A 46,598-nucleotide genomic window follows, 5' to 3' on the forward strand; every position below is an offset into this window, starting at 1 on the left:
CGCCCGCTCGACCTGGGAACGCTGCTGCCGGCGGCCGGATGCTCACCGGGTTGAAGGCGATCTTCCGCAGCTCCGCGTGACTGCCCGAGTCCTTGCGCCACAGCCCGCTGACGATGTCCACCGCCTCCGTGGGCGTCGAGGCGAACTCCAGGCCCGCGTAGACGGGGGCGCACGCGTCCAGGCCCAGGTCCTGCGCGGTCAGCCGCCTGCCGAGGCGGCGCGTGAAGACCTCCGCGATCAGTGCGGGTGTGGTGCCGCGTGGCTGCTGACCGCGCAGCCAGCGGGTCACCGAGGTCTTGTCGTAGCGCAGGTCGAGGCCGTGCTCCAGGCCCAACTGGTCGACGCGCCGGGCGAGTCCGGCGTTGGAGAAGCCTGCCTCGGCGATCAGCGCGGCGAGTTGGCGGTTGGGGATGCGCTGCGGGGAGGACTGGGCAGAGGGTTCCCCAGTTCGTTCCATCGTCATCAGCTTTACGGTCTCCTGCCCTACGGCTTGCGGCCCACGCCGGGCGCCCTGCGGAACGGCGCGAATGTAGCGGCCTCAGATGTGTGGCTCGCCCGGTTTGCCGCGCTTTCATCCGTACGTGTGAGAAGGTGACCGGCTGCCGGGGCCCGGCCCCGCAGCCGTACAGTTGCTCAGAGGTGCGGTGGCGGCGCAGTGCCGGAGCGCGCCTGACAGCGTTCGGCAGAGGGCCGGTACGACGTCGGACCGGTACGACTTTGGAGGAGCCGTGAGCGACCTGCGCTTTGTCCACCTGGGGTTCGGCGCCGACGCTGTCGACTACGAAGAGGCGTGGCAGGAGCAGCGCCGGGTGCACGCGGCCCGGTTCGACGACGAGATCCCCGACACCTGCCTGCTGCTGGAGCACACGCCGGTCTTCACCGCCGGCCGTCGCACCGAGCCTGCCGAGCGCCCCATCGACGGCACCCCCGTGATCGACGTCGACCGTGGCGGGAAGATCACCTGGCACGGTCCGGGCCAGCTCGTCGGCTATCCCATCCTGAAGCTGCCCCGCCCGGTGGATGTGATCGAGCACGTGCGGCGCCTGGAAGAGGCCATGATCCGTGCCTGCGCCGACTTCGGCCTGGAGACGACGAGGATCGAGGGCCGCAGCGGCGCGTGGGTGCTGGGCGACCCCGTGGAGCAGCGCGCGGCGCTGGGCGGTCTCTCCCTCGACTTCGATCCCCGGCTCCACGACGAGGAGTTCGACCCGCGGCTCAACGGTCCCGAGTACGCCCCGTCCAACGCCGGCCAGCGCAGGGAGGACCGCAAGATCGGCGCGATCGGTGTGCGGGTCGCCAAGGGCGTCACCATGCACGGCTTCGCGCTGAACTGCGATCCCGACAACACCTGGTTCGACCGGATCGTGCCCTGCGGGATCCGCGACGCGGGTGTGACCTCGCTCTCGAACGAACTGGGCCGCGCGGTGCCGGTCCTGGACGTACTGCCCGTCATGGAGAAGCGACTTCGCGAGGTGCTGGAGTCGGCAGAGCCGCTGCCCCGCGCGGTCTGACCAGCGCACGCCCCCCGGCCTGTCACTGCGAGGCCACCGGCGGTGGAAAACAGGGGGAGGGGTGGGCGTACCCTGATATTCGCCGAGGAATCGAAAGTACGTAGGGAGCCGGACGTGTCCGCTGTCGCACCCGACGGTCGCAAAATGCTCCGCCTTGAAGTCCGCAACAGCCAGACGCCCATCGAGCGCAAGCCGGAGTGGATCAAGACCCGGGCGAAGATGGGCCCCGAGTACAACGCGCTGCAGGACCTGGTCAAGCGCGAGGGGCTGCACACGGTCTGCCAGGAGGCGGGCTGTCCCAACATCTTCGAATGCTGGGAGGACCGCGAGGCCACCTTCCTCATCGGCGGTGAACAGTGCACCCGTCGCTGCGACTTCTGCCAGATCGACACCGGCAAGCCCGAAGAGCTCGACCGTGACGAACCGCGCCGTGTGGCCGATTCGGTCCAGCAGATGCAGCTGCGGTACGCGACGATCACCGGCGTCGCCCGCGACGACCTCGACGACGGCGGCGCCTGGCTCTACGCCGAGACCGTCCGCCAGATCCACGCGGCGATGCCCGACACCGGCGTCGAACTGCTCATCCCCGACTTCAACGCCGTCCCGGAGCAGCTCGCCGAGGTCTTCTCCTCCCGCCCCGAAGTCCTGGCGCACAACGTCGAGACGGTGCCGCGCATCTTCAAGCGCATCCGCCCCGGCTTCCGTTACGACCGTTCGCTCGAGGTGATCACCCGCGCCCGCGAGGACGGCCTGGTCACCAAGTCCAACCTCATCCTCGGAATGGGCGAGACGCGCGAGGAGGTCAGCGAGGCCCTGCGCGACCTGCACGAGGCCGGGTGCGAACTGATCACGATCACCCAGTACTTGCGCCCCTCCGCTCGGCACCACCCCGTGGAGCGGTGGGTGAAGCCGCAGGAGTTCGTCGAGCTCCAGGAGGAGGCCGAAGAGATCGGCTTCGCCGGAGTCATGTCCGGGCCACTGGTCCGCTCCTCCTACCGTGCGGGCCGTCTCTACAAGCAGGCGATCGAAGCGCGCGACGCCCGCGCTGCGTGAGCCGGGCGGGCAGCGCACGGACGTATCGGGCCGGGGCCGGAACGGTCCCGGCCCGCGTCTGTCATGTGAGCCACCGCACTCCGCCGGGCCGTCACGACGTGACGTTGGCCGCACTCGCTTCCGCAGGCTTTGACCTGCTGGTCATCCGCTGGTAACACCTAACGGTGACGATGGCTGCACACACCGTTCATGCAGTCACGCGAGATGACGGAGGGGACCGCCTTGCAGACCACGCTGCGCGCGCTGGAGAGCTTCGAGAGCCTGCTGCTCGGCAGGGGCCAGCAGACAGCCCGCCGTAATGCCTGGACAGCAGTGCTGGAGGACCGCGCCCGCGCGGTCGCCCGTACCGAGACCCAGCGGGTACTGGAGGCCGCGGCCACTCGCAGGCAGGCCGCCACGTAAACTTCCCCGCATGGCGAGGAAGGAAGACTCCGAGAACCCAGGGCGGCTCAAGCAGATCGCCCTGACGTACAAGATGACCCGGCGTGCCGACCGGAAGATCGGCTGGATCCTGGCCGGCGTGGGGCTTGTCACCTTCGGTGTACTCCTCGCCGTCGGCTTCGCGATCGGGCACCCCGTCTACGCAGGCATTCTGGGCGCGGTCCTGGGTCTGCTGGCGATGGCGATCGTCTTCGGACGCCGGGCAGAGCGGGCGGCCTTCGGGCAGATGGAGGGCCAGCCGGGCGCCGCAGCGGCCGTGCTGGAGAACATCGGCCGCGGCTGGACCGTCACGCCGGCCGTGGCGATGAACCGCAGCCAGGACGTCGTGCACCGGGCGGTCGGCAGGGCGGGCATCGTGCTCGTGGGCGAGGGCAACCCCAACAGGCTGCGCTCGCTGCTCGCCTCCGAGAAGAAGCGCATGGCACGCGTCGTCTCCGACGTCCCCGTGCACGACTTCATCGTGGGCGACGACGACGGACAGGTCCCGTTGAAGAAGCTGCGCACCAAGCTGCTGAAGCTGCCGAGGGTGCTGGCGGGCGGGCAGGTCACGCAGGTCAACGACAGGCTGCGCGCCATGGGCGACCTGATGAGCAACATGCCGATCCCGAAGGGCCCGATGCCCAAGGGCATGCGGATGCCGCGAGGGCAGAGCGGCCGCTGAGCCTTCGGGCACCGTGCGGACGTGGGATCGGTGAACGCGTAGGAACGCGGACGGCCCGGAAGCAGCGCTTCGAGCGATGCCTCCGGGCCGCTGGCTTGTCGTCCGCCCCGCGTGCGCGCCCGCGTTCCCTATAGCCGTGGTGGTACGTCGGCTACGTCGGCTACTCGTCTACGTCCGTACCTGCACTGCGCCCGAGAGCCTGTCGTGCAGTCCGCGGCCGTCACGGTCCCAGACGAGCGCCGGAACGGCCGCGCCGAGCAGCACCGTGCGGATGGCCACGCGCCACAGGACCAGCCTGCCGAGGCCCTCGACGGCCACCACGCGAAGCCCCAGCAGCCTCTTGCCGGGGGTGCTGCCGACTGTGCCGACGGTCAGCAGGCTCATCACGACGAAGACGGCCAGCGCCCAGTTGCCGGTGGCCTGGGGCTCACCGTTCGCGAGCAGTCCGTACGCGATCAGCATGGCGACGGCCCAGTCGATGAAGAGGGCGCCCACGCGCCTCCCGACTGACGCGACGGAACCCGGGCCGTCCTGCGGAAGTCCCAGCCGCTCGCCGCGGTGGCCGAACTCCGCGCCCATGTCCTCAGCCGCGGCACGAGGACCCGAGAGCCACGAGCCGATTGCATCCCTGTTGTTCACGCGACAACGGTAGCGCGCGGCATAAATGACCTTGTCCGCAGGTCACGAGGGTCCGGGTGTTCACTGGTTAACATCGGTGAAACAGTCGGGTCACGCTTGAGAAATCGCCCCTGTTTATCGTCGCCGACAGCGTGCGCCACCGCACTGGCCTGCGTCCCGAGCAAATCCCGTCCCCCTGCGGCGGGACTAGGAGGAGTTGGATGTTCCAGAACGCCGCTGAGGCCAAGAAATACATCGCGGACAACGATGTGAAGTTCATCGACGTCCGCTTCTGTGATCTGCCTGGCATCATGCAGCACTTCACGGTTCCGGCCGAGTCCTTCGACCCGGACGAGAACCTGATGTTCGACGGTTCGTCGATCCGCGGTTTCCAGGCCATTCACGAGTCGGACATGGCGCTCGTAGCCGACCTGAGCACGGCCCGTGTGGACGCGTTCCGCGCCGAGAAGCACCTCAACATCAACTTCTTCATCCACGACCCGATCACCGGTGAGCAGTACAGCCGTGACCCGCGGAACGTGGCGAAGAAGGCCGAGGCCTACCTCGCCTCCTCCGGCATCGCCGACACCGCCTTCTTCGGTCCGGAGGCGGAGTTCTACGTCTTCGACGACGTCCGCTTCGAGACCAAGGCCAACGCCGGTTACTACCACATCGACTCCGAGGCCGGCGCCTGGAACACGGGCACCATCGAGGACGGCGGAAACCGCGGCTACAAGGTCCGCTACAAGGGCGGCTACTTCCCGGCCCCGCCGGTCGACCACTTCGCCGACCTGCGCGCCGAGATCAGCCTGGAGTTGGGCAAGGCCGGCCTCCAGGTCGAGCGCCAGCACCACGAGGTGGGCACCGCCGGACAGGCCGAGATCAACTACAAGTTCAACACGCTGCTCGCGGCCGCCGACGACCTGATGCTCTTCAAGTACATCGTGAAGAACACCGCCTGGCGCAACGGCAAGACCGCGACGTTCATGCCCAAGCCGATCTTCGGTGACAACGGCTCCGGCATGCACGTCCACCAGTCCCTGTGGAACGACGGTTCCCCGCTCTTCTACGACGAGCAGGGTTACGCGGGCCTCTCGGACACCGCCCGCTACTACATCGGCGGCATCCTCAAGCACGCCCCGTCGCTGCTGGCCTTCACCAACCCGACGGTGAACTCCTACCACCGCCTGGTCCCCGGCTTCGAGGCGCCGGTCAACCTGGTCTACTCCCAGCGGAACCGTTCCGCCGCGATGCGCATCCCGATCACGGGCTCCAACCCGAAGGCGAAGCGCGTGGAGTTCCGCGCCCCGGACCCGTCCTCCAACCCGTACCTGGCCTTCTCCGCGCTGCTGATGGCGGGCCTCGACGGCGTCAAGAACAAGATCGAGCCGGCCGAGCCGATCGACAAGGACCTCTACGAGCTCGCGCCCGAGGAGCACGCGGGCGTGCCGCAGGTCCCCACCTCGCTCCCGGCGGTCCTCGAAGCCCTCGAGGCGGACAACGAGTACCTCCAGGCGGGCGGCGTCTTCACGGCCGACCTGATCGACACCTGGATCGAGTACAAGCGCGAGAACGAGATCGCCCCGATGCAACTGCGGCCGCACCCGCACGAGTTCGAGCTGTACTTCGACATCTAAACCGCGGGCCGGTCACCTGGCCTTCGACGGTGCATGACATCGGTGACCTGCGGAAACGCCTTCCGGCGTCTTCCGCAGGTCACCGTCTGTTTCCACCCTCATGTGCACCGGAGGTGCACCGGGCGCCGGATAGCTGCTGTTGATCGCAGCGAGCCTTGAGCCGGTCGGCCGTTCCCCAGGCTCGAAGCGAAGTCGAGCGTGACCGGAGGCCTCGACTGGTTACGGGCTCACTGTGTGGGTGTCGGTGCCCGTGGAGGGGGCGAATTGAGCATTTCCGTTGTAGGTGGCGCTGATGGCATGCGTACCGACGGACATTCCCTGGTTCGTGACCACGGCCACTCCGTTCACCAGTGGCGCGGTGAAGGTGCCTCCGCCGCTGCCTCCGATGACGAACGTGACCGTCCCGGCAGGCGTCCCTGGCGCGGGAGGCGTCGCCGCCACAGTCGCCGTGAAGGTGACGACCCTGCCCGGCCGTGAGGGATCGGGCGACGAGACGACCGTCGTGGTGGTCGCCCCCGAGGCGACCGTGTGGGCGTCGGCTCCGTTCGATGTGGCGAACTCCGGACTTCCGCCGTAGTTCGCGCTGACCGTGTGCGTACCGGGCGTCAGGTTGCTGCGGGTGACAGTGGCCACGCCGCCGACCAGGGGTGCGGTGACGGGGGTGGTGCCGTCGAAGAGGAATGTGACCGTGCCTGCCGGGGTGCCGGCCGCGGGCAGGTTCGAAGTGACGGTGGCGGTGAACGTGACCGCCTGGCCGAAGGCGGAGGGGTCGGGGACACCGGAGACCGTGGTGGTGGTCGCGACGCGGTTCACGGTCTGGGTGTCGGTGCCGGTGGACGGGTTGAAGTCGGCGTCGCCGCTGTAGGTCGCGGTGACGTTGTGGACGCCCACCGGGAGGGTTCCGGTGGTGACCGAGGTTGTTCCGGAGCCGTCGAGGGTTCCCGTCAGTGCGGGGCCGCCGCCGATGGTGAAGGTGACGGTTCCGGACGGCGTGCCCGCGCCCGGTGCCGTGGCGGTCACCTGGGCTGTGAGGGTGACGGGTTCCCCGAAGGATGAAGGGTCGGGTGTGCTGAGAACGGTCGTGGTCGTGGTCGCCTTGATGGCGGTGTGGGTGTCGGTGCCGGTCGAGGGCCCGTAGTCGGTGTCGCCGTTGTAGGTCGCAGTCACCGAAAGGCTGCCGGAGGGCAGGGAGTTGAAGGTGACCTGTGCGGTGCCGTCCAAGGCCACCGGCACGGTGGAGGTACCTCCACCGCTCACGGCGAAAGTGACCGTCCCCGTGGGAACTCCGGTCGCGGGAGACACCGGAGAGACCAGCGCTGTGAACGCGACCGGCTGCCCGAACACGCTTGGGTCGGGGCTTGAGATGACAGTGGTGCTCGTGTCGGCCGGATCGACGGTGTGCGTGTCGGTGCCGGTGGAAGTGGTGAAGCTGAGATCGCCGGTCGCGTTGTAGGTGGCTTCGACGGTGTGGCTTCCCGCAGCGAGTGTGTTGGTGCTGACGGTTGCCGTGCCGGAACTGTTCAGCGCCCCGGTGAGAGTGGTGCCGTCGATGGTGAAGGTGACGGTGCCGGACGGCGTCCCCGCGCCCGGCGCCACCGGTGCGACCGTGGCGGTGAAGGTCGCCGACTGCCCGAAGACGGTCGGGTCAGGCGTGGAGTTGACGACGGTGGTCGTGGCCGCCGGGTTGACCGTGTGGTTGTCCGAGCCCGACGAGGGGTCGTAGTCGGCGTCGCCGCTGTAGGTCCCGGTGATGGAATGAGAACCCGACGCCAAGGCAGCGATGACCAGTTGAGCGGTTCCGCCGGCGTCCAGGTTCTCGGTGAACGTGCCGCCTCCCGACCCGGAGATCACGAATGTCACGGTGCCGGTTGGTGTGGGCCCGGGGCTTCCAGGCGTGACGGTGGCGGTGACTGTGACGGGCTCGCCGAAGACCGACGGATCCGGAGACGAGGTGACGGTGGTGGAGTTGGACGGCTCCACCTCCACGGTGTGGGTGTGTGAGCCGGTCGACGGACCGAAGTCGGCGTCACCGCTGTAGGTCCCGGTCACGGAATGAGCACCCAACCCGAGCGCACTGGTGACCAGTTGAGCAGTCCCGTTGGCGTCCAGGTTCTCGGTGAACGTGCCACCTCCCGACCCGGAGATCACGAACGTCACCGTGCCCGAAGGCGTTCCCGCACCCGGAGCGAGCGCGAAGACGGTGGCGCTGATGGTCACCGACTGTCCTACGGCGGACGGATTCGGCGTTCCGGAGACCACAGTCGTCGTCGATGCCCGATTGACGGTGTGGGTGTCGGTCCCGGAGGAACCCACGAATTCCCCGTCGCCGCTGTACGTCGCTGTGAGCGAATAGCTGTCTGCAGGAAGGGAATCGAGGATCAGCCGGGCAGTGCCGTCCTGGGACACCGGCACACTCGTGGTCCCTCCGCCACCGCTGAGAACGAACGTGACCGTACCGGTCGGCGTCCCGGCACCCGGCGCGACGGGCGCCACATGAGCCGTGAACGTGACCGGCTGTCCGAAGACTGTCGGGTCGGGGCTCGAGATGACAGTGGTGGTCGTCCCGGCCGGATTGACGGTGTGCGTGTCTCCACCCGTCGATGAGCTGAAGTTCGGATCTCCGGCGGCGTCGTAGCTGGCTTCGACGGTGTGACTTCCGGCGGTGAGTGTGTTGGTGCTGACCGTGGCGGTGCCGGAGCTGTCGAGCGTCCCGGTGAGGGTGGTGGTGCCGTCGACGGTGAAGGTCACGCTGCCGGACGGCGTACCGGCTCCAGGAGCGACGGAAGAGACCACGGCGAGGAAGGTGACGGTTTGGCCCACGACGGTGGGTTCAGGGGAGGAGTTGACTGTGATGGTCGTGGCCGCCGGGTCGACGGTATGAGAGTCCGCGCCCGACGACGCAGCGAAGTCCGCATCCCCGCTGTAGGTCGCGACCACGCTGTACGTCCCCGCACTCAACCCGGCAGAGACGAAACTCGCCTCACCACTCACGTCAAGGGGAACAGTGACCACACCACCCGCACTGTCAGCGAACGTCACACTCCCCGAAGGCACACCCGCACCCGGCGCCACAGCCCCCACCGAAGCAGTGAAAACAACCTCCTGCCCGAACACCGACGGATCCGGCGCCGACACCAACGACGTCGATGTCCCAGCCCGATTGACCGTGTGGGTGTCGATACCCGTGGAGGCGAGGAAGTTGGGGTCGCCGCTGTAGGCGGCGGTGAGGGCATAAGCTCCGGCCGGGAACGCCGGGAGGATGCCGGTGGCGACACCACCTGCGTCCAACGCCACGGTGACACTCTCACCGGTACCGCCACTCACGGTCACGGTTCCGCTCGGCGTCCCCGCACCTGGCGCCACCGCCGCGACCGTGACCGTGAACGTCGCCTCCTGCCCGAACGCCGACGGATCCGGCGCCGACACCAACGACGTCGATGTCCCAGCCCGGTCAACCGTGTGCGTATCCGACCCCGACGACGAAGCGAAGTCCGCATCCCCGCCATACGTACCGATCACCGTATACACACCGGCCGGAAGCGAACTGACGTCAACCACGGCGATACCCGAAGCATCCAGAGTCGCCGTCAACGTCGGACCACCATCGAACGCGAAAGTGACTGTGCCCGTCGGCGAACCCGCACCGGGTGCCACCGCAGAACTCACCGCAGCGAACACCACCGACTGCCCGAACACCGACGGATCCGGACTCGAAACCACAGTCGTCGACGTAGCCGCCATATCCACCGTCTGAGAATCACCACCACTCGACGAACCGAAATTCGCATCCCCGCCATAAGCCGCAGTCACCGACAGGCTGCCGGCGGGCAGGGAGTTGAAGGTGACCTGTGCTGTCCCGTCCGGAGCCACCGGCACGGTGGAGGTGTCTCCGCTGCTGACGGTGAAGGTGATCGTCCCTGTGGGAACTCCGGCCGCGGGTGACACCGGAGAGACCAGTGCCGTGAAGGTGACCGGCTGCCCGAACACGCTCGGGTCGGGCGACGAGGTGACCGAAGTCGTCGTGAGCGCCGGCTCCACCGTGTGGGTGTCGGTGCCGGTCGAAGCGGTGAAGTTCGGGTCGCCGGCGGCCTCGTAGCTGGCGGTGACCGTATGTGAGCCAGATTCCAGGGAGGCGGTGCTGACCGCGGCCACGCCATCGGCGAGGGTTCCCGTGAGAGTGATGGTGCCGTCGACGGTGAAGGTGACGGTGCCGGACGGCGTCCCTGCGCCCGGCGCCACCGGCGCGACCGTAGCCGTGAAGGTCGCCGACTGCCCGAAGACGGTCGGGTCAGGTGTGGAGTTGACGACGGTGGTCGTGGCCGCCGCGTTGACGCTGTGGGTGTCAGAACCCGACGAAGAGTCGTAGTCGGCATCACCGCTGTAGGTCGCGGTGACCGAATGGGTGGCGACGCCCAGGCTGTCGAGCATGAGGGTGGCGGTTCCAGCACTGTCGAGGCCTTGGGTGAACGTGCCGCCGCCCGACCCGGAGATCACGAATGTCACCGTGCCCGTCGGTACAGGCCCGGGCTGACTCGGCGTGACGGTGGCGGTGATGGTGACGGGCTGGCCGAAGACCGACGGATCCGGAGACGAGGTGACGGTGGTGGTGTTGGACGGCTCGACCTCCACGGTGTGGGTGTCGGTCGCCGAGGACGCGACGAAATTCCCGTCACCGTTGTAGGTCGCGGTGATGGAATGAGATCCCAACCCGAGCGCATTGGTGACCAGTTGGGCGGTCCCGTTGACGTCCAGGTTCTCGGTGAAGGTCCCTCCTCCGGTGCCGGAGATCACGAACGTCACCGTGCCCGAAGGCGTTCCCGCACCCGGGGTGACCGCGAAGACCGTCGCACTGACGGTTACCGACTGCCCGACCGCTGAGGGATCCGGCGAGGACGTCACCGTCGTCGCCGTCGCAGCCCGATCCACCGTGTGGCTGTCAGTGCCCGACGACCCCACGAAGACCCCGTCACCGCTGTAGGTCGCGGTGACCGAATAGCTGCCCGCAGGAAGGGAATCGAGGATCAGTTGGGCCGTGCCGTCCTGCGACACCGGCACACTCGTGGTCCCTCCTCCACCGCTGAGAGCGAACGTGACGGTCCCCGTCGGCGCCCCCGCACCCGGCGCCACCGGCGCGACCGTAGCCGTGAACGTCACCGGCCGTCCGAACACGCTCGGATCGGGCGACGAAGTGACCGAAGTCGTCGTGAGGGCCTGCTCAACCGTGTGCGTGTCACTGCCCGTCGACGAGGTGAAGTTCGGATCGCCGGCGTATACGGCCTCGACGGTGTGGCTGCCCACGGGGAGTGCGTTCGTGCTGACGGTCGCGGTGCCGGAGCTGTCGAGCGTTCCGGTGAGGGTGGTGGTGCCGTCGACGGTGAAGGTCACGCTGCCGGACGGCGCCCCCGCGCCCGGCGCCACCGGCGCCACCGTAGCCGTGAAAACGGCGGGCTCTCCGAACACGGTCGGATCAGGGGACGAGTTGACGGTCGTGGTCGTGTCGGCCGGGTTGATGACGTGGGTGTCCGAACCCGAAGACGGCACGAAGTTCGTGTCCCCGTTGTAGGACGCGGTGAGCGAGTAGGTACCGGGAGGCGCAGCGGGGACGACATAGGTCGCGGTTCCCTCGGAGTCCAGCAGGAGGACGACCGATCCGCCGCCGCTCTCCGACACGGACACGCTTCCGGTGGGGATTCCTGCTCCCGGCGCCACCGGGGCGACTGTGACGGTGAGCGTGATTTCTTCGCCGTATACGGACGGGTCGGGTGAGGATGTCAGCGTGGTCGAGGTGGCGGCGCGATTGACCGTGTGGGTGTCGATGCCCGTGGAGGCGAGGAAGTTGGGGTCGCCGCTGTAGGCGGCGGTGAGGGCGTAGGACCCGGCCGGGAACGCCGGGAGGACGCCGGTGGCGACACCACCTGCGTCCAACGCCACGGTGACACTCTCACCGGTACCGCCGCTGACGGTCACGGTTCCGCTCGGCGTCCCCGCACCTGGCGCCACCGCCGTCACTGTGACTGTGAAGGTCGCCTCCTGCCCGAACACTGACGGGTCCGGTGCGGACGTCAAGGACGTCGAGGTCCCAGCCCGGTCAACCGTGTGCGTGTCCGCGCCCGACGACGCAGCGAAGTTCGCATCTCCGCTGTAGGTACCGATCACCGTGTGCTGACCGGCCGGAAGCGAACCGATGTCAACCACGGCAATGCCTGAGGCATCCAGTGTCGCCGTCAACGTCGGGCCACCGTCGAAGGTGAAAGTGACTGTGCCCGTCGGCGTACCCGCACCGGGTGCCACCGCGGAAGTCACCGCAGCGAATACCACGGACTGACCGAACACCGACGGATCCGGACTCGAGAACACCGTTGTCGACGTAGCCGCCTGATTGACCGTCTGAGTATCACCACCACTCGACGAACCGAAATTCGCATCCCCGCCATACGCGGCAGTCACCGAATACGACCCGGCAGCAAGCGAGTTGAGGGTCAATACCGCTACCCCGTCGCTGTCGGCCGGAACGGTGACGACGCCCCCTCCGTCGATCACGAAGGTGACCGCGCCGGTGGGCGTGGCCGGGCCTGGGGTGTCGGACGCCACCGTCGCGGTGAATGTCACCGCCTGTCCGTAGACCGATGGGTCAGGAGCGGAGCTGAGGCTCGTGGTCGTCCCCGCGGGGAGCACCGTGTGGGTGTCGGTGCCGGTGGAAGTGGTGAAGTTCGGGTCGCCGGTCGCGTTGTAGGTGGCTTCGACGGTGTGGCTTCCCGCAGCGAGTGTGTTGGTGCTGACGGTTGCCGTGCCGGAACTGTTCAGCGCCCCGGTGAGAGTGGTGGTGCCGTCGATGGTGAAGGTGACGGTGCCGGATGGCGTCCCTGCGCCCGGTGCCACTGGTGCGACCGTGGCGGTGAAGCTTGCCGACTGCCCGAAGACGGTCGGGTCAGGTGTGGAGTTGACGACGGTGGTCGTGGCCGCCGAGTTCACGCTGTGAGTGTCAGAACCCGACGAGGGGTCGTAGTCGGCGTCACCGCCGTAGGTCGCGGTGATGGAATGAGATCCCAACCCGAGCGCATTGGTGACCAGTTGGGCGGTCCCGTTGGCGTCCAGGTTCTCGGTGAAGGTGCCTCCCCCGGTACCGGAGATCACGAATGTCACGGTGCCCGTCGGTACAGGCCCGGGCTGACTCGGCGTGACGGTGGCGGTGATGGTGACGGGCTGGCCGAAGACCGAGGGATCCGGAGACGAGGTGACGGTGGTGGTGTTGGACGGCTCGACCTCCACGGTGTGGGTGTCGGTCGCCGAGGACGCGACGAAATTCCCGTCACCGTTGTACGTCGCGGTGATGGAATGAGACCCCAGCCCCAGAACGCTCGTCACCAGACGAGCGGTCCCGTTCACATCCAGACTCTCGGTGAAGGTCCCTCCTCCGGCGCCGGAGATCACGAACGTCACCGTGCCCGATGGGGTCCCTGCACCCGGAGCGAGCGCGAAGACGGTGGCGCTGATGGTCACCGACTGTCCTACGGCGGACGGATCCGGCGTTCCGGAGACCACAGTCGCCGTCGCAGCCCGATCCACCGTGTGGCTGTCAGTGCCCGACGACCCCACGAAGACCCCGTCACCGCTGTAGGTCGCGGTGACCGAATAGCTGCCCGCAGGAAGGGAGTCGAAGGTGGCCTGCGCCGTGCCGTCCTGGGCCACCGGCACGCTCCTGGTCCCTCCTCCACCGCTGAGAGCGAACGTGACCGTCCCGGTCGGCGTCCCGGCACCCGGCGCGACGGGCGCCACATGAGCCGTGAAGGTGACCGGCTGTCCGAAGACTGTCGGGTCGGGGTTAGAGATGACTGTGGTGGTCGTCCCGGCTGGATTGACGGTGTGCGTGTCTCCACCCGTCGATGAGGTGAAGTTCGGGTCCCCGGCGGCGCTGTAGGAGGCGGTGACCGTATGCAGGCCCGGCGTCAGGGAGGCGGTGCTGACGGTTGCCGTGCCGGAACTGTTCAGCGCTCCGGTGAGAGTGGTGGTGCCGTCGATGGTGAAGGTGACGGTGCCGGACGGCGTCCCCGCACCCGGCGCCACCGGCGCCACAGTAGCCGTGAAAACGGCGGGCTCTCCGAACACGGTCGGTTCAGGGGACGAGTTGACTGTGATGGTCGTGGCCGCCGGGTCGACGGTATGAGGGTCCGCGCCCGACGACGCAGCGAAGTCCGCATCCCCGCTGTAGGTCGCGACGACGCTGTATGTCCCCGCATTCAGCCCTGCGGAGACGAAATTCGCCACACCGCTCCCGTCAAGGGGAACAGTGACCACACCACCCGCAGTGTCAGCGAACGTCACACTCCCCGAAGGCACACCCGCACCTGGCGCCACAGCCCCCACCGAAGCAGTGAAAACAACCTCCTGCCCGAACACCGACGGGTCGGGTGAGGATGTCAGCGTGGTCGAGGTGGCGGCGCGATTGACCGTGTGGGTGTCGATGCCCGTGGAGGAGAGGAAGTTGGCGTCGCCGCTGTAGGCGGCGGTGATCGAGAGGCTCCCCGTCGGCAGCGCGCTGTCGGTAACGGTGGCGACGCCACTCGAGTCGAGTGCCGCAGTGAAGGTCTCGCCTCCGAGATCGAATGTCACCGTGCCCGTGGGAACTCCCGTTGCAGGAGCCACCGGAGAGACCACCGCGGTGACGGTGACCGACTGCCCGAAGGCGGAGGGGTCGGGCGCGGAGTTGACGGTCGTGGTCGTCGAGGCACCGGTGACGGTGTGGGTGTCCGTTCCGCTGGAGGGCGCGAAGCCCGCATCCCCCTGATAGGCGGCAGTGACCGTGTGCGATCCGGCGGCGAGTGCGCTGGTGATGACGGTGGCCTGCCCGCCCACGAGTGCGCCGGTGAGCGTCGGGCCGCCGTCGACGGTGAAGACGACGTTGCCGGTGGGGATGCCGGCTCCCGGTGGTACGGCGGTGACGGTGGCGATGAAGGCGACCCCCTGACCCGGCACCGAGGGGTCGGGGGAGGAGGTGACCGTCGTGTCGGTCTCGGACCGGTTGACGGTGTGGGTGTCGGTGCCGTCGGAGGGGGCGTATTCGGCGTCGCCCTGATAGGCGCCGGTGACGGTGAGGCCTCCGGCAGGGAGCGTGTCGAGAGTGAGCGCGGCAGTGCCGTCGCCCGCCAACTGCACGGTGAAGGTTCCTGTGCCCTCGACCGTGAACACGACGTCTCCTGTCGGAATTCCCGCTCCCGGCGGTACGGCCACGACGGTTGCGGTGAACGTGACGTCCTGGCCGAAGACCGAGGGGTCCGGGGAACTGACGACGGAGGTACTTGTGGCCGCCCGGTCGACGGTGTGCGCGTCGCTGCCGGTGGAGCCCGCGAAGCCGGCGTCCCCGCCGTACGACGCGGTGACGTTGTGGGTGCCGGGGCCGAGCGCGCCGATGGTGACGCCCGCGATGCCGGACGCGTTGAGCGGCGCGGTGTATGTGCCGCCGCCCGAGCCGGAGACGGTGAAGGTGACCGTGCCGGTAGGAGTGCCCGTACCAGGCGGGACCGGCGCCACAGTGGCGCTCAGCGTGACCGGCTGACCGAACACGGACGGGTCGGGCGAAGAGGTGACGGTGGTGGTCGTCGGCTTCCGGACCGGCGTCACGTTCTGGGTGCCGTTGCCGGTGGAAGGCAGGAAACTGGTGCTGCCGGTGTAGATCGCGATCACCGGCTGCGGTCCGGTCGGGAGAGCCGGCACGGTGACAGTGGCGACTCCGTTCGCGTCGAGCTGCGCGAATTGGGCCGGAAGCGCGTCGATGACGAACGTGACCGTGCCGGAAGGTGTTCCGGCGCCGGGGGCCACCGCGGTGACCGTGGCGGTGAAGGTGACCGGCGTCCCCTGCGGAGACGGATTGGGTGACGACGAGACATGTGTGCTCGTGGCGGCTCTGAGGACCCCGTAGACGAACGAACCGGTGGAACGCGTGAACTGGGCGGAGCCGTTGTACGTGGCGGTCACGATGTGCGCACCCGTACTGAGCCCGCTCGTGGTCACGGTTGCCTTTCCGTTCGCGTTGAGAGGCACGGTGTAAGTGCCGCCGCCGGGGCCGGAGATGACGAAGGTGACAGTTCCGGTGGGGGTGCCCATGCCGGGGAGGAGCGAGGTGACGGTGGCGGTGATCAAGGCCGGTTGGCCGAAGACCGACGAGGCGGGTGAGGCGGTCACTTGGGTGAGCGTGGGTGATGCCACGGTGGCGCCCTTTCGTAGTCCGGACCGCCCCTGATCGCCCCGCAGCGCCGTGCGCGCCTTCCGTACACCGAGCGGTGCCCGATGCCCCGTGGTCCGTCTCAACTCCGCGGCTGTGTCCGGGAGTCGGCAGCGGGTGACGAGAGAAGAGCCGTCCTTTCACTCGCCCGCCGTTGGACCGGGATACGAATTGACCAGTGGTCCGCTACCACCGATGGACCCACGATTCAGGTCACCACTCCAGATCGGGGTTCGCAATTCCCTCCAATGGCGCAGCGCGTGACATCTTCAAGGGAGCGAAGTCGCCGCTGAAAGCGCCACTTATGCATTTCACGCCTGGGCATCTCACTTCTCGAAGCGATTGCCGTCCGAAGTCGACGGGGTCGCGGTCGAGGACGATTCCGCTTGGCCTGCTCGAAGTGCGAACGGGCAGCGAGAGGGCACCCATGTGGGTCGGCACGGTCCGCGTCAGGCTGTCCGGCTCAGCGGAACTCCGCAGCGGGGGTGAGGGGACATCGTCGACCTTCGGCTCCCGACCGCCGGGTAGGGCCGGCCCATCCGCTGATGCCTGCGACAGGCGCAGCGTGCCGTCGTGGCGGCTGCGGGTGCCCGGCTGGCCATCGCCGAACGGGTCGAGGAGGTCCGGGCACGCCGTCGAGGTGTCGTTCGGAGGGCAAGCCGCACGCGTTGAGCTGGCTCGAAGAGGAACGGCGCGTCCTGTTCGGCTGTGTGTATGGCGCACGTGCGCGGTTTGCACGCCCGAGGCGTGGTCCATGTGCGAGCCGCTGTGGACGCATTTCATGGACCACAGGTATTACGCGGACGTCATCGATGCGTTCGGAATCGCCTGGCCGCCGCATTGCAGTGCGAGGAGCGTCGAGCTACGTGGTCTTCGGTTCGGCGCCGGCGGTTGCACCACGGAATGCCCCGCCGACGGCCCGCCGCGTACGTGCCTGGCTGTTCGGCGTGAGACGCGGGTACGTCCTCAGCGTGAAGCCGGGCCCCCGTGCCACCAAGCCCCTTCGCGCCGCATCATGATCACCTGGATCGGATCAACTCTCGCACCCGGCCCTAGCGGTGGCCTCCGCCGCCACCGCCTTGGTGACCGCCGCCACCGCCGCCACCCTGGCCTCCGCCGCCTTGGTGACCTCCGCCTCCGCCTCCGCCTTGGTGGCCGCCGCCGCCACCCTGGTGGCCTCCGCCGTGGCTACCGCCGTCACCCTGGTGACCACCGCCGTGGTGGCCGCGGCCGCCACCGTCGAGCAGGTCACCGACTTTGCCAAGCAGCCTGTCCAATCCGTGGCCCTTGTTCGACGAGTTGTCTCCGCCGTCGTCGGGTGGGGCGCCTCCGTCGTCGGGCGGGGTTCCTCCACCGTTCGGTGGGGCGCCTCCGTCATCGCTGGGTGGGGTTCCTCCGCCGTTCGGCGGGGCGTCTCCGTCGTCGTCGGGTGGGGTTTCTCCGCCGTCGTTCGGCGGGATGCCTCCGCCGTCGTTCGACGGGGGCGGAGGTGAGGGGTCATCGTCGTGCTGCTCGGGGGGAGGCATCTCAGGGTGCAACTCACCGTCATCGTCACTGACTTGGTCCGACGAGTCAGGCGGCGAGGAATCGTCGGCGTTCCCAGCGGGTGGGCGTTCGTCGGTCGCATCACCCGGGTCGGTGCTGCCCAGGCCGGGCGGAAGCACGAGGGACGGCGTGCCGCTGCTCTCGTCCTTCGTTTCACCGGTCTGCACGCCGAATGCCACTGTCCCGAAGGCCGCGGCCGCTGCGATGGCCATGAGAAAGGTCTTGCCGCGTCGGGCCGGACGCGAGCCGCCTGTGCCGTCCGAGGCAGGTGCCGACGATGCGGCGGGCTCGGACGGGAGGGGACTCCAACTGTATTGGAACGTCTCGAAGGCCCGATCCACTTCTGCCGCGGCGATGAGTACGCACGGACAGGGTGATGTGCCGTCGATCCGGACAAGTACCCCGCATGTTGGGCACGTTAGCGCTGCCACCCTCGGCCTCCTCAACGGATCCGCTGTGTCGCGTTCCCCCGCGGCACCGTTCGTGCGCCGACCACGGTGCACAGTCCGCAGGCCGGTTCGACGTTAGAGGAAATTCACTGGAAGGACCGATAGTGCTCTGCTTATGAGCAGACTCGGTTCGGATGAACCGTGCCGCACCCGACAACACGGCCGAATCCCACGGCGGCAGTGACCTGCCTCGCACGAGACGTCGGCACATGAATTGGGCCCGTCGATCACCGAGTTGCGTGCGTCGGCCGTGAACCGCTCTGTCCCCCAGGCCCGGGCGCACGGATCGTGGTGCTCGGCCCTGGTCTCGTCCTCGCCGACGAGGGGGGAGAGGACCGCGCAGTTGGCCTCGCCGTCTGCGCACCGCCGGAGTTGTGGAACCGGTCACCGAAGTACGCACGCTCGCCCAGGCGTTCAGCCGACCGGGGGCAGGGTGTGCACCGAGCGCTGCGGGCTGCGGGTTGCGCAGACCGGAGTGGCTGGAGGGGTCCAACCCGGTTCAGGAGACCGGACCACGCGTCACCCCGCCGCACCGGCCTCAGTGCTTGATCGGGGACGGGGGCCGGATCATGGCGGGTTGCCGTCCGGCAGGTGCGAGGAGGCCACGCGTGACGAGGGCGATGCTGCGATGCCGTTGGTCAGCGCCGCCTGGACGATGCGGACGGCCTCGTTCGTGTCGAGGCCGATGCTCGCGATGACGGCCGCGTACTCGGCGGCGGCGCGGCGTGCCCGTTCGCGTCCCTGCCCGCCGGCCGCGGAGACGAATGAGCCGGCCGGTCCGCGGGTCTCGATCAGCCCCGCTTCCTCCAGCTCCCGGTAGGCCCGGCCCACGGTGTTGACGGCCAGGCCGAGGTCCGCGGCCAGGCGGCGGATGGTCGGCAGCTTGGTGCCCACGGCCAGCGTGTGGTCCTGGATCTGCCGGGCGAGCTGGGCGCGGAGCTGCTCGAACGGCGGGACGGGCGACGCCGAGTCGATGACGATCATCAGTTCACCGGTGCGGTCATGGCGTGCCGTGCCACCGTGCCGCTCTGCGCGGTCCGCGCAGTGATCAGGGCGAGCGTGATGGCGCTCAGGGCGATGAAGACAAGCCAGGCAGCTATCCACCAGCCATGCGCGGTTTCGAAAACCGACACGACCGGCAGCGACCACACCACGGTTGGCGTGGCGACGTCGCGGGCGTCCTCGACCCGCATGATGACGTCGGTGGTCAGCGAGGCCTCGTCGTCGGCCACGACCGGGTGCGTCAGGACATGGCGCAGCTGCACGGCCATGCCGACCGCGACCCCGAACAGCCCGATGAGCAGGACGAGTGCCGCGTACCGCGCGGTGGAGTCCCGCACGGTCAGGGCACCGATCGCCAGCAGTATCGCGCCCGCGTACGTGGCAACCGCGAACGCGGCACGCGGCAGGCCGAGCAGGGTGCGCCAGCCGAGCCGGACCGGGTGGGCCGCCCGTCGCGGCAACGTCGCGCCGGCCTGCCGGTCGACCCGCCGCACCCACCAGTCCAGCAGAGACAGGGCCAGCACCAACCCCACCACGACCGCCGTCAGTACCAGTAGCGACCATTGCCGGTAGGCCGCCCCGGAGCCGTCACCTACGGTGCTGCCGGCAGCCCGGGTGACGGTGTAGACGAGGGCGACCGCGATGAGGAACGCGGCCAGGAGGACGCTGGCGGCCAGACGGGTACGGCGCCGGGCTGCCAGTCGCGTGGCCAGCAACGGTGTCGGCCGGACGTCGGCCAGGCCGTGCCCGGACAACCACGCGCCCGCCGCTTCGATATGCGCTGGGCGCACCGACCGGTCAGTCATCCGGCAACCTCTCTTCTGCATGCCGCCCCCCTATGTCGCAAGGCTTGTCTCACCATGTTGGGTCAAGCCTTGCGACAAGTCAACGGGACGTAGGGAGGTGACGCCGCCCCATGCCGACCAGGACCGTCAACGATCCCGGAGTCGTCCCAGCTCCCGGGGGCCGTCCGCCTCGGGCAGCCGGCTGCAACTCTGCGAGACCAGGCCGTACGGGCGTCGAAGTGGCGGTCACGCGGCTGTGGTTCGCCGCACCCGCCGGTCGAGGCGTGTCAGCGGAAAGGCCATGGCGGCGATCACCGCGGTGCCGACGGCGATCGCGACACCGGACTTCTGCCAGTCGTAGTCGTTGGCGGCGGGAGCCGTGAGCACCGCGAAGAGCGTCCGCCCGATGAGGGCGCCGCCGACGAGCCAAATCCGGTAGCTGTCGGACCAGTTGGAGGTGCGGGACCAGCGGTGCACGAGCCGGCCGGTGAAGACGGCGACCGCGGCCGCCAGAACCATCGGGAGCAGGACCCACATCCCGCTGCCGATTGCCGGTCCGTCGGGTCCGTCGGGCGGCAGTCCCGCCGGCATCAGCAGCCCGAGGAAGCCGCCGGAGGCGACGCCTGCGGTGAGGGCGACGAAGAACGGCCGTGGCGCGAGCCCGGCCGGCAGTGGCGCGGGGCTCCGGCGGGGGAGTACGCGCAGCGCGACGAAGAGAAGGACGGCGACCACGGCCAGGATGCCGAGTACGACCGCCAAGGGGGCTTGGTACCCGGGGTCCTGACGGGCTGCGATGCCCGTCCGAAGCAGCACGACGCCGCCGACTGCGACGACTCCCGCGACGGCGAGACCGCCGCGGCGTAGGTAGGGGCGGTCTCGGTGGCGGGGGAAGAGCAGGTCGGTGAGCAGCACCGGAATGAGCACGCTGAACACCGTGTGGTACCCGATCTGAGACTCCCAGTAGGTGGTGTTGAACCCGAGCACCCGGGGTCCCCATTCCGCGGCGTGGTACAGGTTCGGGCTGGTCAGCGCCTGGAGGCCGATGCCGTCCTCGACCAGTTCGTAAATCAGGCCCGCCACCAGCAGGCTGGGCGCTCCGCCGCCGAAGCGGACGACCAGTTCCCGCAGGAACAGCACTCCCGCGCCGTACATCACCACCAGCCCCGGGAGCAGCAGCCACACGACCGGCATGGTCACGCTGCTGAACGTCGCCTCGGCGCTGACCGGTGCGAGGGCGACCAGCGCCCAGGCCGCTCTGCGTCTCCCGTCCGCTGACGTGTGCCGCGCCGATCGGTCCACCACATCCGGTTCCTGCGCCATGCGGCAAAACTTACTTGACTGAGTAAGACATGGCAACGGGCAGGCCCCGGTGCCCTGTTCGCGCGGAGACGTCGACGAGAGGCCGACTTGCAAAAGCCCGTACGCCTCGGATAGGAGCTACTCATGCCCGTGACACCGCAGGACCGGACCGCCGCGGCGGCCGCGCGACGCGCGCAGATCATCGCCGCGACGATCGAGACCCTCGCCGAACTCGGCTATCGCCGTACGACGTTCGCGCAGATCGCCGAGCGCGGAGGGCTGAGCAGCACGCGGCTCATCTCGTACCACTTCGCGGGCAAGGACGAGCTGGTCAAGGCCGTGGTGGCCGACGTCTACGCGTCGATCGACGAGTTCCTGGCCGAGCGGGCGGCCCGGGAACCGGCGAGCCGCCCGATCCGGCAGCCCTCCGGCGTCCCCGCGCAGCCGTTCACCGGGTCCGCCTCCGACGAGCTGCGCGCCTACCTCACCGGCGTCGTCGCGTTCGTCGACGGCAACCGCACCCGGATGCGCGCCTTGCAGTCCGTCTTCGCGGCCCTCCACGACGAGGAGGCGAGCGAGGCGGCGAAGGGGGCGGCGTATGACGCCGCCACCGACCGCGGCGTCCTCGAACACATCCAGGGCATCCTGCGGCGCGGCCAGGAGGGCGGGGAGTTCCGGGAGTTCGACACCTTCGTCATGGCCGCTACGGTCCAACGCTCGCTCAGCGGGCTGCCGTTCCTGCTGCGGACCAAGCCGGACCTGGACCTTCCGGCGTACGCCGACGAGCTGGTGACCCTGTTCGACCTCGCGACCCGGTCTTCGCGTACGGCCTGACAAGCCGATGGCTTCGGCTACGGCGCGCCAGGCGAGATCAAGAGGCACGCCAGGAAGCGGATCGGCTACCCGATGGTCTTGCAGGAGCAGTTCTCACAACATGGGTTCACGCTCCTCGTGTCGACTCCGGGCTTCGGGATGCGGCGCATCCCGTAACCAGAGCTGCCTCCCAGTCGTTGAACTCGCACCGCGAGGCGGGGACCTGGAGGTGTTCGCTCGTGAACCACGGCTCCACTCCGATCCGTTGTCCCGCATGCCTCGGCAGCGGCGACGGCCAGACCGTCATGACCGGCAAGCGCACTTACATCGAACCCTGCTGCTCATGCGAGGGCACCGGACGGTTGATCACAGTTCTGCGGCTGGGATGCCGGGCCCTGCCGCTGGCATCGCCTCACCGGCTGCATGTGCCGTAACAGAGACGACGGCCGGTGCATGCGGTCCCTTCCTTACGCGCAAGGGCTCACCGGACTCAGCCGGCAACCGACTTGGCGTCCGGGCGGGCGCCGCGTGTGGAGCCCGCCGACGCGGCCACCACGCACAGCACCGCGATCCACTGCGACCAGAGCAGCGACTCCTGGAGCATGATGAGGCCGATGAGGGCCGCCATCGCTGGTTCGAGGCTCATCAGGATGCCGAACACGTGCGGTGGGATCTTGCGCAGTGCTTCCAGGTCCAGTGAGTACGGGATCACCGACGACAGCAGGGCCACGCCGAGCCCCGCAACCAGGACCCACGGCTCGATCAGCGCCGTTCCGCTGTCGGCCACGCCGAACGGCACGGCCACCAGTGCCGCGACGGCCATTCCCAGAGCCAGACCGTTGCCTTCCGTGGTGTGACGGCCCAGCGCAGCGCCGACCAGGATGTACAGGCCCCAGCACGTTCCCGCGGCGAGGGCGAACAGAAAGCCGGCAAGGTTGAGGTCGCCGCGTCCCTCCACCAGCAGCAGCACACCGGCTCCGGCGAGCACGGCCCAGAAAGCGTCCAGCCATCGCCTCGACCCGGCCAGGGCCACGGCCAGCGGCCCGAGGAACTCGATGGTCACCGCGATCCCCAGCGGGATACGGGCCAGCGCCAGGTAGAAGCACAGGTTCATCGAGCCGAGGATCACGCCGTAGCTGAGCACCACTGACCACGTGCGGCGGTTCATGCGCAGCGTCGGCCGCCACAACAGCATCAGCACCGCCGCCGCGAAGAACAGTCGCAATGCGACCGTCCCGAAGCTGCCCACAGCGCTGAAAAGGTGCTTGGCCGATGCCGAGCCCACCTGGACGCTGACGATGCCGAGCATCACCAGCGCCGACGGCGGGATCGCGCCGAAGGCGCGTCCGGTCAGCGCGGTCAGGGAGGACCGGGGGGACGGGCCGCGTGGAGTCCTGTCGACGTTCGAGGTGGCCACGCGTGGAGTATCGACGACCGGGCCTCGCGCGTCACGTGAATAAAGTGCCTCCGGCGGGGTGTGAACAATGGCCTGGGCAATTCTCGTTCTCCCTGTTCAGTGCGCTTTCTGCTGAGCCGGCCGGCTGTCGGACAGTCCGCCTCATGAAAGCCCTCGGCTGATGCGCACCGCGGATGACGGTCACTGCCGACCGGTGAGCACTACGGCCGTACTTGGTTGCGGGCAAGCTCCTTGAGCGCCATTCGAGCTGCCGGCGTACCGGCAGGGGTCTCCCAGTACGGGTGGCCGGCGATGAGCCGGGACAGCTGCTGCAGGCGCCGCCTGTGCTCGGTGGTGCCGTGGCTGGACGCGGAGTGCGCGAGCCGCCAGTACGTGGCATACCAAGCCGTCTGGGCCTCCAGAAGATCACGGGGGAAGGCGTTGACATCCATGTACCGAGTAGATCGTATGTTCGATTTTTTCGGCAACGGGGCACGCCCGGACTCCTGTCCCGAAAACTGCCGAGCTGCAGCCGTCTCTCCGTGGGTTCGCATCCCGCTGTCTTCGCACCTGGTGCGGGCAACTCAACTGCCGAGCCGGGAAGTTGGCGGTCTGCCGCCACGCTGTCGCATCCGCTCGTGCGCTTGCGGCTCACTGCCCGGGCGATGCTCATTCGTCCGCTCCGCTACGCCCCTGCTTGACCGGTTCGCTTGGTTGGAAGGGATTTGAAGGGCATTGCCCGTATGCGAACATCTCGTGACGGTGTCGGCCGGCGGCGCCGAGGTGGGGGTGAGGTCAGCGATGGGCAAGGTCGTGCTGGACGTGTCGGTGTCCGTGGACGGGTTCACCGCCGGGCCGAACGTCCGCGATGCAGAGCCGATGGGGGACGGCGGAGAGAGCCTGCACGAGTGGATGGCCGGGGCCGGGGCCGGGGCCGGGCCCGCGGGCGAGGTCGACGCCGCGGTTCGCCGAGAGGTGGACGCGGGGGTGGGAGCGACGGTGATCGGGCGGCGCACGTTCGATCTCGGCCTGGGCCCTTGGGGCGGCACTCCGTGGCCCGGTGTCCCCAGCTTCGTGGTCACCCATCGGGTGCGGCAGGACCTGCTCGGCGACAACGGCGGGACGTTCGCCTTCGACGGGTTGGAAGCCGCCGTTCGGCGCGCCGCAAAGGCCGCCGGGGAGAAGAACGTCATCGTGCTGGGCGCCGACGTGGCCCGTCAGTTGCTCAGCGCCGGCCTGCTCGACGAGGTACGCCTTCACCTGGTCCCGGTGCTGCTGGGTGGAGGGACACCGCTGTTCGCCGGCGAGCGGGGTGAGCTGATCGCCGAGGGCGAGCCGGTCGCAGGGACGGTGACGCACCTGCGGTTCCGAGTCGCAAGAGCTCGCAACCAGGCGTCATAGCCTCGACCTCGCAGCGGCGGTCGGTGGCGACAGACGTCTCACGCCCCTGCAAGTGGAGCTGGCATGGCCCCAGTTGGTCAGGCAGCCGCGTGCCACGCGTTGACGAGTGAGAGGACAGAAGGGAACCGGTGCTTCGGAGCGACGGCAGTCGCTGTCCTGACGATCTCCAGTTGCTCAGGCGTCCCGCGCCACTGCCGTTCCTCGTCGCCGGCGTCCAGCAGGAGGCGGAGCGCCCGGCCCAGAGAGAACACGGTCGTGCGGACGTCGATCACTGCTCCGCGAACGAACTCCTCCGGCGCCATGTAGCGAGTTGACCCGGGCAGCCGGTCCGCCTCGAGAACGAACGGACCGGCCCGGTACTCGTCCAGATCGCACAGCATCATGCGGTGTCCGTCGAAGTCGTACAGCATGCATCCGTCATAGAAGTCGACGGCGACGAATCCTGCCTCCTCCACCGCCAGATGGGCAGCGAGAACGGATTCCAGCGCCGAATGAATCCGGGCGAGCGGCTGAGCCCTGAACCTCGCCATCGGGCTGCCGGCAGAAGCCCTGCCTCCCCTGTGCGTGCGGGTCGGGTGGTAGAGAACTTCGCCGCTCATCCATGAGTGGACCAGTACGAGGCCGTCGTCGGCGGTGAAGGAGTGGACCAGGGGCACGATGGCCGAATGCGAGACGTGCTGGTGAAACGACACCGCTCGGCGCAGGGACGAGATCGCCTCCGGGGTCGAGGCGGTCTTCACGAACCAGCGTTGCCCTGACGCCGTCAGTCCGTACGAGACGCAGCCAGAATCCTGGTCGTCGAATCTCCGGAACACGGTGCCGAACTGGTCGGGGACCGCGCCGAGTTCCGGTACGTGCGTCACGCCTTCAAAAGGGTGCGTCGTCATCGTCCGCATGCTGCCACGCCTGGGCTGGACGACATGCGTTTCGAGCACGGGAGGGCACGTGTCCCCTGGATCCGGTGACTTGGGAGCTCGGTTGTCGCGGTCTCGACGCGAGCGTGGGGTTCAGCGCCCGCCCAGCTCCCGGGAGCCGGATCGGTTCTGCCGCGCCCGCGCCGCACGACGTTTGGACCTGCTGACGCTGACGGCCAGCCAGACGCACAGCAAGCCGCCGGCGAGCCCTTCGAGACCGTTGAAGGTCGCATCGTTCGCCACGACCCAGTCCCCCCGGACACACCCGTAGATGCCCAGAGCGATGAGAACGACGCCCACAGCGGTCAGAAAGCGCGGCTTCGCGATCGTCTCGAAGTCATCGTCGGATGTCATGTCGGCATCCTGCCAACTCCCGTGGGGCGGAGCCGGCGCTTGCCGAACTCTGCGTCGATCGGCGGCCGGTGGGCCGGGACTCGGGTTTCGTCGTGGACGCCGTACATGAGCCGTGGGCCGCAGCTTCCCGATTCCGGGAACGCGGCCCACGGCCGTCTCTGCCTCTCCAGCCCGAGGGTGACGGGTCAGAGGAAAAGGATGATCACCATCCAGACCCCGATGGCCAGCCCGAGGCCGGACAGGACCGCACCGGTCACGGCCAGCGGCTTGCCGCGTCGGCGCCCGGTGCAGCCGAGGACCGCGAGGTAGAGGCCGCCCAGCGCGGAGGGGATTCCGACGTAGTGCCGTTCGGTGAGCGCGTCGATCGGCAGCAGCGGCAGCACGCAGGAGAAGAGCCCGATGATCACCGCGGCCACGGCCAGCCCGAACCCCAAGGGAGGGTCCACCGGAGGCGATCCGCCGTGCCCGTCGGATCCGGCCCGGGGCTGTTGCGGATGAGGGTGCGGGCCTGGGGCCGCCGGGTCGGGCTGCGGGGCCGTCGCGTTCGGTTCGGGTGGCGGGCCGTAGCTCATGAGGACTCCTCGCTGGCGGAACTGCTTCGTTGATCACACGCATGCCGGGCGGCATTCGAGCCGCCGATGTCGCAGGCGTGGAGGGGGCGTCGGGCGCCTGGGGAAGACGCCGGAAAATGTATCCGCATGTTCTTCGGAGTGCGCCCGAACTGCGCCCAGGGCCCGTGGAATCGCAACATCTCGGATGCCCGGTCAGCCACGATGCGGCAAACATGTCCTGCGCCATCAGGGCCAACAGCGTGTTCTGCCTTGGCCGTCGGCAAGGCGACTCCGGTGCTGTCGGCGCTCCTCACACCCCTCACCGATGCGCTCACCAGGAATGTAGCCGCTTTGTATGCCGGTCCCCTTGAATCACTCGGTGATCCGACGGCAAGCGGAGATTCACGCAGCGGCCTCGCGTCCGGCCACTCGGTCTGCCGCTTCGCCGCAACATTCCGACCTGGAGGAGTTCTGAATGAGACCACGTGTGAAGGTGCTTGTCGGCGCGGTGGCGACCTTGGTGGCCTCCGGAATCACCTTTTCCACCATGTCTGCCAGCGCGGCGTCGGAGCCGGCGGCCGCCGGCGACCGGCCCGCCGCGACGGCCGGCGTCAAGATGAGGGTCGGCACTCACAACGTGTGGCGGGGCAAGGCCGCGTTCAAGCCGATCGGCGACGTGATCGGCTGGCAGGAGATGAACTCCCCGGCCGACCGGAAGAGGTTGCGGAACGAACTCACCGAGTACGACCACTTCTTTCCCAAGGAGGGCCCGGCGCGAGCGGTGCCGATCTCCTGGCGGAAGGACACGTTCAAGCTCGTCCAGGCCGACGCCGTGCTGACCCACAAAGGTGAGGCGGGTGTGACGCCGCATCGCTACGTCAACTGGGCCCTCCTGGAGCACCGGGCGAAGAAGCAGCGGTTCATCATGGTCAACACGCACTTCATCTCCGGCGCCTGGAGCGGTCACCCGGAACGGCAGGGACGCTGGCTCAAGCACGCGGGCAAGCTCCGCAAGGTGATCGGGGACCAGCACGGCAAGCATCCCCAGCTGCCGATCTTCGTGGTCGGCGACTTCAACCGGCCGCGCGCGCTGAGCCTGCCGAGCACCGTCGAATACGTCCGCGTCAAGGGCGTCAAGGGCACGCCGATCGACCAGGCCTACGCCACCCGGGCGGTGCGGAACACCCTGGTCGAACGCCTGAAGCGCTTCGGCTCCGACCACTTCGCCTACCGATTCACCGCAACGTTCTGACCGGCGGGGGCGAAGACGATCCTCTTGGGGACGGAACTCCGGGCGTACGCGGGTCAGTTCCCCGCGCAGGCCCTCACGGCAGCCGACGATCATCCTCAGCCGGAGGGACGAGCCGGAGAAGGGGAAGTCCCGGCTGCACATCGACGTCAACGCCACCGACCGAGATCAGGACGCCGAGCTCGAACGCCTTCTGAAGCTCGGTGCGCGCACGGCCGACATCGGCCAGACCGGGGAGGCGCAGTGGCATGTCCTGACGGACCCCGAAAGCAATGAGTTCTGTCTGCTCAAGGCCCGTCTCAACCCACTCTGACGCTCATCGGTCACCCCTCGCCGCCAGGTGCCCGGTCGGCGGGGGCCGTCTTGCGGTGGGCCTCGTCCTCGACGAGCCAGGAGAGCAGCGAGGCCACCGTCAGGCCGGATTCGGCCGGGTGGCGCAGCACCTTGCTGGGCTCGATCTGGTACGTGTTGGCGCGGCCTTCGCGGGTGTGGGACAGATAGCCGTCCTGCTCCAGGTCGAAAATGATCTTCTGGACGGCACGCTCGGTGAGCCGGCAGTATGCGGCGATGTCGCGGATGCGGGCGTGGTGGTCATCGGCGATGGCTGCCAGCACCCGTGCGTGGTTGGTCAGAAACGTCCATCCGCTGTGCGGTTCGGGCACTCCGTGCATGATCCAGACTCTACCGGCCCAGCATTCAGGCACCAGGTAACACGTATTGCGGTTCGTGGATACGGCGGGTCTGAATCAGGGCCACACGGTGGCGTGTTCGTGGAAGTCGGGGCTTTGCACCGGCACCACGCAGAACACGAGCCCCGTCGGGTCTCGAAGCTGTACGCAGCCGTCGTGCTCGCTCAGCCGTGTGGCGCCGAGGGCCTCGATACGAGCCACCTCGGCTGCCGTGTCGTCGGTCTCCACGTCGAGGTGGATGCGCGGGGGCCCTTCGTCGAGTCGCTGGTGCGCGAGCACCTGTCCGTTCCCGAGCGGGGCGAGGACCGTGAACGGCGTCCCGGGCTCCGGCTGCGGTTCCCGCCCGAGTACCGCCCCCCAGAAGGCGACCCCGGCTTCCGCGACATCAGGGGGAGAGTCGATCAGGACGACCTGCAAGCGGCTTCGGTGCATGAACCGATCGTCGCACCCGGACGCAGTCGCCGGTTGGAGTCCGAGCAGAGCCGGAAGCGGACGCCGGTCTCGGCAGTCACGCCCCAGCGCTCTTGACGCGCCCCGACACCGAGCAGGGTCACGACGCCGGCCTGACCGCGACGAAGACGAGCTCCCTGCCCGGCCGGTCCGGTGCGTCGCGCACGTCCTTCAGGAGGAACCCCCGCGCGACGAGGTCGGCCTCGACCTCTGCGCGCTCGCGGAAGCGCAGCGTCGATTCCGAAGTCAGCACCTCTCCGTCCGCGGTGAAAACGAACGTCCAGCGGAATGTCACCAGCGGCCCACCGGCCTCGACCAGGTCGACCCAGCTCTCGACCGCGCCGGTACCGGGAATCTCCGTAACGCGGAACGACGCCTGTCGGTTCCACGCGTCCCACGCACGCCTCGCCGGGTCCCGGGTCTCGAACACCAGGTGCCCGCCCGGCCGAAGCGCGTCGTGGGAACCCCGCAGGGTCTTGTGCCATTCCTGGGCGTCGACGACGGCTTGAGCAACGTTCGCCGTCATGGTCGCGAGGTCGACCTGCAGCGGTGGAAGGGCCGACGCATCACCGCGGATCCAGCGCACCCGCTCGCTGCCGTGCTTGGCCCTTGCCACGTCGACGGAGGCCCGGGCCGGGTCGACGCCGACGACGTCGATCCCGCGATCGGCCAGGAGGAGCGCGAAGGTGCCCGTGCCGCAGCCGACGTCCAGCACCCGGCGCGCGTTGCACTCCTGCGCGATGCCGAGGTACGGATCCAGGTCGCTGCGATCGGGATGGAGCGAGTCGTGGATCGCGGCCAGGCGCGGGTGTCCGAACTCCTCGTCAGCCATACGAGCGAAGGTATCGGGGACCTCTGCCGGCGGGCTCCTCGGTTTCCGGGCGATCGATTCTGTCCGCGCCGCGGTGGTGAGGCTGTGGCCGGCTGCGCCCGCCCGTCGTGGGGCGGCTCCCGGAAGTGGGTGCCCCCTGAGTCGCCTTCGGGGAGGATCAGGGCAGAAACATCCGAACTTCGTTCAGCCCAAGTGGAATTCGGAGCTGTCACCTCATGGACCCCGTTGTCACCGAACGGCTCGTACTGCGCTCGTTCACGGAAGACGATTTCGACGACCTCTACGACATCCAACGTCGGCCCGACGTGACCCGGTACCTGCTGTGGGACGCGCGTACCCCGGAGGAGACCCGGGCCGCTCTCACCAAGCGCATCCGCGAGACCCGCTTCGTCGACGAGGGGGACAACCTCGCAGTCGCGGTGGAACTGCGTGAATCAGGTCGCGTCATCGGGGACTTCAACCTTCACTGGCTCAGTGAGGAGTTGGGCCGGGCGGAGATCGGGTTCGTCACGAACCCCGCGTACTCCGGCCGTGGTTACGCCACCGAGGCGGGCGCGCAGCTGCTCCGGCTGGCCTTCGAGGTGTACGGGTTCCATCGCGTCATCGGCCTCTGCAACGGACGGAACATCTCGTCGCAGCGGCTGATGGAACGGCTGGGGATGCGCCGCGAAGCCTTCTTCGTCCAGGGCGAGATGCTCAAGGGCGAGCGGGCCGACCTGGCCGTGTACGCGATGCTCGCCGACGAACGCGATGCGGGGGCCGGGCACGCGCCGAAGGGCCCGTAGGCCCGGCAGTTCCGTCCCCCGCCGGCCATGGTGCGTGCGGCCGGCAGGGGACGGAGAGGGGCGTCAGCCGAAGACGTCGAGGATCTGCTGCCTCACCGTCAGGACGGACAGGACACCGAAGAGGACGACGACCCAGATGAGTGCGGCGACCCGGTATCCCCGCACCTTGATCTCGGCGGGGAGCGCCTTGCGGTTCATGAAGAGCAGCAGCCCTCCGTAGACGAACATCATCAGTCCGGCCACACAGGCGGAGATCACCAGCAGCACCAGCGGCTGGTCGATCCCGACGAGCAGGATGACCATGCCGATGACCACGAGGCCCCACACGAGCCAGAAGTACACCCGGCTCTCGGAGTGCCGGGAGCCGCGCATGTACGTCGACTTGAGGACGTCGGCCGCGAGCCTGCTCGTGTAGTCGACGATTCCCACCGCCGCGCTGAACAGCGCGAACGAGCCGATCAGCCAGAACAGTACGCCGAACCAGCTGCCGATCTGCGCCTTGAGCGCCTCGCCCTCGTCCTGCAGGAAGCTCACGTCGTTGGCGAGACCCGAGGACCCGAAGAGTGTGGAGTGCGCGAGGAGCGAGGAGAGCACGATGGTCAGGACGGTGACCAGGACGAAGGTCAGGGCCTGCTCGGTGTTGGCGAACCGCCACCAGCGCTTCCAGCGCGCCATGTTCTCCGCGTTCGGGACGAAGACGTACCCGGAGGTGGCCTGCGTGCTGGTTTCCTCCACGGCTGCGGTCAGGTCCTCCTTGCCGGTGACGGGGCTGACCAGCCGGGGCACGTAGTGGCCCATGCCGAAGCCCTTGTCCCGGATCCAGTTGCTCTGGCACAGGTTCTGCCCGCCGCCCGCTCCGGCATACGCGAGCGCTCCCATGAGCACGGCGATGCCGAGCTCGCTGGGGAACTCGCCCACGTGGGTCACGCCTTGGGGCAGGTCGGCCCAACTGGACGCCTTCACGGCGAAGATCACTGCCAGCGCGAAGAACCCGCCGATGACCGCGACCTTCAGGAACAGCAGCCGTTCCAGCGCCGTGTAGACGACGGGGGCCAGCGTGAGGATCGCACCGATGCACGGCAGCAGGACGAGCGCGATGAAGGTGGGATTGCCGCCGAAGACGTAGGAGGCCATGGTGGCGGAACTGGTCACCCAGCCCGGCCAGAGGTTCGCCGCGTACGTCAGGACGACCATCACCGCGCCCCAGTGGCGCCAGTAGCGGTTGAAGCCGGTCACGGCGGTCTCGCCCGTGGCGAGCGTGTAGCGCTCGATCTCCATGTTGAGGAACCACTGCGTGACGACGCCGACGACGGCGCCCCACAGGAAGACGAGTCCGGCCTGGGAGGCGATGTAGGGCCAGAGGATGAACTCGCCCGAGGCGAGACCCACGCCGGCGCCGACTATGCCCGGGCCGATGATCTTCCATGTCTGCCTGGGCGGGGGTGGCAGCTCACGCACCTGGGGTGGTGGCAGATTGCGGGTGTTCAACGGGAAGGGGCCGTCGGCGGGGCGGCCTGTGCCGCTTCGGTCGTCCGTGTGCGTCATCGGGGAACGCCTCTCTTCGGCCGGGGGTGGCGCGGACGGGCACGTAATATCGCGGTAATCATCAAATGATTCGATGAGTGCGTCCAGGGGGTGGACAAAGATCGTGGAGCCGTACCGGACGATGCACCAGCGGGTCGTGGACGAACTCGGCCGGCGCATCGTGAACGGTCTGGTGGAGCCGGACCGGCCGCTGCCCGTGGAGGACACGCTCGCCGCCGAGCTCGGTGTCAGCCGGGGGGCGCTGCGCGAGGCCGTGAAGGCGCTGGCGGCAAAGGGGATGCTGCTGACCCGCCCCCGCACCGGCACGCGCGTGCTGCCGCGAGAGCAGTGGAACCACCTGGACCGCGACGTGCTGCGCTGGCAACAGACGAGTGACCCCAGGCGGTTACTGCGCGACATCGGCGAACTGCGCAGGGCCGTCGAGCCCGAGGCCGCCCGGCTGGCGGCCGGGCGGGCGGGACCCGGCCACACCCGGGCGATGTTCGAGGCTCTGGCGGCGATGGAGTCCGCCGCGTCCCGGCCGGAGCTCGACGAGTACGTCGAGGCCGACATCGCCTTTCACCGAGCGCTCCTCGACGCGAGCGGCAACCGGCTCTTCGGCTCGCTGGGCCGCGCGCTCGATGTGGCGCTGGAGCACAGCTTCGCCGTGAGCTCGCAGACGCCGGGAGCGGTCGAAGCCTCGCTTCCGCCCCATCGCGCCCTCGCGGAGGCCGTGGAATACGGTCGGTCCGCGGAGGCTTCGGCGGCCATCCTGGCGATCATCGAATCCGCCGAGCAGGAGATCGCCCGCTCGATGGCCTTCCCGGCGTGACCGGGCCCCGGACGGTACGCACGGGACGAGCCCGGTCCGAGCGCGTTCGGCAGCCGTCAGGTGACGCCCAGGCGTCTGTCACGCCTCAAGCAGATGCACCTGCGGCGGCATGGACCCTCGCATCTCGGAAACTCGATCACGCAGGTTGTCTACATGCCCGGGCACGTAGGCCGCCGAGGCCTCTCCGGTTCGATCGAGCAGCCGGGGAGGCCGACTCAGTGGTGCGGGGAGCCCCGCCGCGCGGCGGAGCCGTTTCCCGGCGGCTTTCTTGACCACTCCCTCAACTGCGGCCTGAGGCACCGGGGATTCACCCCATGGGCTGATCGTCCGCGCCGGTGCGGTTAGCGTGCTTCACGTCGGAACAGAAGAACTCCCCGTACCCGAAGGAGACAGCCCGTCGATGACGAACAACGCGGAAGCGCAGGCTTCTTGGAGAGGCCGCAAGCTGAAGCAGACCGTCTCCGCGCTGGCGGCGGCGGCAGTTGCGGCGTCGTTGCTCGTCGGCTGCTCGACGGAGCAGGAGGAGCCCGAGCGTCCGAAGCCGGCGGTGCCCACCGAGAAGGGGAGCGAGGACCCGACCGAGGAAGGGGGCGGCGGCTTCTCCCCGTACGTCGACACCTCGCTCAAGCCCCCCTACGACCTCGTCGAGGGGGCGGAGAAGAACGGCGTGAAGGACTACAACCTGGCCTTCGTCTCCCCGGGGGGCGGCTGCGATCCGAAGTGGGGCGGCCGAGGGGAGCTGCGTGACAACCCGGTGGCCAAGCAGGTGGACGAGCTGCGCGAGCGGGGCGGCGACGTGCGGATCTCCTTCGGCGGCCAGAGCGGCAACGAACTGGCCAGGACCTGCCGCTCGGTCGACGACCTGGCGAACGCCTACAGGAAGGTCATCGACGCCTTCGGCCTGACGAGGGTCGACTTCGACCTCGAAGGCCCCGCCCTCACGGACAAGAAGGCCAACGACCGCCGCGCCCAGGCCATCGTCCGGCTCCAGCAGCAGCGCACGGAACTGGACGTCTCCTTCACCCTCCCGGTGATGCCCTCGGGCCTCAACAAGGACGCCCTGGCGGTTCTGAAGAACGCGCAGAAGAGAGGCGTGCAGGTCTACGCCGTGAACATCATGGCCATGGACTACGGCAGTTACTACGACGGCGACATGGGTGACTACGCCATCGACGCCGCCACCGCCACCAAGAAGCAGGTGATGCCGGTGCTGGGCATCCGGGACGATGCCGAGGCCTGGAGGACGGTCGCGGTCACGCCGATGATCGGGGTGAACGACGTCAAGGCCGAGGTCTTCCGCCCCGACGACGCGGTCCAACTGCGGAAGTTCGCGAAGGAGAAGGGGCTCGGCTGGCTGTCGATGTGGTCCGCGACCCGCGACAAGCCCTGCCCTGACGGCCCGAACTCCAAGGCGCAGGCGAGCTGTTCGAGCGTCGGGAAGAAGGCGGACGAGTTCGTGAGGGCCTTCACCGGCTGAGTCGCGAGGGCCTCCACCGCTGAGTCCGTGACGTCCCGGGACTCCCCGGGAAGCCCCGTGGGCGGGCCTGCCATGTGGCCCGCCCACGGGGTCCGGTCCTCGGACCGTCTCGTCCTCGTCGCCCGAACCGGCCGGAATCGAGGAGCAGTCGGCGGCCCGAGCGCGGGCCCGGCCCAGCAGGCCGCCGGCTCGAGCGCCCCGCCGGCTTCAGCAGCGTGCCGGCCTCGTCCAGGAACACTCCAGCTCGCCGCCGGATCCCGGCGCACGCGGACCGGTGTCCGGACTCCGGTCCTCTTCAGCGGACTTGGTGCCGTCCTGGCGGACCTTGTCACCGTCGTAGGAGGCGAGAGCCTCCACGATCGAGTCCTCGATGTCCTTCACCGAGTCGTCCATGTAGTTGTTGAGGATGATGCTGAACGCCAGTTGACGGCCCGACGCGTCCTTGACGTAACCCGAGAGCGACGAGGCCCCCGTGAGTGAGCCGGTCTTGGCGTGCGCGTTGAGCTCGGCCGGGGAGTCGCACATCCGCGAGCGCAGGGTGCCGCCCGTCATCCGGTCGGGGTGGCAGGCGACGGGCAGGGCGTCGTACCACTTCTTGAACCACGGCTTGTCCCGCACGGTGTGCAGGAGCGTGGCGATCTCGCCGGCGGGGACGTTGTTCATCCGGGACAGCCCCGAGCCGTCGACCTGGCGCACCGCGGCGGTGTCCACCTCGGCCTTCTTCAGAAAGCCTTCGACGGCGTTGAGGCCCGCGCTCCACGTGCCCTCGCCGGCGGTCTCGTGGCCCATCGTCTTGGTGAGGACTTCGGCGTGGTTGTTGTTGGACAGCTTCATGAACGGGACGGACAGCTTCGCGAGGGACATCGACTTGTGACCGGCGACCGGCCGGGCACCGTCCGGAGTCGGGCGGCCCAGCTGGGTCTTCCCGCCGACCTGGACCCCGTGTTCCTTCAGCGCGTCGGCGAAGACGGAGGCGGCGTAGCCGGTGGGCTCCCACACGCTCGTCCACGACTCGAACGGATCCGCCCCGGCCGGGATGCCGCCGCTCACGGTGATGGTGTTGCCGCCGTGCTCGCGGTCGACGGAGAGAGTGTCGGAGCCGTTCGCGGCGACGGTGGTCGCGGTGGACTTCACGGTGACGTAGCGGTTGGACGGGGACATCTTGACCTTGGGCTTCTCGCCCGGCTCGGAGCCGGGGACGACCTCGAGGTGCACGCAGCCCGTGTCGTAGTCGGTGTCGGGCGCGAGGCTCAGCGCGGAGATCTGCGACGAGTAGTACGCGGACTCGTCGTCGGCCGCCCAGGAGGCGCCGAGCCTGCGGGAGTCGAAGCGCGTGTCGTCGGCGATCAGCTTGCCGGTGACGTTCTTGATCCCGGAGTCGGCCACGTCGGCCGCCAGTTCGTCGTAGTCCTCGGCGAGAAGCGTCGGGTCGCCGGTGCCGCGCAGGTACAGGTCACCGTCGAGCCGTCCGCCGTCCTGGTCTCCTCGCGCGAGCACGTCGGTGCGGTAGCGGTAGTCGGGACCGAGCACGTCCATCGCTGCGCTCGAGGTCAGGAGCTTGGTGTTGGACGCGGGCAGCAGTCTCCTGCGGGCGTCGTGACTGTAGAGCACGCGCCCGCTCGCCGCGTCGCTGACCACCACGCTCGAACTCGCACCTGACAGCCGCTTGCCGCCGAGGATCCGGTCGATGGACTCGCCCAACGCCTGCTCCTGCGGGGAGGAGTCGGCTCCGGCCGATCCCCCCATGCCCAGAGTGAGGGCGAGCATGACGGCCACCGCGACGATCCGCGCATGGACCCGGGAACGGGCGGTGACTCCTGGTGCCGCCGTACGGAGGGCACCGGTGAGCTCGGAGAGCAGGCGTCTGGTCATGGCGGGAGCCTGCCAGCCGACGGGGTCATGCGCGAGACATCGGACGGGTTCATCGTGACCCCGACGACGGGGTGACCTGGCCCGAGGGACGAGGGGGGGACCGGCTCACCGCCTCGTGGCGGACCTGTCAGCGCCGGGACCTGTTCTCCTTGCGCCGGACGAACTTCAGCCCGGACCAGGCCTGCCCCAGCGCGGCGACCTTCACGTCGACGACGCCCAGCGGGAGGAACAGCTCGCGCAGCGCGTTCTCGGTGATGTCGCTCTCGTGGCCGCCCGCCCGTCGTGGCCAGGCGATCCACAGCATCGAGGGGTCCGCCAGGTCCCCGACCAGGCCGGGGGCGTCGGCGGCCAGGCCGCTCCAGGACCCGTGGAAGGCGAGCGTCACGTCGGCGTCCCGCGGATTGCGGCCGTGCTGTGAGTGGTCGTCGGGACTCTCGACGACCGTGCAGTCCTCGGGCAGACCGGGGATCTCCCAGCCGCTCGGGCGATGGACGAAGCGGATGACGTGCCCGGGCTTGATGCCGAGCTTCCTGACCAGGGGAGTCGGGCTGCGGTCCCCGCCAGCCGGGGCGCTCATGCCGAAACCCGAGTCCGGAGGTCAAAGCCCGGGGCGACGACCCGTGCGAGGGCGGTCCGTCCGCTGCCGGACGAGGGCACGGGTTCCGCCCCTCCTCGGTGCTGCCGGTTCACCGGACGAAGTCCGCCAGACCTTCGAGCAGCCGGTCGACGTCCGAGGTGTCGTTGTACGGGGCGAGCCCGACGCGCAGCCCTCCGCCGTCGCCGAGGCCGAGCCTCCGGGAGGCCTCCAGCGCGTAGAAGGAACCGGACGGGGCGTTCACGCCGCGTTCTGCCAGATGCCGGGACGCGTCGCGGGTGTCGCGGCCCTCGATGGTCAGCAGCAGGGTGGGGGTGCGTGATCCGGCCCGTGAGTGGCTGGTGACGGACGGGAGGGCCGCGAGTCCGTCCTCGATGCGGCCCAGCAGCGAGTCCTCGTGCTCCTCGAGAGCCGCGAATCCGGCCGCCAGCCGAGCGCGGCGTCCCCCCTCGGAGTCGGGGCCGAGCCCGGCGAGGAAGTCGACGGCGGCGCGGGCACCGGCGAGGAAGGGGTAGGGGAGCGTGCCGTACTCGAAGCGCTCAGGAACGGCGTCGGTCGAGGCCAGCAGCTTGTCCGGTGTCAGCGTCTCCAGGAGCGCGGGGCGGCTCGCGAGCACGCCCATGTGCGGGCCGAGGAACTTGTAGGGGGAGCAGCTGTAGAAGTCCGCGCCCGACGCCTCCAGGTCGACGGACGAGTGCGCGGTGAGATGGACGCCGTCCACGTACAGCAGCGCGCCGGCGTCGTGGACCAGGCGCGAGATCTCCGCCAGGGGAGGGCGGGTGCCGATCAGATTGGAGGCGCCGGTGACCGCGACGAGGCGCGTGCGGTCGGAGAGCACAGCACGGACGTCCTCCGCGGTCAGCTCTCCGTCGGCGGGATCGAAGTCGGCCCACCGCACGGTGGCGCCGCTCCGCGCGGCGGCCTGAAGCCAGGGGCGGATGTTGGAGTCGTGGTCCAGGCGTGAGACGACCACCTCGTCACCGGGCGACCAGGACTTGGCGAGGGTGCGGGAGAAGTCGTATGCGAGCTGCGTGGCGCTGCGGCCGAGCACGATCCCGGACGGCTCGGCCCCGAGCAGGTCGGCGAGGGCCTCGCGGGCTTCGCCGACGAGCGCGTCGGCGTTGCGCTCGGCTTCGGTGAGGCTGCCGCGGTTGGACAGGGGGTTGGTGAGCGCGTCGGCGACGGCATCGATGACGGGGCGGGGCGTCTGTGTGCCTCCCGGGCCGTCGAAGAAGGCGGAGCCCTTCTCCAGGGCCGGGAACCGGGCGCGGACTGCCGTGATGTCGTACGTCATGCGGACTCCGGGCTGCGGACGTGTGGTTCGGGCAGCTGGACCGGTCCCGGTGCGGCACCGGTCCACCGGGACCAATGATCATGTACGGGACGGGGCTTGGCCAGAGCCGGTGCGCCCTCGTGTGCGTGCGGAGCTGCGGCCGCGTGGTCAGGGCCGCCCTCCGTGGGGAGGACGGCCCTGACCGTCGTCGCGGGTGGTCCGCCGGCCCTCGGGGCCGGCGTCGCTCAGCCGCGCGGGGAGTTGGGGGCGCTCCCGGCGGTCAGCGTGACCTTGTCCCGGATCTTGCCGTCGGTGCCGTGAACCACGAGTTCACCGCCGCCGTCGTTCTGGATGATCTCCCGGGCGCGCGTCACGGCCGCCTGCTGCGTGCCGGCGTGGGCGCTCGCCTGTTCACCGTCGGGGTTGATGATCTTCCACTCGCTGCCGTCGGGAAGTACGTGCCGGTCACCCATGACTGGGCCTCCTGTCCTCGTCTGTCCTTGCCTGTGGATCGCTTGGCGATTGCTTTCGCTGCTGCGGTCAGACGCGTCTCTGGACGCCGTCGCCGCGCAACCGCGTCGGAAGGCGGGAGGGCAGGGCGAGGACGGGCACGGTCGCTGCGAACACCGTCCGGTTCGGACCGGGAAGGGCCGCGGTCACGAAATGGCCTCCAATGAACGGGGTCGGCCGCCCGGGTGCCCGGTCGGCCGCGGGCTATTCATCCGCGGGCGGTCGTCATTCCGAGCGGCCGCTGGGCCAACTCCGGCCGCCCGTACGGGAGTACGCGCCAAGGGCGGCCCCGGCCCGTACTCCCGGCAGCTACCCCCGGCCACCTGTCGCGCTCGCTGCTCCGCGTCCGCCCGACGCCTCCGGACCCCGACGCCCGTGGACGACGCGGTACTTGACGTGCGTGACCGTCGGCGAAGCGGTCACCCCGACCGGTTCGAGGACGGGGTCGCCCACGTTCTCCAAGAGGCGCTCTCCCGCGCCGAGGACGATCGGGACGATGTGCAGCCGGAGTTCGTCCAGCAGCCCGGCGGCGAGATACTGCTGGACAGCGCTCGCGCCGCCCGCGATGACGACGTCCTTGTCGCCCGCGGCCCTTCGCGCCTGTGCCAGCGCGGATTCGATCCCGTCGGTGACGAAGGTGAACGTCGTGCCGCCCCGCATCGGCAGCGGATCACGTGGACGGTGGGTGAGAACGAAGACCGGCGCGTGGTACGGCGGTTCCGGGCCCCACCAGCCGGTCCAGGCCTCGTCCCAGGCGCCGTCGCCGCCGCCGAACATCTTCCGGCCCATCACGTACGCGCCGACGTCCCGGGTGACTTCGGCGATGACTTCGGCGTCGCTGTTGTGCTCGCCACCGGACATGCCTTGCTGCGCACGCCAGGTGTCCGTGGCGAAGGCCCACTCGTGCAGCCGCATTCCCCCCTCTCCGAGGGGGTTCTCGAGACTCTGACGGGGCCCGGCGACGAATCCGTCCAGCGAGATCGCCAGATGGCAGGTGACTGAGTTCATGCCCGTACCGACCGCCGGCGACGGCCGGATTCATCGCAGCGGGCGACGAAGCCACTCGAAGGCGGAGCCCCTGCCTGCGGGAAGGCCCCCGGCCGGTCAGTAGAGTGCGGTCACGTCCCCTCCCGAGGCCCGAGGTGCAGGCAGTGACCCGCGCAGAACCCGCGACACCGGCGGTGACCGTCGTCGGTGTCGGAGCCGACGGCTGGAGCGGGCTGGCCCCCGCCGCGCGTGAGACGCTGCGGCAGGCGGAGGTCGTCATCGGCGGGAAGCGGCAACTCGCGTTGCTGCCGGGGGAGTGCACGGGCAAGCGCGTCACCTGGCCCTCGCCCCTGCGTCCCGCCGTCCCCGGGCTGTTCGCGGAGCACGAGGGGCGACGCGTGTGCGTACTGGCCAGCGGCGACCCGATGTTCTACGGGATCGGGCGGGCCCTGGCCGAAGTGGCGGGACCGGAGCGGCTCCGCGTGCTGCCGCACCCGTCGTCCGTGAGCCACGCGTGTGCCCGGCTGGGGTGGCCGGTGGAGGACACCGAGGTCGTCACCCTCGTGGGACGTCCCACGCACAACCTCACGCTCGCGCTCCACGAGGGCCGCAGGGTCCTGGTCCTCAGCGAGGGCGCCGGCACTCCGGCCGAGGTGGCGCGGCTGCTGACGGCGCGCGGCTTCGGGCCGACGCGCATGCGCGTGCTGGAACAGCTCGGCGGCGAGTTCGAGCAGCAGGTCGCCGGAACCGCCGAGGAGTGGACGCAGTCACCCGGCGACCCGCTCAACGTGATCGCCCTCGAGTGCCGCCGTACGGGCACGGAGCCACGTCAGGCGCTCGTGCCCGGCCTTCCGGACGAGGCGTACGAGAACGACGGGCAGCTCACCAAGCGCCATGTACGGGCGGCGACTCTGGCCGCGCTGGCCCCCGCACCGGGCGAGATGCTGTGGGACGTCGGCGGCGGCGCGGGATCCGTCGCCGTCGAGTGGATGCGCGCGCACCGCAGTTGCCGTGCGGCGAGTGTGGAGCGGGACCCGGCACGGGCGGCACGCATCGCACGCAACGCGGAGGCGCTGGGCGTGCCCTCGCTGCACGTGGTCACCGGCTCCGCGCCCGGTGCCCTGACCGGACTGCCCACGCCCGACGCGGTGTTCGTCGGCGGCGGGCTGACGGCCCCGGGAGTGCTGGACGCCTGCTGGGAGGCGCTGGCCGAGGGGGGACGGCTGGTCGCGAACACGGTCACGCTCGAGTCCGAGGCGGTGCTGGCCGACCGGTACCGGCGGCACGGCGGTGAGCTGGTGAGGCTCGCCGTCTCGCAGGCGGTCCCCGTGGGGGGCTTCACGGGCTGGCGCCAGGCCATGCCCGTCACCCAGTGGTCCGTCACCAAGTCCCGGAGCGGGCCCGTACCCGAAGCCGTAAGGGGAGAAGAGAAGTGACGGTCTACTTCGTCGGAGCCGGACCGGGCGCCGCCGACCTCATGACGGTGCGCGGGGTGCGGACGCTGGCCTCCTGCCACGTGTGCCTGTACGCGGGAAGCCTCGTCCCCCGGGAACTGCTCGCCGAATGCCCGCCGGACGCCCGCCTCATCGACACCGCACAGCTCGACCTGGACCGCATCGTCGCCGAACTTCTCCGCGCGCACCGCGAGGGTCACGACGTGGCCCGGCTGCACTCGGGGGACCCCTCGGTCTTCAGCGCCGTGGCCGAGCAGATGCGACGCCTGGACGCTGCGGGCGTGCCCTACGAAGTGGTGCCGGGCGTACCGGCGTTCGCCGCGGCGGCCGCCGCGCTCAAGCGCGAGCTGACCGTGCCGACGGTCGGGCAGACCGTCGTGCTCACCCGGATCGCGGCGCGTGCGACGGCCATGCCGGAGGGCGAGGACCTGGCGACCCTGGGCCGCAGCCGGGCGCTGCTGGTGCTGCACCTCGCCGCGGCGTACGTCGACCGGGTGGTGGAGGAGCTGTTGCCGCACTACGGGCCCGAATGCCCGGCGGCGGTCGTGGCGATGGCCAGCAGGCCGGACGAAGTCGTCCTGCGCGGCACGCTCGCCGACATCGCCTCCCAGGTGAAGGAAGCCGGCATCGTGCGTACCGCCGTCATCATGGTGGGCCGCTCGCTGGGGGCGGAGCAGTTCCGCGACAGCCACCTGTACTCGTCCGAGCGCGAGCGCCCGCACACCGGGTGCGGCAACTCCGGTGCGTCCTCAGCGGATTCCTGAACGCCCCACGACGGTGCCCGCACGGTCGATGCAGACGACGTCGACGGCGACGGGCGCTCCCCGGAGCACACCGATGGCCTGATCCCGGGCCGCCGCCGCGACGAGGTCACCCAGCGGCACGCCCCGCGCCATGCACAACTGGAGTGCTTCCAGGCCCGTGTTGGCGGCCGCCACCGCGGAGGCCAGCTCCTCCGAGGCGCCGCCGTCGCGGGCCAGCGAGGCGAGGAAGCCCTTGTCGACCTGGGAACGTCCGGAGTGCAGGTCGAGATGTCCCGCGGCGAGTTTGGAGAGCTTGGCGAAGCCGCCGCAGAGGGTGAGCCGTTCGACGGGGTGACGCCGGACGTACTTCAGCACGGCGCCTGCGAAGTCGCCCATGTCCAGCAACGCGTCGTCGGGCAGGGCGTATTCGGCGGTCACCGTCCTCTCCGACGTCGAGCCCGTGCAGCCCGCCAGGTGGGTCCGGCCCGCCGCGCGCGCCACGTCGACACCCCGCCGGATCGAGTCGATCCACGCCGAGCAGGAGTAGGGCACCACGATTCCCGTGGTGCCGAGTACGGAGAGCCCGCCGAGAATGCCCAGACGCGGGTTCCAGGTCGAGCGGGCGATCTCCTCGCCGTTGTCCGCGGAGACGGTGATCTCGGCGTCGGCGGTGATGCCGTAATCCGCCGCCACCCGCGCGAGATGGCCACGCATCATCTCGCGCGGCACCGGGTTGATCGCGGGTTCCCCGACATCGAGGGGAAGGCCGGGGCGGGTGACGGTCCCGACGCCGGGCCCGGCGCGGAAGTGCACGCCGTAGCCGGGCGGCAGCGCCGTCACGGTGGCCCGGATCAGCACGCCGTGTGTGACGTCCGGATCGTCGCCCGCGTCCTTGACGACACCGGCCATGGCCCGCTTCTGCGCCCCGTCGCCTTCGGTGAGCTCTTCCACGGCCAGAGCGAAGGCCGGGGTCTGGCCCTTGGGCAGGGTGATGGTCACCGGGTCGGGGAACTCCCCGGTCAGCAGCGCCGTGTAGGCGGCCGTCGCGGCGGCGGTGGCGCAGGCCCCGGTCGTCCATCCGGGCCGCAGACCGGTGTGCTTGAGTTGGGCGTCGCGTCCGCCGCCGGCGGAGTGCATCTCCGGTCCGGAATCAGCCGCAGTCATGGAAGGTCCTCATGCGCATCGCCCGCCATGTGCTGATCCTCGGCGGCACCACCGAGGCGCGCCTGCTGGCCGGGCTCCTGCTGGAGGGCGGCGATCCGGCGCTGCGTGTGACGACGTCGCTGGCGGGACGGGTCGCCGCACCGGGACGCCTGCCGGGCCCGGTACGCACCGGGGGGTTCGGCGGAGCGCACGGCATGGCGCGCTGGCTGGACGAACACGGCGTGGACGCACTCATCGACGCCACCCATCCTTTCGCCGGCACGATCAGTTTCAACGCGGCGCAGGCCGCCTCCCTCGCCCATGTTCCCCTGCTCGCGCTGCGCCGGCCGGGCTGGACCCCCGGGGAGGGCGACGACTGGCACCCTGTCGGGTCGCTGTCCGAGGCGGCCGACGCGCTGAGCTCGCTGGGGCGGCGGGTCTTCCTCACCACCGGGCGCACGGGCCTCGCCGCCTTCGCGCACCTGGACGCCCTGTGGTTCCTGGTGCGGTCCGTGGACCCGCCCGAGGGGCCGCGCCCTGCCGACCTGGAGATGCTGCTCGACCGGGGCCCCTTCACCCTCGAAGGGGAGCGCGAACTGCTTCGCAGCCGCCGCATCGACGTGCTGGTCAGCAAGGACAGCGGTGGTGCGGCGACCGCGCCCAAGCTCACCGCGGCGCGTGAGGCGGGCCTGCCCGTCGTGCTCGTCCGCAGGCCGCCCGTACCCGAAGGTGTGACGGTCGCCGAGGACCCCGGGCAGGCCGCCCGCTGGCTGTACTCACGGCTCGGCTCAGGACCGGACCCACGACCGGATTCACGCCTGGGCTGAGGACGGGCGGGGCTCGCCGTCCGACTGGTCGCCGGGCCCGTACCTGCGAGGAGTCCACACCGCCGTCCCGCTGCCGCCGTCCCGTACGCTGCCCGCGCCTCGCCGCACCGCACGGGTCCGGGAGGATCCGACGAGCAGGATGGTGCGCATGTCGACCTGATCCGGGTCGAGTTCCGCCAGCTCCACGGTGCGTACGTGTTCCTCCGGGCCGCCGACGTCGCGGGCGACGACCACAGGGGTGTCCGGGGAGCGGTGTTCCAGGAGCACTTCGCGTGCCTTGGCGACCTGCCACGTGCGGCTGCGTGAGCCGGGGTTGTAGAGGGCCAGCGCCAGGTCGGCCGAGGCCGCGGCGGCCAGCCGCTCCGCGATGACCTCCCACGACTTGAGCCGGTCGGACAGGGAGATGACCGCGTAGTCGTGCCCGAGCGGCGCACCCACGCGCGCCGCCGCCGCGCTGGCCGCGGTCACGCCCGGCACCACACGTACCGGCACGTCCTCGTAGGTCTTCTGCGCGGCGACCTCCATCACGGCGGTGGCCATCGCGAAGACCCCCGGATCACCTGAGGAGACCACGGCCACGCGTCGTCCTCGCCGCGCCAGGTCGAGGGCGAGTTCGGCGCGTTCCGACTCCACCTTGTTGTCCGAGGCGTGCCGGAGCTGGCCGGGACGTACGGGCACACGGTCGAGGTAGGTCGCATAGCCCACCAGGTCCTGCGCGGCGGCCAGTTCGCCCCGCGCCTCAGGCGTGAGCCACAGCGGTCCGGCCGGCCCGGTGCCCAGCACCACGACCTCGCCGGGACCGGACGCCGGCACGTCGGGCTCCGGCTCCCGGCCCGTGCTGCCCGCGCGACCGGGCAGCACGGCGACGGAGAAGTACGGCACGGAGTCGGGGTCCGCCTCGGCAAGGGCGCCGGTGCGCTCCCCGCTCATGGTCGCCCGCTCCACGTAGTGCGTCTCCGCCAGCCGTCCGGAACGCTCGACCGCCCTGCGTACGGCGGGAAAGGTGCGTCCCAGCTTCATCACCACGGCGGCGTCCGTCGAGGCGAGACGGGCTGCCAGCTCCTCCTCCGGCAGCGTGCCCGGCAGGATCGTCAGCACCTCCTCGCCCTCCGCGAGCGGCGTGCCCAGCCGGGACGCCGCCGCACTGACGGAGGTCACGCCGGGGACGACCTCCGTCGGATAGCGGTCGGCGAGCCGCTTGTGCATGTGCATGTACGAGCCGTAGAAGAGCGGATCCCCCTCGGCGATGACCGCCACCGTCCGTCCGGCGTCCAGGTGCGCGGCCAGCCGCGCGGCGGACTCCGCGTAGAACTCTTCGATGGCGCCCTGGTAGCCGCCGGGATGGTCGGTGCTGCCGGTGGTCACCGGGTAGATCAGGGCCTCTTCGATGTGGTCGGGGCGCAGGTGCTCCGCGGCGATGGAGCGGGCGATGGAACGGCCGTGCTGTGCGCTGTGATAGGCGACGACGTCGGCCTCGGCGATGACCTGGACGGCCCGTACGGTCATCAGCGACGGGTCGCCGGGGCCGAGTCCGACTCCGAAGAGACGGCCGGTGGGCTGCTGCGTCTGCTGCTCGTTCACTCTTCCTCGCTTGCTATCGCGTTGATCGCGGCCACGGCGATCGCGCTGCCGCCACGGCGTCCCCGTACGACGAGGTGGTCGAGGCCCGAGGGATGTGCCGCGAGGGCGTCCTTGGACTCGGCGGCGCCGATGAAGCCGACGGGCACTCCGATGACGGCGGCGGGCCGCGGTGCACCCTCGTCGATCATCTCCAGCAGCCGGAAGAGAGCGGTCGGCGCGTTGCCGACGGCCACCACGGCTCCCTCCAGCCGGTCGCGCCACAGTTCGAGTGCGGCGGCGGTGCGCGTGGTGCCCATGCGGGCGGCGAGTTCGGGCACTCCCGGTTCGGAGAGGGTGCACACCACGTCGTTGCCGGCGGGCAGCCGCTTGCGGGTGACGCCGCTGGCGACCATCGCGGCATCGCACAGGACGGGCGCACCTGCACGCAGTGCCGCGCGGCCCCGGGCCACGACGCCCGGCGTCCAGGACAGGTCGCGCACGAGGTCCGTCATGCCGCAGGCGTGGATCATCCGAACGGCCACCCGGCTGACGTCGTCGGGCAGTTCCGCCAGATCCGACTCGGCGCGGATGGTGGCGAAGGAGCGGCGGTAGATCGCCGCACCGTCCTTCTCGTACTCGTACTTCGCGTGCACGTCCGTCTCGTGCTCGGAGCCGTACTCGGACACGTCGCTGTCGCTCATTCCGTCTCTCGGTGGGTACGTGCTGATGCGACGGCTCGGGCGAGTTCTCCGTCCGGCACGACCCGCTTCCGTGTGGAGCCCTCTGCCTGAACGGCCACCGTATAGCCGTCCTCCCCGGCGACGACATCGACCCGGTCACCCCGCGGACGTCCGCAGCGGCGTTCGCAGCCCGACCAGTAGACGGGCAGCAGACCCGGCCGCGCCGCGGTCTCCGGGGAGCCGGCGGGCTCGGTGAGTTCACCGGTCCCGGTGATCCGGGCGGCGGCGTCGGACCGTACGTCGCGGTGCGAACGGGCGCAGCCGGGAAGGCCGGTGCAGGCGCCCACACCCAGCCAGGGCGAGCCGTCGTGGGTGATGAGCCCTGCCTCGTCCAGCGCCGGCAGCAGCTCCCGGGCGCTTTCCCGCGGCAGTCCCGGAAGCACCACGCCGCGCCAGGGCGTGACCCG

General features: G+C 69.7%; 37 protein-coding genes and 3 pseudogenes. 15 read left to right on the forward strand and 25 right to left on the reverse strand.

All coding sequences use genetic code 11. The features are described 5' to 3' along the window. Positions 1–463, reverse strand: a pseudogene (locus H5J26_RS05655) (regulator); the annotation flags it as partial. Positions 464–728: 265 nt separating this feature from the next. Between H5J26_RS05655 and lipB the strand changes: the two are divergent. From lipB to H5J26_RS05675, 4 genes are all read left to right on the forward strand, one after another. Further along, positions 729–1,511, forward strand: coding sequence for a lipoyl(octanoyl) transferase LipB (gene lipB / locus H5J26_RS05660; protein WP_181764585.1), 783 nt, complete (start codon positions 729–731; stop codon positions 1,509–1,511). Between the two features lie 114 nt (positions 1,512–1,625). Beyond that, positions 1,626–2,564, forward strand: a complete 939-nt coding sequence (gene lipA, locus H5J26_RS05665; protein ID WP_181764586.1) for a lipoyl synthase — start codon at positions 1,626–1,628, stop codon at positions 2,562–2,564. Between the two features lie 189 nt (positions 2,565–2,753). After that, positions 2,754–2,966, forward strand: coding sequence for a hypothetical protein (locus H5J26_RS05670; protein WP_181764587.1), 213 nt, complete (start codon positions 2,754–2,756; stop codon positions 2,964–2,966). Positions 2,967–2,976: 10 nt separating this feature from the next. Next, positions 2,977–3,666 carry a DUF4191 domain-containing protein gene (locus H5J26_RS05675; protein WP_181764588.1) on the forward strand — a complete coding sequence of 230 codons (690 nt, stop codon included), beginning with the start codon at positions 2,977–2,979 and terminating at the stop codon, positions 3,664–3,666. 168 nt (positions 3,667–3,834) lie between these two features. Here H5J26_RS05675 and H5J26_RS05680 read toward each other — a convergent pair whose 3' ends face one another. Further along, positions 3,835–4,305 carry an RDD family protein gene (locus tag H5J26_RS05680; RefSeq protein WP_181764589.1) on the reverse strand — a complete coding sequence of 157 codons (471 nt, stop codon included), beginning with the start codon at positions 4,303–4,305 and terminating at the stop codon, positions 3,835–3,837. Positions 4,306–4,505: 200 nt separating this feature from the next. Between H5J26_RS05680 and glnA the strand changes: the two genes are divergently transcribed. Then, the gene (gene glnA, locus H5J26_RS05685) at positions 4,506–5,921 is read left to right on the forward strand and encodes a type I glutamate--ammonia ligase (RefSeq protein WP_181764590.1); all 1,416 of its coding nucleotides are present in this window, start codon (positions 4,506–4,508) and stop codon (positions 5,919–5,921) included. Between the two features lie 219 nt (positions 5,922–6,140). Here the strand turns inward: glnA and H5J26_RS31290 are convergent, their stop codons facing one another. From H5J26_RS31290 to H5J26_RS05710, 5 genes are all read right to left on the reverse strand, one after another. Beyond that, positions 6,141–16,100, reverse strand: coding sequence for an Ig-like domain-containing protein (locus tag H5J26_RS31290; RefSeq protein WP_181764591.1), 9,960 nt, complete (start codon positions 16,098–16,100; stop codon positions 6,141–6,143). A gap of 1,073 nt (positions 16,101–17,173) precedes the next feature. Beyond that, on the reverse strand, positions 17,174–17,404 hold the full coding sequence (locus H5J26_RS05695; protein ID WP_181764592.1) for a hypothetical protein: 231 nt from the start codon (positions 17,402–17,404) through the stop codon (positions 17,174–17,176). A 1,297-nt stretch (positions 17,405–18,701) separates the two neighbouring features. After that, on the reverse strand, positions 18,702–19,118 hold the full coding sequence (locus H5J26_RS05700; protein ID WP_181764593.1) for a GntR family transcriptional regulator: 417 nt from the start codon (positions 19,116–19,118) through the stop codon (positions 18,702–18,704). Further along, positions 19,118–19,942: a hypothetical protein gene (locus tag H5J26_RS05705; RefSeq protein ID WP_181764594.1), complete on the reverse strand. Its 825-nt coding sequence runs from the start codon at positions 19,940–19,942 to the stop codon at positions 19,118–19,120. The genes H5J26_RS05700 and H5J26_RS05705 overlap by 1 nt, the downstream gene beginning before the upstream one ends. A 225-nt stretch (positions 19,943–20,167) precedes the next feature. After that, positions 20,168–21,241: a hypothetical protein gene (locus H5J26_RS05710; protein WP_181764595.1), complete on the reverse strand. Its 1,074-nt coding sequence runs from the start codon at positions 21,239–21,241 to the stop codon at positions 20,168–20,170. Between the two features lie 123 nt (positions 21,242–21,364). Here H5J26_RS05710 and H5J26_RS05715 point away from each other — a divergent pair, with 123 nt between their 5' ends. After that, a complete protein-coding gene (locus H5J26_RS05715; RefSeq protein ID WP_210771036.1) occupies positions 21,365–22,054 on the forward strand; it encodes a TetR/AcrR family transcriptional regulator in 690 nt (229 codons plus the stop codon). Between the two features lie 469 nt (positions 22,055–22,523). On the opposite strand, the gene H5J26_RS05720 is transcribed toward H5J26_RS05715, so the two are convergent. Together H5J26_RS05720 and H5J26_RS05725 are read right to left on the reverse strand one after the other, a co-directional pair. Next, on the reverse strand, positions 22,524–23,450 hold the full coding sequence (locus tag H5J26_RS05720) for a DMT family transporter (protein WP_309237793.1): 927 nt from the start codon (positions 23,448–23,450) through the stop codon (positions 22,524–22,526). A gap of 200 nt (positions 23,451–23,650) precedes the next feature. Next, positions 23,651–23,881 carry a hypothetical protein gene (locus H5J26_RS05725; protein ID WP_181764596.1) on the reverse strand — a complete coding sequence of 77 codons (231 nt, stop codon included), beginning with the start codon at positions 23,879–23,881 and terminating at the stop codon, positions 23,651–23,653. Between the two features lie 304 nt (positions 23,882–24,185). Between H5J26_RS05725 and H5J26_RS05730 the strand changes: the two genes are divergently transcribed. Further along, positions 24,186–24,830 (forward strand): dihydrofolate reductase family protein, encoded by a 645-nt coding sequence (locus H5J26_RS05730; protein ID WP_309237794.1) that lies wholly within the window; start codon positions 24,186–24,188, stop codon positions 24,828–24,830. Between the two features lie 77 nt (positions 24,831–24,907). On the opposite strand, the gene H5J26_RS05735 is transcribed toward H5J26_RS05730, so the two are convergent. From H5J26_RS05735 to H5J26_RS05745, 3 genes are all read right to left on the reverse strand, one after another. Further along, the gene (locus tag H5J26_RS05735) at positions 24,908–25,717 is read right to left on the reverse strand and encodes a serine/threonine-protein kinase (RefSeq protein ID WP_181764597.1); all 810 of its coding nucleotides are present in this window, start codon (positions 25,715–25,717) and stop codon (positions 24,908–24,910) included. Between the two features lie 120 nt (positions 25,718–25,837). Continuing rightward, positions 25,838–26,098 (reverse strand): hypothetical protein, encoded by a 261-nt coding sequence (locus H5J26_RS05740; protein WP_181764598.1) that lies wholly within the window; start codon positions 26,096–26,098, stop codon positions 25,838–25,840. A 185-nt stretch (positions 26,099–26,283) separates the two neighbouring features. Then, entirely contained in the window at positions 26,284–26,544 is a 261-nt protein-coding gene (locus tag H5J26_RS05745; protein ID WP_210771037.1) for a hypothetical protein, read from the reverse strand. A gap of 580 nt (positions 26,545–27,124) precedes the next feature. Here H5J26_RS05745 and H5J26_RS05750 point away from each other — a divergent pair. After that, a complete protein-coding gene (locus H5J26_RS05750) occupies positions 27,125–27,901 on the forward strand; it encodes a hypothetical protein (RefSeq protein WP_181764599.1) in 777 nt (258 codons plus the stop codon). Between the two features lie 76 nt (positions 27,902–27,977). Then, a pseudogene (locus H5J26_RS05755) lies at positions 27,978–28,211 on the forward strand (VOC family protein); the annotation flags it as partial. Between the two features lie 10 nt (positions 28,212–28,221). Here H5J26_RS05755 and H5J26_RS05760 read toward each other — a convergent pair. The 3 genes from H5J26_RS05760 to H5J26_RS05770 all read right to left on the reverse strand — a co-directional run bounded on the left by H5J26_RS05760 (position 28,222) and on the right by H5J26_RS05770 (position 29,869). Further along, complete coding sequence (locus tag H5J26_RS05760; RefSeq protein ID WP_181764600.1) at positions 28,222–28,569, reverse strand: MarR family transcriptional regulator; 348 nt, start codon at positions 28,567–28,569, stop codon at positions 28,222–28,224. Positions 28,570–28,644: 75 nt separating this feature from the next. Next, positions 28,645–29,019 (reverse strand): VOC family protein, encoded by a 375-nt coding sequence (locus H5J26_RS05765; protein WP_181764601.1) that lies wholly within the window; start codon positions 29,017–29,019, stop codon positions 28,645–28,647. 118 nt (positions 29,020–29,137) lie between these two features. Continuing rightward, positions 29,138–29,869 (reverse strand): class I SAM-dependent methyltransferase, encoded by a 732-nt coding sequence (locus H5J26_RS05770; RefSeq protein WP_181764602.1) that lies wholly within the window; start codon positions 29,867–29,869, stop codon positions 29,138–29,140. A gap of 215 nt (positions 29,870–30,084) precedes the next feature. Here H5J26_RS05770 and H5J26_RS05775 point away from each other — a divergent pair, with 215 nt between their 5' ends. Then, on the forward strand, positions 30,085–30,654 hold the full coding sequence (locus H5J26_RS05775; RefSeq protein WP_181764603.1) for a GNAT family N-acetyltransferase: 570 nt from the start codon (positions 30,085–30,087) through the stop codon (positions 30,652–30,654). A gap of 63 nt (positions 30,655–30,717) precedes the next feature. Here H5J26_RS05775 and H5J26_RS05780 read toward each other — a convergent pair whose 3' ends face one another. Beyond that, a complete protein-coding gene (locus tag H5J26_RS05780; protein WP_181764604.1) occupies positions 30,718–32,199 on the reverse strand; it encodes an Nramp family divalent metal transporter in 1,482 nt (493 codons plus the stop codon). A gap of 73 nt (positions 32,200–32,272) precedes the next feature. On the opposite strand from H5J26_RS05780, the gene H5J26_RS05785 reads away from it, so the two are divergent. Further along, positions 32,273–33,010 (forward strand): FadR/GntR family transcriptional regulator, encoded by a 738-nt coding sequence (locus tag H5J26_RS05785; protein WP_181764605.1) that lies wholly within the window; start codon positions 32,273–32,275, stop codon positions 33,008–33,010. Positions 33,011–33,410: 400 nt separating this feature from the next. Then, positions 33,411–34,487, forward strand: coding sequence for a chitinase (locus tag H5J26_RS05790; RefSeq protein ID WP_181764606.1), 1,077 nt, complete (start codon positions 33,411–33,413; stop codon positions 34,485–34,487). A gap of 207 nt (positions 34,488–34,694) precedes the next feature. On the opposite strand, the gene dacB is transcribed toward H5J26_RS05790, so the two are convergent. The 5 genes from dacB to H5J26_RS05815 all read right to left on the reverse strand — a co-directional run bounded on the left by dacB (position 34,695) and on the right by H5J26_RS05815 (position 39,745). Then, the gene (gene dacB / locus H5J26_RS05795) at positions 34,695–36,359 is read right to left on the reverse strand and encodes a D-alanyl-D-alanine carboxypeptidase/D-alanyl-D-alanine-endopeptidase (RefSeq protein ID WP_419183753.1); all 1,665 of its coding nucleotides are present in this window, start codon (positions 36,357–36,359) and stop codon (positions 34,695–34,697) included. 127 nt (positions 36,360–36,486) lie between these two features. Beyond that, on the reverse strand, positions 36,487–36,936 hold the full coding sequence (locus H5J26_RS05800; protein WP_181764607.1) for a DUF3052 domain-containing protein: 450 nt from the start codon (positions 36,934–36,936) through the stop codon (positions 36,487–36,489). A gap of 109 nt (positions 36,937–37,045) precedes the next feature. Then, positions 37,046–38,248, reverse strand: a complete 1,203-nt coding sequence (locus H5J26_RS05805; protein ID WP_181764608.1) for a cysteine desulfurase-like protein — start codon at positions 38,246–38,248, stop codon at positions 37,046–37,048. A 224-nt stretch (positions 38,249–38,472) separates the two neighbouring features. Beyond that, positions 38,473–38,700, reverse strand: coding sequence for a DUF2188 domain-containing protein (locus tag H5J26_RS05810; RefSeq protein ID WP_181764609.1), 228 nt, complete (start codon positions 38,698–38,700; stop codon positions 38,473–38,475). A gap of 346 nt (positions 38,701–39,046) precedes the next feature. After that, a complete protein-coding gene (locus tag H5J26_RS05815; protein ID WP_181764610.1) occupies positions 39,047–39,745 on the reverse strand; it encodes a dihydrofolate reductase family protein in 699 nt (232 codons plus the stop codon). 143 nt (positions 39,746–39,888) lie between these two features. Here H5J26_RS05815 and cbiE point away from each other — a divergent pair, with 143 nt between their 5' ends. Beyond that, a complete protein-coding gene (gene cbiE / locus H5J26_RS05820; RefSeq protein ID WP_181764611.1) occupies positions 39,889–41,160 on the forward strand; it encodes a precorrin-6y C5,15-methyltransferase (decarboxylating) subunit CbiE in 1,272 nt (423 codons plus the stop codon). Continuing rightward, positions 41,157–41,942, forward strand: a complete 786-nt coding sequence (gene cobM, locus H5J26_RS05825; RefSeq protein ID WP_181764612.1) for a precorrin-4 C(11)-methyltransferase — start codon at positions 41,157–41,159, stop codon at positions 41,940–41,942. The genes cbiE and cobM overlap by 4 nt, the downstream gene beginning before the upstream one ends. Here cobM and H5J26_RS05830 read toward each other — a convergent pair. Next, positions 41,928–43,085: a cobalt-precorrin-5B (C(1))-methyltransferase gene (locus H5J26_RS05830; protein ID WP_419183754.1), complete on the reverse strand. Its 1,158-nt coding sequence runs from the start codon at positions 43,083–43,085 to the stop codon at positions 41,928–41,930. The two genes, cobM and H5J26_RS05830, sit on opposite strands and share 15 nt — an antisense overlap. 11 nt (positions 43,086–43,096) lie before the next feature. Between H5J26_RS05830 and H5J26_RS05835 the strand changes: the two genes are divergently transcribed. Continuing rightward, positions 43,097–43,891 (forward strand): cobalt-precorrin-6A reductase, encoded by a 795-nt coding sequence (locus tag H5J26_RS05835; RefSeq protein WP_181764613.1) that lies wholly within the window; start codon positions 43,097–43,099, stop codon positions 43,889–43,891. Here H5J26_RS05835 and H5J26_RS05840 read toward each other — a convergent pair. From H5J26_RS05840 to H5J26_RS05850, 3 genes and pseudogenes are all read right to left on the reverse strand, one after another. Beyond that, positions 43,877–45,472: a precorrin-2 C(20)-methyltransferase gene (locus H5J26_RS05840; protein ID WP_181764614.1), complete on the reverse strand. Its 1,596-nt coding sequence runs from the start codon at positions 45,470–45,472 to the stop codon at positions 43,877–43,879. The two genes, H5J26_RS05835 and H5J26_RS05840, sit on opposite strands and share 15 nt — an antisense overlap. Continuing rightward, positions 45,469–46,152, reverse strand: a complete 684-nt coding sequence (locus H5J26_RS05845) for a precorrin-8X methylmutase (RefSeq protein ID WP_181764615.1) — start codon at positions 46,150–46,152, stop codon at positions 45,469–45,471. Before H5J26_RS05845 ends, H5J26_RS05840 begins: the two co-directional genes overlap by 4 nt. Next, a pseudogene (locus H5J26_RS05850) lies at positions 46,149–46,598 on the reverse strand (hypothetical protein); the annotation flags it as partial. The pseudogene H5J26_RS05850 and the gene H5J26_RS05845, both read right to left, overlap by 4 nt.

Origin of the sequence: Streptomyces albidus (ex Kaewkla and Franco 2022) (assembly GCF_013870515.1) — a bacterium.
GTDB classification, from domain to species: Bacteria; Actinomycetota; Actinomycetes; order Streptomycetales; family Streptomycetaceae; genus Streptomyces; species Streptomyces albidus.

Coding starts and splice junctions, on each gene's coding strand:
- H5J26_RS05670 (WP_181764587.1), top strand. CDS start 2,754: ATGCAGTCACGCGAGATGACGGAGGGGACCGCCTTGCAGACCACGCTG.
- H5J26_RS05675 (WP_181764588.1), top strand. CDS start 2,977: ATGGCGAGGAAGGAAGACTCCGAGAACCCAGGGCGGCTCAAGCAGATC.
- glnA (WP_181764590.1), top strand. CDS start 4,506: ATGTTCCAGAACGCCGCTGAGGCCAAGAAATACATCGCGGACAACGAT.
- H5J26_RS05700 (WP_181764593.1), bottom strand. CDS start 19,118: ATGATCGTCATCGACTCGGCGTCGCCCGTCCCGCCGTTCGAGCAGCTC.
- H5J26_RS05705 (WP_181764594.1), bottom strand. CDS start 19,942: ATGACTGACCGGTCGGTGCGCCCAGCGCATATCGAAGCGGCGGGCGCG.
- H5J26_RS05710 (WP_181764595.1), bottom strand. CDS start 21,241: ATGGCGCAGGAACCGGATGTGGTGGACCGATCGGCGCGGCACACGTCA.
- H5J26_RS05715 (WP_210771036.1), top strand. CDS start 21,365: ATGCCCGTGACACCGCAGGACCGGACCGCCGCGGCGGCCGCGCGACGC.
- H5J26_RS05725 (WP_181764596.1), bottom strand. CDS start 23,881: ATGGATGTCAACGCCTTCCCCCGTGATCTTCTGGAGGCCCAGACGGCT.
- H5J26_RS05735 (WP_181764597.1), bottom strand. CDS start 25,717: ATGACGACGCACCCTTTTGAAGGCGTGACGCACGTACCGGAACTCGGC.
- H5J26_RS05740 (WP_181764598.1), bottom strand. CDS start 26,098: ATGACATCCGACGATGACTTCGAGACGATCGCGAAGCCGCGCTTTCTG.
- H5J26_RS05750 (WP_181764599.1), top strand. CDS start 27,125: ATGAGACCACGTGTGAAGGTGCTTGTCGGCGCGGTGGCGACCTTGGTG.
- H5J26_RS05760 (WP_181764600.1), bottom strand. CDS start 28,569: ATGCACGGAGTGCCCGAACCGCACAGCGGATGGACGTTTCTGACCAAC.
- H5J26_RS05765 (WP_181764601.1), bottom strand. CDS start 29,019: ATGCACCGAAGCCGCTTGCAGGTCGTCCTGATCGACTCTCCCCCTGAT.
- H5J26_RS05770 (WP_181764602.1), bottom strand. CDS start 29,869: ATGGCTGACGAGGAGTTCGGACACCCGCGCCTGGCCGCGATCCACGAC.
- H5J26_RS05775 (WP_181764603.1), top strand. CDS start 30,085: ATGGACCCCGTTGTCACCGAACGGCTCGTACTGCGCTCGTTCACGGAA.
- H5J26_RS05780 (WP_181764604.1), bottom strand. CDS start 32,199: ATGACGCACACGGACGACCGAAGCGGCACAGGCCGCCCCGCCGACGGC.
- H5J26_RS05785 (WP_181764605.1), top strand. CDS start 32,273: ATGAGTGCGTCCAGGGGGTGGACAAAGATCGTGGAGCCGTACCGGACG.
- H5J26_RS05790 (WP_181764606.1), top strand. CDS start 33,411: ATGACGAACAACGCGGAAGCGCAGGCTTCTTGGAGAGGCCGCAAGCTG.
- dacB (WP_419183753.1), bottom strand. CDS start 36,359: ATGACCAGACGCCTGCTCTCCGAGCTCACCGGTGCCCTCCGTACGGCG.
- H5J26_RS05800 (WP_181764607.1), bottom strand. CDS start 36,936: ATGAGCGCCCCGGCTGGCGGGGACCGCAGCCCGACTCCCCTGGTCAGG.
- H5J26_RS05805 (WP_181764608.1), bottom strand. CDS start 38,248: ATGACGTACGACATCACGGCAGTCCGCGCCCGGTTCCCGGCCCTGGAG.
- H5J26_RS05810 (WP_181764609.1), bottom strand. CDS start 38,700: ATGGGTGACCGGCACGTACTTCCCGACGGCAGCGAGTGGAAGATCATC.
- H5J26_RS05815 (WP_181764610.1), bottom strand. CDS start 39,745: ATGAACTCAGTCACCTGCCATCTGGCGATCTCGCTGGACGGATTCGTC.
- H5J26_RS05830 (WP_419183754.1), bottom strand. CDS start 43,085: ATGACTGCGGCTGATTCCGGACCGGAGATGCACTCCGCCGGCGGCGGA.
- H5J26_RS05835 (WP_181764613.1), top strand. CDS start 43,097: ATGCGCATCGCCCGCCATGTGCTGATCCTCGGCGGCACCACCGAGGCG.
- H5J26_RS05845 (WP_181764615.1), bottom strand. CDS start 46,152: ATGAGCGACAGCGACGTGTCCGAGTACGGCTCCGAGCACGAGACGGAC.